Annotated in this window: 53 protein-coding genes and 1 tRNA gene (2 of these 54 only partly in view); 24 read left to right on the top strand and 30 right to left on the bottom strand. The window is 72.7% G+C overall.

Features of this window, described 5'->3' with window-relative positions; all coding sequences use genetic code 11:
• The 4 genes from ACF1BH_RS21065 to ACF1BH_RS21050 form a co-directional block, all read right to left on the bottom strand.
• Positions 1–1142, bottom strand: the 5' portion of a protein-coding gene (locus ACF1BH_RS21065) for a cytochrome P450 (RefSeq protein WP_391644265.1). It extends 181 nt beyond the left edge of the window; 1142 of the gene's 1323 nt are visible here — the first part of the coding sequence; the start codon lies at positions 1140–1142; the stop codon falls past the left edge of the window.
• A 170-nt stretch (positions 1143–1312) separates the two neighbouring features.
• Positions 1313–2377, bottom strand: coding sequence for a nucleoside triphosphate pyrophosphohydrolase (locus tag ACF1BH_RS21060; RefSeq protein WP_391644263.1), 1065 nt, complete (start codon positions 2375–2377; stop codon positions 1313–1315).
• Positions 2378–2495: 118 nt separating this feature from the next.
• Positions 2496–3140, bottom strand: a complete 645-nt coding sequence (locus ACF1BH_RS21055; RefSeq protein WP_391644261.1) for a SurA N-terminal domain-containing protein — start codon at positions 3138–3140, stop codon at positions 2496–2498.
• A gap of 326 nt (positions 3141–3466) precedes the next feature.
• On the bottom strand, positions 3467–4207 hold the full coding sequence (locus tag ACF1BH_RS21050) for an HNH endonuclease family protein (RefSeq protein WP_391644259.1): 741 nt from the start codon (positions 4205–4207) through the stop codon (positions 3467–3469).
• Positions 4208–4353: 146 nt separating this feature from the next.
• Here ACF1BH_RS21050 and ACF1BH_RS21045 point away from each other — a divergent pair, with 146 nt between their 5' ends.
• A complete protein-coding gene (locus ACF1BH_RS21045; protein ID WP_391644257.1) occupies positions 4354–5850 on the top strand; it encodes a DUF2079 domain-containing protein in 1497 nt (498 codons plus the stop codon).
• Positions 5851–5902: 52 nt separating this feature from the next.
• Positions 5903–6436 carry a chloramphenicol phosphotransferase gene (locus tag ACF1BH_RS21040; RefSeq protein WP_391644255.1) on the top strand — a complete coding sequence of 178 codons (534 nt, stop codon included), beginning with the start codon at positions 5903–5905 and terminating at the stop codon, positions 6434–6436.
• Between the two features lie 4 nt (positions 6437–6440).
• Here ACF1BH_RS21040 and ACF1BH_RS21035 read toward each other — a convergent pair whose 3' ends face one another.
• From ACF1BH_RS21035 to ACF1BH_RS21010, 6 genes are all read right to left on the bottom strand, one after another.
• Entirely contained in the window at positions 6441–6902 is a 462-nt protein-coding gene (locus ACF1BH_RS21035) for a hypothetical protein (RefSeq protein WP_391644253.1), read from the bottom strand.
• A 281-nt stretch (positions 6903–7183) separates the two neighbouring features.
• Positions 7184–10732 (bottom strand): transcription-repair coupling factor, encoded by a 3549-nt coding sequence (mfd, locus tag ACF1BH_RS21030; protein WP_391644251.1) that lies wholly within the window; start codon positions 10730–10732, stop codon positions 7184–7186.
• Between the two features lie 270 nt (positions 10733–11002).
• Entirely contained in the window at positions 11003–12085 is a 1083-nt protein-coding gene (locus ACF1BH_RS21025; RefSeq protein WP_391644249.1) for a cellulose-binding protein, read from the bottom strand.
• Between the two features lie 159 nt (positions 12086–12244).
• Positions 12245–13303 carry an LCP family protein gene (locus tag ACF1BH_RS21020; RefSeq protein WP_391644247.1) on the bottom strand — a complete coding sequence of 353 codons (1059 nt, stop codon included), beginning with the start codon at positions 13301–13303 and terminating at the stop codon, positions 12245–12247.
• A gap of 116 nt (positions 13304–13419) precedes the next feature.
• Positions 13420–16032 (bottom strand): SUKH-4 family immunity protein, encoded by a 2613-nt coding sequence (locus ACF1BH_RS21015; protein ID WP_391644569.1) that lies wholly within the window; start codon positions 16030–16032, stop codon positions 13420–13422.
• A gap of 5 nt (positions 16033–16037) precedes the next feature.
• Positions 16038–17015: an SMI1/KNR4 family protein gene (locus ACF1BH_RS21010; RefSeq protein ID WP_391644245.1), complete on the bottom strand. Its 978-nt coding sequence runs from the start codon at positions 17013–17015 to the stop codon at positions 16038–16040.
• A gap of 293 nt (positions 17016–17308) precedes the next feature.
• Here ACF1BH_RS21010 and ACF1BH_RS21005 point away from each other — a divergent pair, with 293 nt between their 5' ends.
• Together ACF1BH_RS21005 and ACF1BH_RS21000 are read left to right on the top strand one after the other, a co-directional pair.
• Positions 17309–17821 carry a YwqJ-related putative deaminase gene (locus tag ACF1BH_RS21005; protein ID WP_391644243.1) on the top strand — a complete coding sequence of 171 codons (513 nt, stop codon included), beginning with the start codon at positions 17309–17311 and terminating at the stop codon, positions 17819–17821.
• 5 nt (positions 17822–17826) lie between these two features.
• A complete protein-coding gene (locus ACF1BH_RS21000) occupies positions 17827–18375 on the top strand; it encodes an SUKH-3 domain-containing protein (protein ID WP_391644241.1) in 549 nt (182 codons plus the stop codon).
• A 165-nt stretch (positions 18376–18540) separates the two neighbouring features.
• Here the strand turns inward: ACF1BH_RS21000 and ACF1BH_RS20995 are convergent, their stop codons facing one another.
• A complete protein-coding gene (locus ACF1BH_RS20995) occupies positions 18541–19986 on the bottom strand; it encodes a sensor histidine kinase (protein WP_391644239.1) in 1446 nt (481 codons plus the stop codon).
• Positions 19987–20305: 319 nt separating this feature from the next.
• Here ACF1BH_RS20995 and ACF1BH_RS20990 point away from each other — a divergent pair, with 319 nt between their 5' ends.
• The 7 genes from ACF1BH_RS20990 (at position 20306) to ACF1BH_RS20960 (ending at position 25507) form a co-directional block, all read left to right on the top strand.
• Positions 20306–20563, top strand: coding sequence for a hypothetical protein (locus tag ACF1BH_RS20990; protein WP_391644237.1), 258 nt, complete (start codon positions 20306–20308; stop codon positions 20561–20563).
• 55 nt (positions 20564–20618) lie between these two features.
• Positions 20619–20690, top strand: a tRNA-Gln gene (locus tag ACF1BH_RS20985).
• Between the two features lie 175 nt (positions 20691–20865).
• On the top strand, positions 20866–22308 hold the full coding sequence (gene glmU / locus ACF1BH_RS20980; protein WP_391644567.1) for a bifunctional UDP-N-acetylglucosamine diphosphorylase/glucosamine-1-phosphate N-acetyltransferase GlmU: 1443 nt from the start codon (positions 20866–20868) through the stop codon (positions 22306–22308).
• A 71-nt stretch (positions 22309–22379) separates the two neighbouring features.
• Positions 22380–23354 (top strand): ribose-phosphate diphosphokinase, encoded by a 975-nt coding sequence (locus ACF1BH_RS20975; protein ID WP_030282120.1) that lies wholly within the window; start codon positions 22380–22382, stop codon positions 23352–23354.
• Between the two features lie 203 nt (positions 23355–23557).
• Positions 23558–24148, top strand: coding sequence for a 50S ribosomal protein L25/general stress protein Ctc (locus ACF1BH_RS20970; protein ID WP_391644235.1), 591 nt, complete (start codon positions 23558–23560; stop codon positions 24146–24148).
• Between the two features lie 150 nt (positions 24149–24298).
• Complete coding sequence (gene pth / locus ACF1BH_RS20965; RefSeq protein ID WP_391644233.1) at positions 24299–24886, top strand: aminoacyl-tRNA hydrolase; 588 nt, start codon at positions 24299–24301, stop codon at positions 24884–24886.
• A gap of 99 nt (positions 24887–24985) precedes the next feature.
• On the top strand, positions 24986–25507 hold the full coding sequence (locus ACF1BH_RS20960) for a hypothetical protein (RefSeq protein ID WP_391644231.1): 522 nt from the start codon (positions 24986–24988) through the stop codon (positions 25505–25507).
• Between the two features lie 145 nt (positions 25508–25652).
• Here the strand turns inward: ACF1BH_RS20960 and ppc are convergent, their stop codons facing one another.
• Positions 25653–28442 (bottom strand): phosphoenolpyruvate carboxylase, encoded by a 2790-nt coding sequence (gene ppc / locus ACF1BH_RS20955; RefSeq protein WP_391644229.1) that lies wholly within the window; start codon positions 28440–28442, stop codon positions 25653–25655.
• 444 nt (positions 28443–28886) lie between these two features.
• On the opposite strand from ppc, the gene ACF1BH_RS20950 reads away from it, so the two are divergent.
• From ACF1BH_RS20950 to ACF1BH_RS20935, 4 genes are read left to right on the top strand one after another with little or no spacing between them, the layout of a single operon-like run.
• Positions 28887–29867, top strand: coding sequence for an acyl-CoA desaturase (locus ACF1BH_RS20950; RefSeq protein WP_391644227.1), 981 nt, complete (start codon positions 28887–28889; stop codon positions 29865–29867).
• Complete coding sequence (locus ACF1BH_RS20945; RefSeq protein ID WP_391644225.1) at positions 29830–30567, top strand: TetR family transcriptional regulator; 738 nt, start codon at positions 29830–29832, stop codon at positions 30565–30567. The genes ACF1BH_RS20950 and ACF1BH_RS20945 overlap by 38 nt, the downstream gene beginning before the upstream one ends.
• Positions 30568–30626: 59 nt before the next feature.
• Complete coding sequence (locus ACF1BH_RS20940; RefSeq protein WP_391644223.1) at positions 30627–30974, top strand: DUF6247 family protein; 348 nt, start codon at positions 30627–30629, stop codon at positions 30972–30974.
• Positions 30971–31231 carry a hypothetical protein gene (locus ACF1BH_RS20935; RefSeq protein WP_391644221.1) on the top strand — a complete coding sequence of 87 codons (261 nt, stop codon included), beginning with the start codon at positions 30971–30973 and terminating at the stop codon, positions 31229–31231. The genes ACF1BH_RS20940 and ACF1BH_RS20935 overlap by 4 nt, the downstream gene beginning before the upstream one ends.
• Positions 31232–31295: 64 nt before the next feature.
• On the opposite strand, the gene ACF1BH_RS20930 is transcribed toward ACF1BH_RS20935, so the two are convergent.
• Together ACF1BH_RS20930 and ACF1BH_RS20925 are read right to left on the bottom strand one after the other, a co-directional pair.
• The gene (locus ACF1BH_RS20930) at positions 31296–31676 is read right to left on the bottom strand and encodes a VOC family protein (RefSeq protein ID WP_391644219.1); all 381 of its coding nucleotides are present in this window, start codon (positions 31674–31676) and stop codon (positions 31296–31298) included.
• Positions 31677–31700: 24 nt separating this feature from the next.
• Positions 31701–32510 carry a trans-aconitate 2-methyltransferase gene (locus ACF1BH_RS20925; protein ID WP_391644217.1) on the bottom strand — a complete coding sequence of 270 codons (810 nt, stop codon included), beginning with the start codon at positions 32508–32510 and terminating at the stop codon, positions 31701–31703.
• A gap of 188 nt (positions 32511–32698) precedes the next feature.
• Between ACF1BH_RS20925 and ACF1BH_RS20920 the strand changes: the two genes are divergently transcribed.
• Together ACF1BH_RS20920 and ACF1BH_RS20915 are read left to right on the top strand one after the other, a co-directional pair.
• On the top strand, positions 32699–33196 hold the full coding sequence (locus ACF1BH_RS20920) for a MarR family winged helix-turn-helix transcriptional regulator (protein WP_030282103.1): 498 nt from the start codon (positions 32699–32701) through the stop codon (positions 33194–33196).
• A 328-nt stretch (positions 33197–33524) separates the two neighbouring features.
• A complete protein-coding gene (locus ACF1BH_RS20915; RefSeq protein WP_391644215.1) occupies positions 33525–35579 on the top strand; it encodes a beta-galactosidase in 2055 nt (684 codons plus the stop codon).
• A 27-nt stretch (positions 35580–35606) separates the two neighbouring features.
• Here ACF1BH_RS20915 and ACF1BH_RS20910 read toward each other — a convergent pair whose 3' ends face one another.
• From ACF1BH_RS20910 to galT, 4 genes are all read right to left on the bottom strand, one after another.
• On the bottom strand, positions 35607–36437 hold the full coding sequence (locus tag ACF1BH_RS20910) for a LuxR C-terminal-related transcriptional regulator (RefSeq protein WP_391644213.1): 831 nt from the start codon (positions 36435–36437) through the stop codon (positions 35607–35609).
• Between the two features lie 315 nt (positions 36438–36752).
• On the bottom strand, positions 36753–37946 hold the full coding sequence (galK, locus tag ACF1BH_RS20905; protein WP_391644211.1) for a galactokinase: 1194 nt from the start codon (positions 37944–37946) through the stop codon (positions 36753–36755).
• Entirely contained in the window at positions 37946–38995 is a 1050-nt protein-coding gene (gene galE, locus ACF1BH_RS20900) for a UDP-glucose 4-epimerase GalE (RefSeq protein WP_391644565.1), read from the bottom strand. Before galE ends, galK begins: the two co-directional genes overlap by 1 nt.
• Before the next feature lie 2 nt (positions 38996–38997).
• A complete protein-coding gene (gene galT / locus ACF1BH_RS20895) occupies positions 38998–40068 on the bottom strand; it encodes a galactose-1-phosphate uridylyltransferase (RefSeq protein ID WP_391644209.1) in 1071 nt (356 codons plus the stop codon).
• Between the two features lie 304 nt (positions 40069–40372).
• Here galT and ACF1BH_RS20890 point away from each other — a divergent pair, with 304 nt between their 5' ends.
• Positions 40373–42043: a sodium:solute symporter family protein gene (locus ACF1BH_RS20890; protein ID WP_391644207.1), complete on the top strand. Its 1671-nt coding sequence runs from the start codon at positions 40373–40375 to the stop codon at positions 42041–42043.
• Positions 42044–42058: 15 nt separating this feature from the next.
• Positions 42059–42367 carry a hypothetical protein gene (locus ACF1BH_RS20885; protein WP_391644205.1) on the top strand — a complete coding sequence of 103 codons (309 nt, stop codon included), beginning with the start codon at positions 42059–42061 and terminating at the stop codon, positions 42365–42367.
• Positions 42368–42427: 60 nt separating this feature from the next.
• Here ACF1BH_RS20885 and ACF1BH_RS20880 read toward each other — a convergent pair whose 3' ends face one another.
• The 4 genes from ACF1BH_RS20880 to ACF1BH_RS20865 form a co-directional block, all read right to left on the bottom strand.
• A complete protein-coding gene (locus ACF1BH_RS20880; RefSeq protein WP_391644203.1) occupies positions 42428–43120 on the bottom strand; it encodes a response regulator transcription factor in 693 nt (230 codons plus the stop codon).
• Positions 43121–43269: 149 nt separating this feature from the next.
• Entirely contained in the window at positions 43270–45066 is a 1797-nt protein-coding gene (locus ACF1BH_RS20875) for an ABC-F family ATP-binding cassette domain-containing protein (protein WP_391644201.1), read from the bottom strand.
• A 131-nt stretch (positions 45067–45197) separates the two neighbouring features.
• On the bottom strand, positions 45198–45380 hold the full coding sequence (locus ACF1BH_RS20870; protein WP_391644199.1) for a hypothetical protein: 183 nt from the start codon (positions 45378–45380) through the stop codon (positions 45198–45200).
• Between the two features lie 161 nt (positions 45381–45541).
• On the bottom strand, positions 45542–45757 hold the full coding sequence (locus tag ACF1BH_RS20865; protein ID WP_391644197.1) for a hypothetical protein: 216 nt from the start codon (positions 45755–45757) through the stop codon (positions 45542–45544).
• A gap of 228 nt (positions 45758–45985) precedes the next feature.
• On the opposite strand from ACF1BH_RS20865, the gene ACF1BH_RS20860 reads away from it, so the two are divergent.
• Positions 45986–46840, top strand: a complete 855-nt coding sequence (locus ACF1BH_RS20860; protein WP_391644195.1) for a helix-turn-helix domain-containing protein — start codon at positions 45986–45988, stop codon at positions 46838–46840.
• 10 nt (positions 46841–46850) lie between these two features.
• Positions 46851–47048 carry a DUF397 domain-containing protein gene (locus tag ACF1BH_RS20855; protein ID WP_391644193.1) on the top strand — a complete coding sequence of 66 codons (198 nt, stop codon included), beginning with the start codon at positions 46851–46853 and terminating at the stop codon, positions 47046–47048.
• Positions 47049–47074: 26 nt separating this feature from the next.
• Here the strand turns inward: ACF1BH_RS20855 and ACF1BH_RS20850 are convergent, their stop codons facing one another.
• A complete protein-coding gene (locus ACF1BH_RS20850; protein WP_391644191.1) occupies positions 47075–48475 on the bottom strand; it encodes a hypothetical protein in 1401 nt (466 codons plus the stop codon).
• A gap of 241 nt (positions 48476–48716) precedes the next feature.
• On the opposite strand from ACF1BH_RS20850, the gene ACF1BH_RS20845 reads away from it, so the two are divergent.
• Positions 48717–48926 (top strand): hypothetical protein, encoded by a 210-nt coding sequence (locus ACF1BH_RS20845; RefSeq protein ID WP_391644189.1) that lies wholly within the window; start codon positions 48717–48719, stop codon positions 48924–48926.
• Positions 48927–48994: 68 nt separating this feature from the next.
• Here the strand turns inward: ACF1BH_RS20845 and ACF1BH_RS20840 are convergent, their stop codons facing one another.
• Complete coding sequence (locus ACF1BH_RS20840; protein ID WP_391644187.1) at positions 48995–49843, bottom strand: NAD(P)H-binding protein; 849 nt, start codon at positions 49841–49843, stop codon at positions 48995–48997.
• A complete protein-coding gene (locus ACF1BH_RS20835) occupies positions 49840–50265 on the bottom strand; it encodes a nuclear transport factor 2 family protein (protein WP_391644185.1) in 426 nt (141 codons plus the stop codon). The genes ACF1BH_RS20840 and ACF1BH_RS20835 overlap by 4 nt, the downstream gene beginning before the upstream one ends.
• Before the next feature lie 87 nt (positions 50266–50352).
• Between ACF1BH_RS20835 and ACF1BH_RS20830 the strand changes: the two genes are divergently transcribed.
• A complete protein-coding gene (locus ACF1BH_RS20830; RefSeq protein ID WP_391644183.1) occupies positions 50353–50934 on the top strand; it encodes a TetR/AcrR family transcriptional regulator in 582 nt (193 codons plus the stop codon).
• A 113-nt stretch (positions 50935–51047) separates the two neighbouring features.
• Here the strand turns inward: ACF1BH_RS20830 and ACF1BH_RS20825 are convergent, their stop codons facing one another.
• Positions 51048–51575, bottom strand: a complete 528-nt coding sequence (locus ACF1BH_RS20825) for a DapH/DapD/GlmU-related protein (RefSeq protein ID WP_391644563.1) — start codon at positions 51573–51575, stop codon at positions 51048–51050.
• Positions 51576–51688: 113 nt separating this feature from the next.
• On the opposite strand from ACF1BH_RS20825, the gene ACF1BH_RS20820 reads away from it, so the two are divergent.
• Complete coding sequence (locus ACF1BH_RS20820) at positions 51689–52618, top strand: LysR family transcriptional regulator (protein WP_391644181.1); 930 nt, start codon at positions 51689–51691, stop codon at positions 52616–52618.
• 27 nt (positions 52619–52645) lie between these two features.
• Here ACF1BH_RS20820 and ACF1BH_RS20815 read toward each other — a convergent pair whose 3' ends face one another.
• The 4 genes from ACF1BH_RS20815 to ACF1BH_RS20800 all read right to left on the bottom strand — a co-directional run.
• On the bottom strand, positions 52646–53554 hold the full coding sequence (locus ACF1BH_RS20815; protein WP_391644179.1) for a 4-(cytidine 5'-diphospho)-2-C-methyl-D-erythritol kinase: 909 nt from the start codon (positions 53552–53554) through the stop codon (positions 52646–52648).
• A complete protein-coding gene (gene rsmA / locus ACF1BH_RS20810; RefSeq protein ID WP_391644177.1) occupies positions 53551–54498 on the bottom strand; it encodes a 16S rRNA (adenine(1518)-N(6)/adenine(1519)-N(6))-dimethyltransferase RsmA in 948 nt (315 codons plus the stop codon). Before rsmA ends, ACF1BH_RS20815 begins: the two co-directional genes overlap by 4 nt.
• Before the next feature lie 143 nt (positions 54499–54641).
• Positions 54642–55586: a TatD family hydrolase gene (locus ACF1BH_RS20805; protein WP_391644175.1), complete on the bottom strand. Its 945-nt coding sequence runs from the start codon at positions 55584–55586 to the stop codon at positions 54642–54644.
• Positions 55587–55660: 74 nt separating this feature from the next.
• A protein-coding gene (locus tag ACF1BH_RS20800; RefSeq protein WP_391644173.1) for a hypothetical protein crosses the window boundary here: on the bottom strand, positions 55661–56033 show its 3' portion. The gene runs 53 nt beyond the window's last position; only the last 373 of its 426 coding nucleotides appear in the window; its start codon lies off the right edge, out of view; its stop codon occupies positions 55661–55663.

Raw genomic sequence — 56033 nt, 5'->3', positions numbered from 1 at the left:
CCGTGGCCGTAACCGAGGTGCGGGTTGTCGGTGCGGCGCAGGTCGAGGGTGTCCGGGGCGTCGAAGCGCGCGGGGTCGCGGTCGGCGGCGGCGAGCACCACCAGCACCGGATCGCCGACGGCTATCCGCTCCCCGCCGAGCGTCAGCTCCTCGGTCGCGAACCGCCAGGTGGCCAGCTCGACCGGGCCGTCGTAGCGCAGCAGCTCCTCGATACCGGTGGTCAGCACCTCGCGGTCGCCGGCGGCCAGCGACTTCTGGAGGAGTTCACGCTGGTCGGGGGTGCGCAGCAGGGCGTAGGTGCCGTTGCCGATGAGGTTGACGGTGGTCTCGAAACCGGCGAAGAGCAGGATGAACGCCATCGCGGCGACCTCGTTCTCGGTGAGGTGCTCGCCGTGGTCGGAGGCGCGGATCAGGCCGGAGATCAGGTCCTCGTCGGGCGCGGGCTCGGGCGGCAGGACGGCGCGCTTGCGGTGGATCAGCTCGGCGAGGTAGCCGCGGATCTTCTTGACCGCCTTGGCGACGCCGCCGCGCGGCCCGCCGCCGGTGCCGCCCGGCTTGGTGTGGCGGAGCATCATCCCGGCCCAGTCCCGGAAGTCGTCCTGGTCCTCACGCGGGACGCCGAGCAGGTCGCAGATGGCGTAGATGGGCAGCGGGAAGGCGAACTCGTGGATGAGGTCGGCCTCGCCGCGGGCGGCGAAGCCGTCGATGAGCGCGTCGGTCAGCTCCTGGACGCGCGGCGCGAAGGCGGCGACGCGGCGCGGGGTGAACGCCTTGGAGACCAGACGGCGCAGCCGGGTGTGGTCGGGCGGGTCGATGTTGAGCAGATGCGTCATGAGGTTGGCGCTGCGCTCGCCGGGGATGCCGACCTTGCCCTTGCCGTGGGCGCCCTCGCTGTGGTGCACCGGGTTCTTCGACAGCCGGGCGTCGGCGAGCGCCTGCCGCGCGTCGGCGTACCGCGTCACCAGCCATGCCTCGACGCCGCTGGGCAGCTCCGTGCGGTGCACCGGCGCGTGCTCCCGCAGCCAGGCGTAGGCCGGGTACGGGTCGGCGCCGAACTCCCAGGTGAAGAGGGCGGGGGCGGGCGGGGCGGCGGCCGCGGGGTGCGCGGGGCATCCGGGGGCGGTGTCGGGCGTGTGGTGCACCTTTCGACGGTAACCGCTGCTCGGGGCGGTACGGGCAGCGCGGGTGCGGGGCACGGCAGCGGGCCCGCGCCCCGGGAGCGGGCCCGCCGGGGCGGCGGGGCGGCGGGGCGGCACCCCGGCGGTGCCCGCGCCCGGGGCGGCGGACCGCCCCGCCGCCCCGGGCAACCCTCTTATCCGGGTATCTCGGGCATCTCTGGCATCTCGGGTGTCTCAGGTGTCCCGGGCGTCTCCTCCGCCGCCGGCAGCCCCTCCGCCGCGCGGATCGCGTCGCGGTAGGTGCGGGCGGCGGCGCGGAGGGCGGTTTCGGGGTCGGTGCCCTCGGCCTCGGCACGGGCGGCCAGGGCCAGGAGTTCGTAGCCGATGCCAGGGCCCGACGGGCGGACGTCGAGTCCGGCGGTGCGGGCGCGGGAGGCGAGCTTGGCGGCGAGGGCCAGGGCGGGCTGGGTGAGCGGGACGCCGTCGGTGACCGAGGCGCGCCGCTTCTCGGTGGCCTTGGTGCGCAGCCAGTGCGCCCGGACCTCCTCGGGCGTCTCGGCGGGCTCGTCCCCGAAGACATGCGGATGGCGGTGGATCAGCTTCTCCACGATCGACCCGGCGACGTCGTCGACCGAGAACGGCGCCTCGGGGTCGTCCTGGGCGATCCGGGCGTGGAAGACGACCTGGAGCAGGACATCGCCCAGCTCCTCGCGGAGCGCCTCACGGTCGCCGGTCTCGATGGCCTCGACCAGCTCGTACGTTTCCTCCAGGGCGTACTTGGCGAGGTCCTCGTGGGTACGGATGCCCGTCCAGGGGCAGCTGGCGCGGATGCGGTCCATGACCTGGACGAGATCGAGCAGGCGGGCGCCGGGCAGGTCGTAGGCGCCGGGCAGCAGCTCCAGATCGGGCATGGTCTCGCGGCCGGAGCCGGCGAGGCGGGCCAGCCCGTCGGTGAGGGTGCTCTCACCGACGGCGGAGGTGAGGACGACGACCGTGCGGTCCCCGGCGACGCAGTCGTCGACCAGCTCACGGGCGGTGGGGACGGCGGACTCCACCGTGACACCGGCCTCGCGCAGATACGGCAGCTGCGGATGGGCGGCGTCGGCGCAGAGCACGCGGTCGGCGGCGCGCAGCGTCCGCCAGGCGTTCCAGGACAGCAGGCCGGGGGCGACGCGGTGGCTGGTGGTGAGCAGGACCAGGCGTCCGGTGCCGCCCTCGGGGCGGGCAGCGGCGTCGGCGGAGGGCACGTCAGCGTTCACCCCTCGAACGTAACGCACCCCACCGACAGCGCCCCGCGCCGCGAACCGGCGGCGGCCCCGGCGCCCGGTGGCCGCACGGGCCGGCCGGGCGCCGGGGCCGCTCCCCGGGAGATACCGGCTACGCCTGCTCGCGGGCGCCGGAGGCCGGGGAGATCCACGGGTCCTTCGTCGCACCCAGGATCACCCGGCGGTCGTTCCAGGAGCCGAAGCGCGGGTTGACGTCGACGCCCATGGCGCGGGAGGTGCGGGCGAGGTTGTCGACGAGGCGGCGCTGGCCCGCGGCGTCGGCGCGGTCGGCGCCGATCTTCTTGGCGAGGCCGTCCAGCAGGAGTTGGTTGCGGACGGTCGCATCGACCTCGTCCGGGGCGACGGACTGCTGTTGCAGCCAGACGGCCTTCAGCCGCTCGGGGCCGCCCAGTTCCTTCTCCGCGGTGGTCCGCCACTTCTGCACATCGGCGCGGCTGACGGTGACCCCGGCGCGGTCGGCGCTGCGCTCCAGAACCCGCTGGAAGATCATGCCGTTGAGGGTGACCAGGCTCAACTGGCCGGTGTTGGAGATGAGTTGGCCGCCCTGCGGGGACTTGCTCTGGGCCCGCCGTACGTCCTTGACCTTCGCCTGGAGCTGCGCGACGGTGATCCGCTCGCCGCCGACGATCGCGGCGGCACCGGGGTGCGCGTCGCTGCCGCAGGCGGTGAGCAGCGGGGTCGCGGCCAGCAGGGCGGCGGAGACGGATACGGAGAGCACTGTCCTACGGCGGAGCACGGGGCCTCCCGGCAGAGATCGTGAACGAGACGGCGCGGCGCGAACGCCGTGCGGCGGCGGTGGGCGGGGCGCTCCCGGCGGGTGCCGGGAGCGGTCATCTCATCGATCTGGCGTTGATCGATAGTAGGGAGTCCGGGTGCCCCGGGCCACCGGTTGGCCAACGATTCCCCAGGTTTTTGGGTACGCGGGGCGGGGCGCCACGGCCTCGCCGCACACCGGGCGCCCCGGTGGCCGCGCGCCGGGCGCCCCGGTGGCCGCGCGCCGGGCGCCCCGGTGGCCGCGCGCCCGGCCGTGCACCGGACGCGCGCCGCCCCGCCCCGGGGGCGCTACTTCGCCGTGAACCGCTCCGGCGCCTCCGTCGGGTTGCCGCCGGTCGGCAGCTTCTCGTTCGGGCAGCCGTCCAGGACCTTCGACATCGCCGTCTTCTCGTCGCGGGTGACCCACAGGCCGTACTTCTTCTTCACCGCCACCTGCCGTGCGACGTAGGTGCAGCGGTACCCCTGGTTCTCCGGCAGCCAGGATGCCGCGTCGCCGTCGCTCTTGCTGCGGTTGGCGGACGCCTCCACGGCGATGAGGTTCAGCGGGTCGTTGGCGAGCGCGATCCGCTTGCGCGGTGCCCAGCGGGCGGCACCCTTCTGCCAGGCGTCGGAGAGCGCGACGACATGGTCGATGTCGACCTTGCTGCTGCCGCGCTTGTAGCGGATGGTGCCGCCGGTGTACGGGTCGTGGGTGAGCGTCCCGGAGGTGACGGCGCAGGTCTTGCCGCGGTGCGTGGTGTTCTCCAGGTCGCGCTGGAGGATGTCGTCGCGGGTGCCGCAGCCGTTGCTGTCGGTGTCGGCCCAGGCGCTGCCGAAGCGGTCGCGGGCGTAACCGTCCTGCGAGCCGCGCTTCTTGACGGGCAGTTCCGCCAGTGTCGCCAGGGCGCCCCCGGGCGCGCCGGACGCCGTCGTCCCTCCCCCGGCGCCCTTGGCGTCCTTGCCGCCCGCCCCGTCGGCGGGTGTGCAGCCGGTCAGGGTGAGCAGTGCGGCGACGGCGGCGATCGGCAGCGCGGTCCGTATCCGGTTCACGTCGGGAGTCCCCTCAGGTAGCTGGGCCGCCGGAGCACCGGTGGCCGGTCCGGCGAAGGAGCGTACGCGCCACGGGGCGGGTACGTCGTAACCGCCCGGTTCGACGGCTTCGAGTATCTTTTCGGAAGCCGAGACGGAGGACGCGCATGGACACGGCCGCAGCGACGGCGGGTGCCGGTCCCGCGGTGCCCGGCACGGCGACCGGGGCACCGCCCGGTCAGCGGACCGCCCCGCCCGACATCCCCCGCGCGGCGCAACCCGCCGCGCGCGGCGGCCGCTTCGCCGCATGGCGGGCGCCGCGCCTCGACCCGTGGTGGCTGGCGGCGCTGCTCTTCGCCGCGTACGCCACGCTGTCGCTGCTGCGCCATCTCACGATGAGCACCGCCTCCTGGGACCTCGGCATCTTCGAGCAGGCGGTGCGCGGTTACGCGCATCTCGGGGCGCCGATCGTCGACCTCAAGGGGCCGGGCACCAACATCCTGGGCGACCATTTCAGCCCGGTGCTGATCCTGCTCGCCCCCCTCTACCGGCTGCTGCCGTCCCCCCTGACGCTGCTGGCGGCGCAGGCGGCGCTGTTCGCGCTGTCGTCGGTGCCGGTCACCCGCGCCGCCGCCCGGTACCTGGGACGGGCCCGGGGGCTGGCGGTCGGCGGCGCGTACGGGTTGTCGTGGGGCCTCCAGAAGGCCGTCGACTTCGACTTCCACGAGATCGCGTTCGCGCTGCCGCTGCTGGCGTTCGCGCTGGAGGCGGTGGTGCGCGGCCGGTGGACGGCTGCGGTGTGCTGGGCCGCGCCGCTGGTGCTGGTCAAGGAGGATCTGGGCGTCACCGCCGCCGCGATCGGCGTGGTGGTGCTGGTCCGTGCGCGGCAGGCGCTGCCGCTCGCCGTCGCGCTGGTCGGCTTCGGTCTCGCCGCCACCGCCGTCACCCTCGGTGTGATCATCCCCGGGTTCAACGGCACCGGCTCGTACGACTACTGGTCCAAGCTCGGCGGGGACGGCGCGGCGGGTCCGGGGATCGGGGCGGGCGAGGCGCTGCACACCCTGTTGTGGGTGCTGCTGCCCACCACCGGTCTGCTGGCGCTGCGTTCGCCGCTGCTGCTGGCGGCGGTGCCGACGCTCGGCTGGCGGTTCGTCTCCCACGAGCCGCACTACTGGGGCATCGACTGGCACTACAACGCGGTGCTGATGCCGGTGGTCTTCCTCGCGCTCGTCGACGCGCTGGAGCGGGCGGGGCGTTCGCCGCGGCCCTGGCTGCGCTCGCTGGCCGGCCAGCTCCCGGCCGCGACGCTCGCCGCGGCGCTGGCGCTGACCACCACACTGCCGCTGGCCCGCCTCACCGAGCCGGCGACGTACCGCGTCCCGCCAGAGGTCGCCGCCGCCGAGCGGCTGCTGGCGACCGTCCCGGACGGCGCGAGCGTCGAGGCGGACATCCGGCCGCTGTCCCGGCTCGTCTCCCGCACCCGGGTGTTCTGGATCGGCGACACCCGCGGTATCGCCCCCGACTACATCGCGGTGCAGCTGTCCGACGGCCGCACCCCGGAGCAGGTCCGCACCGAGGCCGAGCAGCGGCATCCGCACACCCGGTACGCGGTGTCCGGTACGGCGGCGGAACTCCTGGTGCTGCGGCGGACGTCCGGGCCCTGACCCGGGCGGAAAACCGGGGGCGGCGGCGGGCCGCGGTCGTTACGGTGGCGCGATGGCCATCCAGGTGATCGTTCTCAACGGCGGTTCCAGCTCCGGCACGTCGTCGCTGGCCCGCGCCCTCCAGGACGTCCTGCCACGCCCGTGGCTGACGTTCGGCGTCGACAGTCTGATCGAGGCACTGCCGCCGGGGCTGATGGACGACCCCGACGGGCTCGTCCTCGGCGCGGACGGCTCGGTCACGCCCGGCGCCGCGTTCCAGGCGCTCCAGGAGAGCTGGCGGCACGGCGTCGCCGCGGTCGCCCGCGCCGGGGCGCCGGTCATCCTCGACGAGGTGTTCCTCGGCGGCGTCGAGGGGCGCCGCGCCTGGGAGCGCGCGCTGGGCGAGCTGTCCGTCCTGTGGGTCGGCGTCCGCTGCGACGCGGCCGTCGCCACCGCCCGCGAAAGCACCCGCCCCGACCGCGTCCCCGGCATGGCCGCCGCCCAGGCGTCCCTGGTGCACCGCGGGATGACGTACGACATCGAGGTCGACACCGGCCGCCGCACGGCGCGGGAGTGCGCACGGGAGGTGGCGGCGCGGGTGGGGTGAGGATCTACTGCCAGTGCGGCCGGCCGCTCTGCATCGCGCAGTGCAGGGTGGCGCCGTGGGCGTCCCGCGTGGTGAGCCCCAGATGGATGTTCTTGCAGAACTGGCCGCGCCGGTAGTGGTTTCCGGACGGCGCGAGGATCACGTCGCCGGAGGCGCCCTGGGCGGGGGCGGGGTCCGGGGCCGTCGTCCGGCGGACCGGCGCCGGGGGCTGCGGCGGCGCGGCGGGCCGGTCCGGCGCGTCCGCGTGGGCGGGTTCCTGTGCCGGGGCTGCGGGCGCCGCAGGCGACGGGGAGACGGTCGCGGTCCGTGCGGGCGAGGCCGAGGGGGAGGGCGAGGCGGTCGCCGGGGCGGAGGCCGACGGCGAGGCCGACGCCGCGGAGGCCGTCGCCGCGGGGGTCGCGGGCCGCTCGCCCGCGCCGGCGTCCTCCGGTGTGCAGCCGACGACGGAGACCAGCGTGGCCGTCACGAAAGCGGCGGCGGACAGAGCGGCACGGCGGGCACGTATCACTACAGGTATCCAGTCCCGGGAGAAGGCGTCGGAGGCGCGGGGGATGCACGCCCGGGGAGAGCATATGCCGACAACTCCCACCAGGGACTGGCCAATACCCTGAAACGGGCAGCGCCGCGGCGGGTGGCGGCCCGGCCCGCGCCCCGGCCGGAGACCGGGTACGGCCGCGGGTACGGCCGGAGACCGCGACGGGCCGGAGGCGGTGATCCGCCTCCGGCCCGTCCGTGTGCGTGCGTCCCTCACGCCCCCAGGATCGTCGTCAGGAACTCCCCCACCCAGGACAGCAGTTCCCGGCCGACCAGCGGCTTGCCGCCGATCTTGCCGGTGGTGGGGCGGGGCACCAGCACCTGATGGGTGGCCGGCTTGAGGACGGAGCGCGGGTGGAGGCGCTTGAGGCGCAGTTCCTGGGACTCGCGCAGCTCCACCGGGCCGAAGCGGACGTTGGACCCCTGGAGGGTGATGTCGCTGACGCCGCAGGCCCGGGCCAGCATCCGCAGGCCCGCGACCAGCAGCAGGTTCTCCACCGGCTCGGGCAGCTTGCCGTAGCGGTCGGTCAGCTCCTCGCGGACGGCCTTGATGTCCTCCTCGCTCGACGCCGACGCGATGGCGCGGTACGCCTGCAGACGCAGCTGCTCGCCGGGGGCGTAGTCGTGCGGGACGTGCGCGTCGACCGGCAGCTCGATCTTGACCTCCAGCGGCGGCTCCTCCTCCACCCCGCCCTCCAGCGACGCGCGGTAGTCGGCGACCGCCTCGCCGACCATCCGGACGTACAGGTCGAAGCCGACGCCCGCGATGTGGCCGGACTGCTCGCCGCCGAGGAGGTTGCCCGCGCCGCGGATCTCCAGGTCCTTCATGGCGACGTACATACCGGCGCCCATCTCGGTGTGCTGGGCGATCGTCGCCAGCCGCTCGTGGGCGGTCTCGGTCAGCGGCTTCTCCGGCGGGTAGAGGAAGTAGGCGTAGCCGCGGTCGCGGCCGCGGCCCACCCGGCCGCGGAGCTGGTGCAGCTGGGAGAGGCCGAAGTTGTCGCCGCGCTCGACGATGAGGGTGTTGGCGTTGGAGATGTCGATGCCGGACTCGACGATCGTGGTCGAGACGAGGACGTCGAACTTCTTCTCCCAGAAGTCCACGACGACCTGCTCCAGGGCCTGTTCGGACATCTGGCCGTGGGCCGTGGCGATCCGCGCCTCCGGCACGATCTCGCGCAGCCGCGCCGCCGCCCGGTCGATGGACTCGACGCGGTTGTGGATGTAGAAGACCTGGCCCTCGCGGAGCAGTTCACGGCGGATGGCCGCGCCGATCTGCTTCTGCTCGTACGGCCCGACGAAGGTGAGCACCGGGTGGCGCTCCTCGGGCGGGGTGGTGATCGTCGACATCTCGCGGATGCCGGTGACGGCCATCTCCAGCGTCCGCGGGATGGGCGTCGCGGACATCGTCAGGACGTCGACGTTGGCGCGGAGCTTCTTCAGCTGCTCCTTGTGCTCGACGCCGAACCGCTGCTCCTCGTCGACGATGACCAGGCCGAGGTCCTTGAACTTCGTCTCGGAGGAGAAGAGGCGGTGGGTGCCGATGACGATGTCGACGGAGCCGTCCCGGAGCCCTTCGAGGGTCGCCTTGGACTCGGTGTCGGTCTGGAAGCGGGACAGCGCGCGGACATTGACCGGGAACTGTCCGTACCGCTCGGTGAAGGTGCCGTAGTGCTGCTGGACGAGGAGGGTCGTCGGGACGAGGACGGCGACCTGCTTGCCGTCCTGCACGGCCTTGAAGGCGGCGCGGACGGCGATCTCGGTCTTGCCGTAACCGACATCGCCGCAGATCAGCCTGTCCATCGGGACGGACTTCTCCATGTCCTCCTTGACCTCGGCGATGGTGGTGAGCTGGTCCGGCGTCTCCGCGTACGGGAAGGCGTCCTCCAGCTCGCGCTGCCAGGGGGTGTCCGGGCCGAAGGTGTGGCCGGGCGCCGCCATCCGCGCGGAGTACAGCTTGATGAGGTCGGCGGCGATCTCCTTGACCGCCTTCTTCGCCCGCGCCTTGGTCTTCGTCCAGTCGGCGCCGCCGAGGCGGTGCAGCGTCGGGGCCTCGCCGCCGACGTACTTGGTGACCTGCTCCAGCTGATCGGTGGGGATGTAGAGCCGGTCGCCGGGCTGGCCGCGCTTGGCGGGCGCGTACTCGACGAGGAGGTACTCGCGGGTGGCGCCCTGGACGGTGCGCTGCACCATCTCGATGTACCGGCCCACGCCGTGCTGTTCGTGGACGATGAAGTCGCCGGCCTTGAGGGTCAGCGGGTCGATCGTCTTGCGGCGGCGGGCCGGCATCCGGCCCAGCTCCTTGGACGCGGCCTTCTGCCCGGACAGATCGGTCTCGGTGAGGACGGCGAGCCGCAGCGCCGCATCGATGAAGCCGTTGTCCAGGGAGCCGCAGGCGACGTGGACGACGGACGGCGCGAGCGCGGTCAGCTCGGCGTCGAGGCGGGCGGCGATGCCCTCCCCGCCGAGCACCTCGACGGTGCGGGAGGCGGGGCCGTGGCCCTCGGTGACGTAGACGGTCCGCCAGCCGTCGGCGAGCCAGCCCTTGGTGTCGGCGAGGGCGCGGGCGGTGTCGCCGCGGTAGGTGTCGGGGGCGTGCATCCCGAGGGTGAGGGTGTCGCCCGCGTCGGCGGCGGTGTCCTCGTCGGCGGCGAACTGGCTGACCGACCACCACATCATGCCCAGCTCACGGGCGTGCGCGCGGACGTCGGCGATGCCCCACAGGGACGCCGCGCCGACATCGATGGGCGCCTGGCCCCCGCCCGCGCTGGCCGCCCAGGACGCCTGGAGGAATTCCTGGCTGGTGGCGACGAGGTCGGCGGCGCGGGTACGGACCCGCTCCGGGTCGCAGACCACGGCCATGCTCCCGGCGGGCAGCACGTCCAGCAGCAGCTCCATGTCGTCGACGAGGACCGGCGCGAGGGACTCCATGCCCTCGACGGCGATGCCCTCGGCGATCTTGCCGAGGAGTTCGCCCAGCTCCGGGTGGTCCTCGGCGAGGGCGGCGGCCCGCTCCCGCACCTCGTCGGTGAGGAGCAGTTCCCGGCACGGCGGCGCCCACAGGCCGTGCTCGGCGACCTCCAGGGACCGCTGGTCGGCCACCTTGAAGTAGCGGATCTCCTCGACGTCGTCGCCCCAGAACTCGATACGGAGCGGGTGCTCCTCGGTGGGCGGGAAGACGTCCAGGATGCCGCCGCGGACGGCGAACTCGCCGCGCTTCTCGACCAGTTCGACCCGGGCGTACGCGGCGGCCGCGAGCCCGTCGACGACCTCGCCGAGATCGGCGCTCTGCCCCGTGCGCAGGCTGACGGGCACGAGATCGCCGAGCCCCTTGACCTGCGGCTGGAGCACGGAGCGGATGGGTGCGACGACGACGGAGACCGGGCCGGTGGCCGGGTCGTCGGGGCTGGGGTGGGCGAGGCGGCGGAGCACCGCGAGGCGGCGGCCGACGGTGTCCGAGCGGGGCGAGAGCCGCTCGTGCGGCAGCGTCTCCCAGGAGGGGAACTCCACGATGGTGTTCTCCTGGCCGGCCGGGACGAGGGTGCGCAGCGCGGCGGCGAGATCCTCGGCCTCCCGGCCGGTGGCGGTCACCGCGAGCACCGGGCGCCCCGCGTCCCGGGCGAGCGCCGCCACCGCGAAGGGACGGGCCGCGGGCGGGCCGACGAGGTCCACATGCGGGCGGTGGCCGTCGGTCGCGGCCTGCACCGCTTCGGCGAGCGCCGGATCCTTGACGACGGCGTCGAGCAGACCAGCAAGGCTCATGAGAGGTTCCGTCCCAGCGAGGCGAACAACGCGAACAGCCCGACGCGACGATCTGGGCCGGAGCGGTCCCCATGTCGAACGGGCCGGGGTTGCCCACCTTACGCCCGCCCACCGACAGCCCGCCGCGCGAGCGACGGCGCCCAGGTCACCGGGTGGACGGGGCGCGGGACCGGCGGCCGGGCACCGCCGGAGCCGGGCGGCCCGCTCTACGGCAGGCGCCGTCCCGCGCACGGGCCGGAGCGGCGCCCGGCGCCCGGCGCCCGGCCCGCCTCAGGTCGTGCGCGGCAGCTCCGTCTCGATGGTGTCCTCGTCGTCCGGGTTGACGGGGGTACGCAGCTCACCGGCGGCCGGGCCGGTCGTGGGCCCCGCAGGGGCGGCCGGGGCGGCGTCCGGCGCACCGGCGGCCCCCGGGGCGGCCGGGCCGTCACCGGGCCCCGCGTCGCCGGAGGCCGCGACGGACGCCCCCGCCAGATCGCCCGGGTCCTTGCCGGTCAGGGCGGCCAGGCTGTTGCGGACGTGGGTCATGTGGGAGCGGAGTTCGTCGCGCTCCTCCTGGTGCTCGCGCAGGATCCGGGCGGTGGCCCGCTCGATGCGCTCGACCTCGACGCCGGCCTGGGCCAGCAGCTCCGCGGCGCGGGCCTCGGCGTCCTCCTGACGGTGGCGCGCGGCCTCCTCCGTCTCCGCGCGGTGCCGCTCCGCCTGCGCCACGATCTCCCGGCCGCGCTCCTCCAGCTCCACGATCAGGCGGGCCGTCTCCGCCTCCCGCGCGGCGATCTCCCGGCCGCACTCCTCCCACGCGTCGGCCTGCTGCTGTTCGGCGCCGGCGAGCAGCTCGGCGGTGCGGCGCCGCATCTCCTGGAGCGCCTCGGCGGCCTCCTCGCGCCACTGCGCGGCGTCCTTCTGCGCCGCCTTCACCCGCGCCGCGGCATCCGCCCGCGCCGCGTCGACCGTCCGCTGCCCGCGCTCCTCGGCGTCCTTGCGGCGGGCGTGCGCGACCTCGTCGGCCGCCTCGCCGGTGTCGCAGGCGTACGCCACCGTCGCGTCCCGCAGCTCCTCGGCCGCCCGCTCCGCGTCGGCGCGCAGCCGGGCCGCCTCGGACTCGGCGGTGGTGAGGATGAGCCGGGCCTGCTCGCCCAGGGACTCGTACGTCTGCGGCGGCATCGTGGCGACGTACGCGCGCAGCTCCGCCAGCTCCGCCGCCAGCTCCTCGGCGGTCTCGGTGAGCTGGGCGACCCGCTCCCAGCACGAGTCGCGGTCCACGGTGAGGCCCGCGACGCGGCGGTCCACGTCGTCCGGGCGGTAGCCGCGTCCGCGTACGGTCACGAAACCGTGCGGCGAAACCGACGCACTCATCCTCATGCCCCTCTCCGGCGCGCGCACGTCACGCCCTCCGCGACGATGCGCCGCCCGGACCGCTCTGTCCGGCCGACGCGCCGCCCCGCACTCGACTTCCGGAGCGGCCCGCACCGCCCACACGGCGGCAGGAGGGCCGTTCCCACCCACCAGGATGCGTCAATTGATGACAGAAGTCGGAATTGGATCATCTTTTCGGAGCGCGTCGAACAACTGCCGGGCCTTCGGCGTGTCCCACAGCAGTACGTCCCCCGCGCCGCTGACGGTCACCCCGGGCTGCGCCACCGGCACCGTCACCGCCCGGTCCGCGCCGCCGGTGATCTTCCGCATCGACCGGCCCAGCTCCGCCAACTGCCGGATCCCGGCGCCCTCGTCCACCCGGATCGCGGCGAGCGTGGTGCGCACCACCGGCGCCGGACGGGACGGGTGGACCAGCATCCCGGTGCTCAGCATCCGGTCCGCCACCGCCCCCATCAGCTGCCGCTGCCGCTTCACCCGCCCCAGGTCGCCCTGCGGATCGCTGTAGCGGGCCCGCGCGTACGCCAGCCCCTGCCGCCCGTCGACGTGCTGGCACCCGGCCCGGAAGTCCGCACCGGACTTCGCGTCCTTCAGCGGCTTCGCCGGGCAGATCCGTACGCCGCCGAGCGCGTCGACGACCTGCACCAGGCCGAGGAAGTTCACCTCGGCGTACCGCTCGATACGCAGCCCCGTCGCCTGCTCCACGGTGCGGGTCAGCAGCTGCGGCCCGCCGTCCGCGTACGCCTCGTTGATCTTGCGGCGGCCGTGGCCCGGCACCGGAACGTAGCTGTCCCGCGGCAGGCTCACCAGGGACGGGCCGTGGGCGCCGGTGTGCAGCACCATCACCGTGTCGGTGTTCCGCCCGCCGCTGTTGCCGACGTGCAGCTCCTTACGCTGCTGCGGGGTGAGCCCGGCGCGGCTGTCCGAGCCGACCAGCAGCCAGTTCGTGCCCACACCCGCCGCCGGGCGGCCCACGTACGTACCGATCGCCGCGACGTGCCGCACCTGCCCGCCCGCCCAGCGGTACGCCGCCACACCCCCGGCGACCAGCAGCACCACCACGACCAGCAGCGCCAGCAGGGTCCGGCGCAGCCACCGGTGGCGCCGCCGACCGGTCCCGGCGGCGCCGCGCCTGCCGCGCCGCCCGGCACGGTCGGTCGTCACGGACGGCGGTGGCGGCTCCTGCCCGAGCTGCTCCATACCGGTATGGTCCGCGCGCCGCGCCGCTCCCGCAGCCCGAGCGGACCGCCGACGGACCGCCGACCCCGAAAACCGCAGGTCAGCGGCGTCTCAACGGCGCAACTTGCGGACGCGCCCTACAGCAGCCCGTCCCACATCTGCTCCAGCAGCACCGACCACCACGTCTCCGGCGAACCGAGCGCCGCCGGGTCGAGCGCCACCAGCTGCGCCTGGAAATCGACCGTCCAGCGACCCGCCTGCTCCGGGGTCAGCCCGTACCGCAGCCGCCACATCCGGCCCAGCATCGCCAGACAGCGCGTGAACTCCGGCAGTCCGCTGTTGACGAACTGCGCCGGGGCGGGCTGCCCGCCGGGCGCCCCCTCCAGCGGCACCGCCACGATGTGCGCCGTGCCGTACTGCACACACAGCTGCCGCCCGTAGTCGTTGCCCATCACCAGGTACGAGCCCGCGTCGGCCGACGGCTGCACCCCGCGCTCCGCCGCCAGCTCCGCCAGCGTCGGCACCGGGCGGCCCGGCTGCGCCTGCGCCCAGAAGAACGGCCCGAAGTCGGCCGGCAGCCCCGCCCAGACCAGCATCTGCGCGACGACCTCCGGCACGCCCTGCCGGGAGACCGCCCGCTGGTCGAAGCGGAACAGCGCCTGCGGGCCGAACGCCTGCTCCAGCTCCTGCCCGACGACCTGCGGCGGCGCCGGGGGCACCGGCTGCACCTGCGAGGGGTGCGGCAGCGGCGCCCGCACCGGCGCGGGCCGCGCCGGACCGTCCGCCACCTGGTGCAACTCACCCTGGTGCTCGACGAGATGACGGACGCCCTGCTGCCGCGAGGCGTGGTCGCGGCCGTACGCGGCGGTGTGGCTGATCCGCACCTGCGGCCAGGTGTCCCGGACCAGCCGGGCACAGTAACCGCCCGGCACCTCACAGCACTCCAGCTCGGTGTGGAGCTCCAGCACCTGCTGCGGCGGGATGTTCATCCCCCGCAGCTCGTGCAGGAGCTGCCACTCCGGGTGCGGCGTACCCGGCGCCGACCGGCGGACGATCTTCTGCTCGGAACCGTCCGGCGCGCGGTAGCTGAGCACCGCCATGTAGCCGGGCCCGACCGTCGGCACACCGCCCGGCGCCGGCGGATAGCCGTAGCCACCGGGAGCACCCTGCGGGGGTGCGGCCTGCGGCGGCGCGGCGGGACCGGGGCCCTGCGGCGGGGCGGGCGGCGGCACCGCCGGGCCCTGCGGCGCACCGGGGCCACCGGCCGCACCGGAGCCCACCGGGCCGGGCGCCACCGGGCCGGGCACCGCCGCGCCGGAGGCCAGCATCGTCGCCGCCGCGTGCACCCCGCCCCCGGCGCCACCGACCGCGGGCACCGGCGGAGGGGGCGGCGGCGGACCGTCCGGACCCGAACTCCCGCCCGCCCCACCGGACTTGGCGGCACCCGCACCCTTCGGTGCACCGGGCGGACCGGGCGGCGGCGGTACGCCGGGGCCGCCCGCACCGGGACCCCCGGATGCCGCTTCGGGCAGCGCGGCACCGGACGCCAGCATCGTCGCCGCGGCATGCACCCCACCGCCGGACGCACCGGAACCGGCGCCACCGGACGCCCCGTCGGCACCGTCCACCGCGCTCAGGTCGACCCCGTCACCGGCCACCTGCGAGACCATCTGCGTCGGCACGTAACCACCGGCGGGCGCACCCGCACCACCGGACGCCGCCTTCTCCCCACCGGGCACCCCCGGGGGCGGCGGCGGAACCGCCGCGTCGGCGGGCACCGCGGCACCGGCGGCCAGCACCGTCGCCGCGGCGTGCACCCCGCCGGCGGCGGGCGGCGCGGGCGGGCCGGACGCGGCGGGCGTGGCACCCTGCGGCGGCGGCACATCGGCGACCGGCGGACCGGACGGCGGCGGCAGATCCGCCAGCCCCGGACCCGCGGGCGGCGCCGACGGCATCGGCGGCACCGGCGCCGCACCACCGGGCGCACCGGAGCCACCGGAGCCACCGGCCACACCCGACGCGCCGTCGGCCGACGCCACACCGGACACCCCGCCGGACGCCTCCCGCTCGATCGCCGGGGCCTCCTGCGTCGGCGGCAACTGACTGCCGCCCTGCAACAACTGGGTCTTCGCCTCGGGACTGCTCCGCTGCGCGGCGGTGTCCGCCCCGTCCTCCTCACCGACCTCGTCGAGACCGGCCAGCGGCGGCGCGAACACCGTCCGCGGCGGCGCCACCGACCGGTCGTCGTCCGCCGCCCCCGGCCCACCACCGGACCCCGGCGTCACGTTCACCCCGGCCCAGGCATCGGCCGCACCGTCCCCGCCGACCGGACCGACGGCCGCGGGCGCCGGAGCAGCCGGAGCCGGCGCGGCAGCCGCCCCGGCGCGCGCATCCGCCGCCTCCTGCAACCACTCCGGCGGCGTCAGCAGGAACGACGTCGCCTCCAGATCGATCCGCGGCGCCGCCGACACCGCCGCCGGACGCGCCGCCGCCGCGCCGTACTCCTCCTCGTACCGCCGGATCACCTCACCCACCGGCAACCCCGGCCACAGCGTCGTCTCCCCGCTGTCTCGCGCGATCACCAACCGGCTCCGGCCCCCGTCGGACCGCGGGCCGTCCTCCCGGTCCTCCGCCCACGCGACGAACCCGAGGTCGAACTCCCGCACCCGCACCTCACGCTGGAGCTGCGCCGGCACCTCGCCGTTGACCCACAGCTCCGCACGCTCCTGCGCCTGCGCGAACGTCACCACCGCGCTCACCCCTCCACCGGGACGACCTGCGCGAAGCCACCGTCCACCATCAGATTCGCCACCGTCTCCAGCTCCGGCGGATTCCCCGCGAGCCGCTCCAGGAACGCATCGAAATCCGCCCCGCACGGCAACAGCAGCCGCTCCACCCGCTCCTGCACCGTCCACCCGTCACGGTCCCGCGCATCGTCGTACGGGCAGAACCACACCGAGCCGAGGCCGTCACCCCGCACCTTCACCGCCAGCAACCCGCCCTGCGCGAACGCGACCCCCAGGTAATCCTTCGTCAGGTGATCCCGCAGACACTTGTTGACATAGACCAGATCGTTCACCGCCGCGTCATCACGCACCGTGAAGAACGGCTGGTCCACCAACAGACCCAACTCCGCGTCCAGCCCCACCCCCACCGGCGCACAGCCCCCCGCCGCCTTCAGGAACGACCGGTACGCACCCGGCAGCCGGTACCCCAGCGCCTCCTCCGCCTGCGCCACCTGCTCCTCGCCCACCGAGATCCCCCGGTGCGCCAGCCCGAAATGCACCGGACGCGTCTCCTGCAACGGCCGCGTACCACGCTTGTCGTGTGCCACCGCCGCCGTCGCGAGCCCGCCGTGGTGCCGCAGCAACGCCTTCACCTCGACCGGAACCAGCTCCAACCGCCGCGTCCCCGCGACGTGATGCCACGTCCAGCCGTGCGGCGTCGCCACCGCCGGGCCGTCCGCCCACAGCTCGTGCCGCCGCGCATGCATCGCCGCGTTCGCCGACACGTAGTCCGTCAACCGCAGCTCGTCGACGCCGAACCCCTCCGGCGGCTCGGCGATCTCCACGGCCGCCCGCGCATACGGCGTGAACGACGGGAAACCCTGCCCGTCCACCCGCACCCCCGCCGGGTGCCGGGCGGCACGGACCGGATCCGGGAAATGCACGACCTGCCCGGCATAAGCGGTGTTCGGTGGCGCGGCATGCTGCCCGAGCCGACCTGTCGTCATCGCGGTGCCCCCTGGCTGAATCTGGCTACTGCGCACAGCCTATGCCGTACCGCAAGAGGCACCGCAGGTACCGGACGCCCTCCACACCCCCTCGCGGAACCCCTACAAACACCACCGCCCACGCCACCACACCCCACCCGTCACACCCGCCCCTGCCAGCCCACTTACCCCACCCGCAACACACTGTCACCCGGCCGTGACGCCCTCCACGGCATGCCCGACTACCGGAACACCCGGGACATTTGGCAGGCTGACCCCCGCAACCGGGGGGTTTGCAGGGAGGGAAGCACCGCATGAGCACCACGACACACCACACCACCGCCACCGGCGACCCCCGCATCGGCTGGAGCGGAACCGCCGACGACGGGCACACCCCCACGCTCCGCCACCGCCGCGACGGCATCCTCCCCACCGTCGGCGCCGCCCTCTCCGTCCGCGGCGCCACCCTCACCTGCACCGCGAGCAAGGCCGAACATCCCCCCGCCCTGCACCCGCTCGTCCAGGACTTCCTCGACACCCTCTCCACCGCCCAGCGCGAACGATTTACCGGCCGCTGCCCCGAAGCCGTCCTGCTCTCCCGCCACCTCACCGCCGTCGAGGGCAACCGCGGCAAACGTGCCTCCCGCAAACCCCTCACCAACGGCGAAGCCCGCCGCTCCCTGAAACACTCCAAGATCACCGCCCGTCACATCCGCGAGGACGGCGACCCCCTGCACGGCAGCTACGCACCCCCCTGCCGCTCCTGCGACGCGCTCCTCGCCCACTTCGGCGTCATGCCCATCGGCCACACGCCCGCAGAAAGCTGACCACCGTGCCCACCACCGAAACCCACGACCCCCGCGACCACGCCGGCTCCACCCGCTTCCCCCCGGCCGTCGACGTCGCCCTCCAGCAAGCCGGCTGGACCCCCGGCCGCTGGGACATCAAACACGCCGAACACTGGGCCGACACCCTCCGCGACCACACCTCCCCCGCCGGCCACCGCCACACCGTCTTCCCCGCCGCCGTCGAGGCATGGGCCGAATTCGGCGGCCTCCACATCACCGGCCCCGGCCCCGGCCGCCACATCGCCCCCACCCCCTTCACCATCGACCCCCTCCACGGCCTCCACCTCGCCCGCACCCTCGGCGACCTCGGCCGCGCCCTCGCCACCGACGTCTCCCCCCTCGGCCGCGAAGAACTCAGCGGCACCCACACCGCCGGCCACCCCCAGGCCCTCCTCGCCATCGACACCGAAGGCCGCGTCTACAGCCTCGACCACACCGGCGACTGGTACCTCGGCCCCACCATCGACCACGCCCTCAACACCCTGATCCTGGGCACCCGACCGAGCCGACTCGTACGACCGGAAAACACCTGAGACCGGAAAACGGCGCTACGGCCGCGTGAACGACCGCGCATGACGGAGGTGCGGCCACAGGGAAGGTGCTGCGGCGTCCGGACCCGCGGGCACCACGCCCGCGACGACCGGCGACCGGCGACCGGCAACCCTCAGCAGGCAACACCCCGGCGCCCCCCGACCGCCTCACCCCCCGGCAGCCACCCCACCACCGGAAACCGGCCCCGAAGCCGTCGCCGCACCACCCACCGGCACCACCGCCGACACCCGGAAACCCCCCGCATCCGTCGGACCCGACACGAACACACCCCCCAGCGCCGTCACCCGCTCCCGCATCCCGACCAGCCCGTTCCCCCCACTCGGCAACCCCGCCGGCGCCGCCGCACCATCCGACGGACCGTTCTCCACCTGCACCGCGACCTCCGCCGCCCGATGCGCCAACCGCACCCGCGCCCGCGCCCCCGGCGCATGCTTGTGCACATTGGTCAGCGCCTCCTGCACCACCCGGTACACCGTCTGCTCCACCCCCGCCGCATACCGCCCCGGCACACCGGCACCCTCCACACCGTCCACCGACAGCACCACCGCCATCCCCGCCGCACGCGACTGACCCACCAACTCCGCCAGCTCCGCCAACGTCGGACCCTCGGCCTCGACACCCCCGGCCTCCCCGGCCACCGCCCCCGGCACCGACGCCTTCACCCCCGCCTGCGCCGCCGCCCTGGACGCCACCGCAGCCAACCGCTCCGGCTCATCCGACGCCCCCGACGCCGAACGCCCACCGGACCCGTCCGCCGTCCGCAGCACCCCCAACATCTCCCGCAACTCCGTCAACGCCTGGCGCCCCATATCCCCCACCAGACCCGCGTTCCGCGACGCCTTCTCCGGATCCTTCAACGCCACCGCCTGCAACGCCGCCGCATGCACCACCATCAACGACACCCGGTGCGCCACCACGTCGTGCATCTCCCGCGCGATCCGCGTCCGCTCCTCGTTACGAGCCCACTCCGCCCGCTCCTCGGCACGGTCCGCCAACAGCGACAGCTCCCGCTCCAAACCGTCCGCCCGCTCCCGCAGACTCTCCACCAACCGCCGCCGGGCACCCACATACAGCCCCCACAACACCGGCGGCGCCGTCACCACCAACCCCATCGCCACCGACATCACCGGCACGAACCACAGCGGCGGCTGATAATCCGGATCCGCCGCCACCTCCTGCCGCAGATTCAGGAACGTCGACAGCAGCGTCCCCGCCACCGTCATCCCGGCCAGCAACGCCGTCGTCCGCCGCGGCGTGTCCGACGCCGCCAACGTGTAGAGGCCCACCACCCCCAGCAGCACACCCATGTCCGCAGGCGTCACCGCGATCGACACCAGCACCACGACCACCGGCCACCGCCGACGCACCAGCAACACCGGCCCGGCCACCAGACCCAACGCGACCCCGACCGGCTCCGGCATCCCGACATCACCCGAGAACGCCGCGCCCTCCACGACGCACTCCAGCGTCGACAACAACGCCAGCACCACATCCAGCACGGCACCACGCCGCCGGGCCCACCACCACGGCCCCCGCGCGGGCACGTCACACGCCCGCGCCCCGGCCTCTCCCTCTGCCCCCGTAGCGCTCATGCCGACCAGCGTACGGGCGCCCACCCCGGCCCCCCGAACAGCGCACGTGCACGTTCCCGACCCGTTACGCACCCTTACCGACGGTTATCCCTCGAACTATTGAATCGCCCACATATTCGCCCCACCCGCACACCCGTCTCGCCAGCCTGTTCCCATGACGTCCACCCACGCCCACGAACACCAACCCGACCACGCAGCGTTACGCACCCAAGCCGTCGCCCTCCGCCGCGCGGGCCTCAGCCGACGCCAGATCCGCGACCGGCTCCACATCCACGACAACGACCTCCCACGTCTTCCTCGCCCGACTACGGCTCTCGACGTGGATCCGGCACACCTGGCCTACCAGGTGATGATCCACGCGACGGCAGACATACCGGCCGCCGAGGCGTATGGGGCACAGTTCGTCGGGATCGACACCACCGCACCACAGAAGACGACCATCAAGAAGCACAACCCGAAGACGGTCCGCAAGAACGTCGGGGAGGGCCACCTCGGGCTACCGCGAGCTGCCTCGTGGTTCGGGTACGGCAGAGCGCAGAGCTGTACCGTCGCGTCGAAGGCTGGTGGTACGGCATAGTGTTGGGTACCGAATGACCGGCCTGACGGAATGTCCGGTTTGATGTCATAAACACTCCCCTGTGGTGTAATTGGCAACACGGGTCACTTTGGATGATTTGTTCCAGGTTCGAGCCCTGGCAGGGGAGCAAAGCAAAGTTCGGGTCCCGGCCGACAGGTCGGGACCCGCATGCGTTTCTCCAGGAATACGCCCCGGTATCCTTCGGATGTCCACCACCCGAAGTAGCCAAGAAGCCGAAGGGCACCTCCGTGAGCGCCAACCTTCCTCCCGTTCTCGGCTCCGCTCGGACGGGGGAGACCCCACTGGCGGCCGTCGTCGTTCTCGCCGCGGGTGAGGGAACCCGCATGAAATCGGCGACCCCCAAGGTCCTCCACGCCCTCTGCGGGCGGTCCCTCGTCGGGCATGTCGTCGCCGCCTCCCGCGAGCTGGACCCCGAGCACCTCGTCGTCGTCGTGGGCCACGCCCGTGACCAGGTCCGGGCGCATCTGACCGAGATCGACCCGTCGGTCCGTACCGCGGTGCAGCACGAGCAGAACGGCACCGGGCACGCCGTGCGGATGGGGCTGGAGGAGCTGACCGCCGGCGGTGCGGCGCTGGACGGGACCGTCGTGGTGGTGTGCGGGGACACACCGTTGCTGACGGGGGAGACGCTGCGCCGCCTCAGTGAGACGCATGCCGCGGACGGCAACGCCGTGACGGTGCTCTCCGCCGAGGTGCCGGACGCGACGGGTTACGGCCGGATCGTGCGGGACGGCGCCAACGGCGCGGTGACGGAGATCGTCGAGCACAAGGACGCGAGTCCGGCGCAGCGGGCGATCCGGGAGATCAATTCCGGGGTGTTCGCGTTCGACGCGCGGTTGCTGGCCGAGGCGCTGGGCAAGGTGCGGACGGACAACAGTCAGGGTGAGGAGTACCTCACGGATGTGCTGGGGATTCTGCGGGAGGCCGGGCACCGGGTGGGTGCGGCGGTGGCCGGGGATCACCGGGAGATTCTGGGGATCAACAATCGTGTGCAGTTGGCGCAGGCGCGGCGGTTGTTGAACGAGCGGCTGTTGGAGCGGGCGATGCTCGCGGGTGTGACGGTGGTGGATCCGGCGTCGACGTGGGTGGATGTGTCGGTGGCGTTCGGTGCGGATGCGGTGGTGCATCCGGGGACGCAGCTGTTGGGTGTGACGCGGGTGGCGTCGGGTGCCGAGGTGGGTCCGCATTCGCGGTTGACGGACACGGTCGTGGGTGAGGGCGCGGTGGCGTCGTTCACGGTGGCGGAGAGTGCGGAGATCGGTGCGGGGGCGTCGGTGGGTCCGTATGCGTATTTGCGTCCGGGGACGGTGCTGGGGGCGAAGGCGAAGGCCGGCACGTATGTGGAGATGAAGAACGCGTCGATCGGTGAGGGGACGAAGGTTCCTCATCTGTCGTATGTGGGGGATGCGACGATCGGTGAGTACACCAATATCGGCGCGGCGAGTGTCTTTGTGAATTACGACGGTGAGGCGAAGCATCACACCACGGTCGGTTCGCATTGCAAGACGGGGTCGGACAACATGTTTGTGGCTCCTGTCACGATCGGGGACGGCGCGTACACCGCGGCGGGTTCGGTCATCACCAAGGATGTGCCCCCGGGTTCGTTGGCGGTCGCGCGTGGCCAGCAGCGGAATATCGAGGGTTGGGTCGCGCGTAAGCGGCCCGGGAGTGCCGCCGCGCAGGCTGCTTCTTCCGCTCGCCAGGAGTCCGAGGGCGAGCGCTGACCGTGCCGTGGTGCGCCGTGCGGGGCGTACCGTGTTGAGCGCACGCAAACAGGAATTCGAGGAGATTTGCTGTGACCGGGATCAAGACGACCGGCGAGAAGAAGCTGATGCTCTTCTCCGGACGTGCCCACCCCGAGCTGGCCGAGGAGGTCGCGCACCAGCTGGGTGTCGGCCTGGTCCCGACGAAGGCGTTCGACTTCGCCAATGGTGAGATCTACGTCCGTTACCAGGAATCGGCGCGTGGCGCGGACTGCTTTCTGATTCAGAGCCACACGGCTCCGATCAATAAGTGGATCATGGAACAGCTGATCATGATTGATGCGTTGAAGCGGGCTTCGGCCCGGAGCATCACCGTGGTCGTGCCGTTCTACGGTTATGCGCGTCAGGACAAGAAGCACCGTGGCCGTGAGCCGATTTCGGCGCGGCTGATCGCGGATCTGATGAAGACGGCGGGTGCGGACCGTATCGTCACGGTCGATCTGCACACGGATCAGATCATGGGCTTCTTCGACGGTCCGGTGGACCATCTGTTCGCGCTGCCGGTGCTGGCGGATTACGTGGGCGCGAAGGTGGACCGCAACAAGCTCACCGTTGTCTCGCCGGACGCGGGTCGGGTGCGGGTGGCGGACCGTTGGTGTGACCGTCTGGGTGCGCCGCTGGCGATCGTGCACAAGCGCCGTGACAAGGACGTGGCGAATCAGGTCACCGTCCATGAGGTGGTCGGCGATGTGAAGGACCGGGTGTGTGTCCTGGTCGACGACATGATCGACACGGGTGGCACGATCTGTGCCGCGGCGGATGCGCTGTTCGCCAATGGTGCGGCGGATGTGATCGTGACGGCGACGCATGGCGTGCTGTCGGGTCCGGCGGCGGACCGGCTGAAGAATTCGAAGGTGAGCGAGTTCGTGTTCACGAATACGCTGCCGACGCCTTCGGAGCTGGAGCTGGACAAGATCACGGTGCTGTCGATGGCGCCGACGGTGGCGCGGGCGATCCGTGAGGTGTTCGAGGACGGTTCGGTGACGAGCCTGTTCGACGAGCAGTGAGGCGCTGATCGGCGTCGGTGCTGATCGGCCCATGGGCTGATCGACTTTGGGGCGGCCTCCCGGCCGGGTAGACTCACGGAGTTGCTCGGCGAGGGAGGCCGCACCTGTGTGTGCGGCGGTCCGTTATCGACGCGCTCTTCGTAGCAGGTCTGTCGTGGGCCGGGTAACGGCCAGCGTTTTCCTGAGATACGAGGAGTGCAGTCATGGCTGAGGTCAAGCTCACCGCCCAGGTTCGTACCGAGTTCGGTAAGGGTGCGGCGCGTCAGGCGCGTCGCGACAACCTGGTTCCGGCGGTCATCTACGGTCACGGCGCGGAGCCGAAGCACGTGGCCATTCACAACCACGCGCTGATGATGGCGCTGAAGACCCCGAACGTGCTGATCCGTCTGGACGTGGACGGCCAGGACGAGCTGGTCATCCCCAAGGCGGTGCAGCGTGAGGCCATCCGTGGCTTCCTGGTGCACGTGGACTTCCTGTCCGTGAAGAAGGGCGAGAAGGTCACCGTCGAGGTGCCGATCGTGACCGAGGGCGACCTGGCCCCGGGTGCGAACCTGCTGGAGCACCTGATGAACACGCTGTCGGTCGAGGCCGAGGCGACCCACCTGCCGGAGTCGGTGACGGTGTCGATCGCCGGTCTGACCGCGGGTGACTCGGTGCAGGCGAAGGATGTCGTGCTGCCGGCCGGTACGTCGCTGGCCGTCGAGGACGACGCCGTGGTGCTGCAGGTCGTCGCCGCGCAGGCGGAGGCCGCTGCGGAGTCGGCCGAGGGTGAGGGCGCGTCGGCCGAGGGCTGATCCGTCGTCCCTGCCGTCTGGTGGGACGTTTTCCAACCGCTGCCGCGCGCCTTCGGGCGCGGGGTGGCGGTTGGGTTGTTTCGTGGCCCGTTGTGGTGGCGGGCTGTCGGGTGCTCGGTGTGGTGCCGGGCGGATGCGGGAGTGGTGAAGATGGCGGACGCCGAGCCGTGGCTTGTGGTGGGGCTGGGTAATCCGGGTCCGGAGTATGCGGGCAATCGTCACAATGTGGGTTTCATGGTGGCGGATCTGCTGGCGGAGCGGATGCGGGGGAAGTTCAAGGCGCACAAGGCGCGGGCGCAGGTGGTGGAGGGCCGGGTGGGTCCGCCGGGGCCGGGGAGCCGTCGGGTGGTGGTGGCCAAGCCGATGTCGTTCATGAATCTGTCGGGTGGTCCGGTGTCGGCGCTGCGGGATTTCTACAAGGTGCCGGTGGGGCAGATCGTGGCGGTCCACGATGAGCTGGATATTGATTACGGTGCGTTGCGGTTGAAGCTGGGGGGTGGCGACAACGGGCACAACGGGTTGAAGTCGATCACGAAGTCGTCGGGTGCGGAGTATCACCGGGTGCGGTTCGGGATCGGGCGGCCGCCGGGGCGGATGCAGGTGGCGGATTTCGTGCTGAAGGATTTCGGTGCGGCGGAGCGCAAGGAGTTGGACTACTTCGTGGACCGTGCGGCGGATGCGGTCGAGGCGTTGATCCTGGAGGGGTTGGAGCGGGCGCAGAGCACGTACAACTCGTGAGGTGGGGGCGCGGGCCGGGGGCCGGGGTGGTCCGGGTGGGGGTTTCCGGGTGGAGTCGTAGGTTGACCGCGTGCGGGGCCATGGCCAAAGATCCCGGGCATGTCCAGAGGCAGTGTGAGCTCCAGACCGGTCAAGCGCAGTCGTACCCGGCGGGCGGGTGAGAGCGCCTTCGGGGTGGTGCTGCTCGTCAGGAACGGGCTGTTGGTGCTGGTGGCGGCGGTGTTGCTGGTGGCGGGTGGGTGGACGTCGTGGGGGTCGGCGCGGTACGCGATGGGGTTGGCGGGCCGTGAGCACGGCACGGTGAAGGTGGCGTCGTGTGATGACGAGCGGTGTGCCGGGCCGTTCGTGCCGGACGGCGGGGGCCGGCCGCGGGACCGGGTGTCGCTGGTGAAGGCGGCTTCGCCGGGTGTGGGTGAGCGGGTCACGGTGGTGCTGCGGCCGGGGGGTGAGCGTGCGGTGCGGACGGGGCCGGCGGGTGTGCTGCATGCGTGGGTGCCGTTCGCGGGGGCGTTGTTGCTGGCGGCGCTGGTGGTGGCCGGTGGGCTGCGGTGGCGGCGTACGGCGTGGGGGATGGGTCTGGCCGGGGTGGCGTTGCTGGTGGGGGCGTGGGTGGCGTTGTAGCGGTGGGGGGTGCCGCGGTATGCGTGCGGCGGTGATGAGGCGTGCTGGAAGGACGGCGGCCCGCTCCCGGTGTCGGGGGCGGGCCGCCGTGGTGTGTGCGGGGCCGGGGTGTGCCGGGCGTCGCGCGCCGGTGCCGGCCCGGGGCTCAGCCGGTGTTGCGGAGACCGGCGGCGACGCCGTTGACGGTGAGGAGCAGGGCGCGGGCGAGGACGGGGTCGGCTTCTTCGCCGCGGGCGGCGGCGGCGCGCTGGCGGGCCAGGAGGGAGACCTGGAGGTAGCTGATCGGGTCGAGGTAGGCGTCGCGGATGTGGAAGGTCTGGCGCAGTACGGGGTTGGAGTCGAGGAGTTCGCTCTCGCCGGTGACGCGGAGGACTTCCTGGACGGTGAGGGCGTGTTCGGCCTTGATGGTGTCGAAGACGTGCTGGAGGTCGTCGGGGACGAGGGTGTCGACGTAGTGCTCGGCGATCCGCAGGTCGGTCTTGGCCAGGGTCATGGTGACGTTGGACAGGAAGTTGCGGAAGAAGTGCCAGTGGGTGTGCATCTCGTCGAGGACGGTGTCGAGCCCGGCTTCGCGGGCGGCCTTGAGGCCGGTGCCGACGCCGTACCAGCCGGGGACGATCTGGCGGGACTGGGTCCAGCCGAAGACCCACGGGATGGCGCGGAGGCCGTCGAGTCCGGCGCCGGAGTCGGGCCGCCGGGAGGGGCGGGAGCCGAGGTGGAGTTCGGCGAGCTGGTCGACGGGGGTGGCGGCGAAGAAGTAGGCGGGCAGGTCGGGGTCTTCGACGAGGCGGCGGTAGGCGCCGTGGGCGGCGTCGGAGACGGTCTCCATGGCGGCGTCCCAGCGGGAGAGCGCTTCGTCGGACTGGCGGGGTTCGGTGTGCAGGGCGGAGGCCTGGAGGGTGGCCGCGACGGTCAGTTCCAGGTTCTCGCGGGCGAGCGACGGGACGAGGTACTTGTCGGAGATGACCTCGCCCTGTTCGGTGACCTTGATCTCGCCTTCGAGGGTGCCGTAGGGCTGGGCGAGGATCGCGTCGTGGGAGGGGCCGCCGCCGCGGCCGACGGTGCCGCCGCGGCCGTGGAAGAGGCGCAGCCGCACGCCGTGGCGGTGGGCGACGTCGCGCAGCAGCCGCTGGGCGCGGTGGATCTCCCACTGGCTGGTGGTGATGCCGCCGAACTTGGAGGAGTCGGAGTAGCCGAGCATGACCTCCTGGACGTCGCCGCGGAGCGCGACGAGGCGGCGGTAGGAGGGGTCGGAGAGCATTTCGTCGAGGAGCTGGTCGGCGATCCTCAGCTCGTCGGTGGTCTCCAGGAGCGGGACGATGCCGATCTTGGCCCAGCCGGCGTGGAGGTCGATGAGGCCGGCTTCGCGGGCGAGGACGGTGGCGGCGAGGACGTCGTCGGAGCCCTGGCACATGGAGATGATGTACGACTCGATGACCTCGGGGCCGAAGGTCTTCTTCGCCTTGAGGATCGTGCGGAAGACGCCGAGGGTCTTGGCGCCGGCCTCGTCGAGAGGGGCGGGGCTGGGGGCCAGGGGGCGGCGGGAGCGCAGTTCCTTGGCGAGCAGCTTGCGGCGGTACTCGCGCGGCATGTCGACGTAGCGCCAGGATTCCTCGCCGAGGCGGTCGAAGAGCTGGCCGAGGGCGTGGTGGTGGGCGTCGGCGTGTTCGCGGACGTCCATGGTGGCGAGCTGGAGGCCGAAGGCGGCGAGGGTGCGCAGGGTGCGTTCCAGGCGGCCGTCGGCGACGAGGGAGCCGCGGTGGGCGCGGAGCGACGTCTGGATGAGCGCGAGGTCGTCGAGGAGTTCGGCGGTGCCGAGGTAGTCGCGGCCGGGGACGTGGGGGGTGTCGGCGGCGAGGCGCTCGCGGGTGTTGAGGAGCTTCTGGCGGATGCAGGTCGCCTTGAGGCGGTAGGGCTCCTCGGCGTTGAGGCGCTTGTAGCGGGGGCTGATCTCGGGGAGGAGTTCGAGGTCGTTGCCGAGGGAGGTGAGCAGTTCCTCGGTGGCGCCGCTGTTGCGGATGGAGTTGGAGAGGGCGCCGCGGAGTTCGTCGATGTGCTCCAGCGCGTCGGTGATGCCGTGTTCGTGCTGGAGGATCAGGACGTCCCAGGTGACCTGCGGGGTGACGTTGGGGTTGCCGTCGCGGTCGCCGCCGATCCAGGTGCCGAAGGTGAGCGGGCGGGTGCCGGCGGGGAGCGGCGCGCCGGCGCGCTCCAGTTCGGCGGCGAGGTCTTCGAGGACGTCGCCGACGGCGCCGCGGCCGAGTTCGTCGAGGTAGTAGATGGCGTTGCGGGCCTCGTCGGTGGGCTCGGGGCGGGCGACGCGGAGTTCGTCGGTCTGCCAGATGAGGTCGATGCTCTCGGCGAGACGGAGGTCGGTGCGGCGGCGCTCGGTGGGGTCGGTGTGCTCCAGCAGCTCGGCGATCTTGCGGAGCTTGGTGAGGACGGAGCGGCGGGCGGCCTCGGTGGGGTGCGCGGTGAAGACGGGGCGTACGCCGAGGTGGGCGGCGGTCTCGCGCAGGTGCTCGGGGTCGGCGTCCTTGAGCATGTCGGCGGTGCGGCTGAGGATGCCGCCCTCCGCGGCGCGGCGGGCGCGCAGCTCGCGGCCGCGGTGGACCTGCTCGGTGACGTTGGCGAGGTGGAAGTAGGTGGAGAAGGCGCGGACCAGCTTGGCGGCGGTGGCCAGGTCGGTGGCGCCGAGGAGTTCGGCGGCGGCTTCGCCGTCGGAGCGGGTGAGGGCGCGGACCCGCTCGACGAGTTCGAGGAGTTCGGGGCCTTCCTGGCGGACGAGGGTCTCGCCGAGGAGGTCGCCCAGTCGGCGGATGTCGGCGCGCAGGGCGGTGTGGTCGCCGTTGTCGCCGGTCGTGCCCGGCTTGTCCGGCCGGCTGCTTCCGGGGGCGCTGATCTCGGCGGCGGAGGTGTTGTCGGCACTGCTCACAGGTGCGGCTCCTTGCGGCGATCGGGGCGGGGCGTCGTGCCGTGCCGGCCGGGTCCGGTGCGGTCCCGGGGCGTGGCGGGCGACGGCCCGGGAGGTGCGTCGCTTCGCGGCTCCTCGGTACCGGTGGGGGCGCGGGCGACGGGGTGCACGTCCGGGCTTGTGGGCGGGTTGCGGACCGCGCTGTCCGACGCCCACCAGGATAGGTCTCCCGTTCGGGGGGTGGTCACACCGTCCACCGGCTGGGAACGTGCCGGTCGGGCCGGGCCGCAGGTCAGGGGCGGGCCGGGGCGGGGTGCGGGTCGGGGCGGGGTGGCCGGGCGGTGCACCCCGCTGGCGGGTACGGGCCTGTCACAGCCTTGTCCGGGGCCGGTGCGCTGCCATACTTACGAAACCGTAGGTTACGGTTCCGTAGCCGTGCCCCGAGCCCCCGACGAGGGACACCACATGACCGCTGATCCGCAGACCGTCGAAGAGTCGCCCGGGCCCGCCGGCACGCCGCTGCCGTCGGCGACGCTGGGGGGTGACAGCAAGGGTTCCGTCGAGCAGATCACCCTGCTGCTGTTCATCATGGTGCCGTTCCTGGCACTGGCCGCGGCGGTGCCGCTGGCGTGGGGGTGGGGGGTGAGCTGGCTGGATCTGGGGCTGCTGGTGGTGATGTATTACGTGGGCTGCCACGGCATCACGATCGGCTTCCACCGGTACTTCACGCACGGCGCGTTCAAGGCGAAGCGGCCGCTGCGGATCACGCTGGCGATCATGGGGTCGCTGGCGGTGGAGGGGCCGCTGGTGCGCTGGGTGGCCGATCACCGCCGGCACCACAGGTTCTCCGACGCGGAGGGCGACCCGCATTCGCCGTGGCGGTACGGCGAGACGGTCCCGGCGCTGCTGAAGGGCTTGTGGTGGGCGCACATCGGCTGGATGTTCGACGAGGAGCAGACGCCGCAGCACAAGTACGCGCCGGATCTGGTGAAGGACCCGGCGCTGCGGGCGATCTCCCGGCAGTTCGTGCTGTGGACGACGGTGTCGCTGCTGCTGCCGGCGCTGATCGGCGGGGTGGCCACGATGTCCTGGCAGGGCGCGCTGTCGGCGTTCTTCTGGGGTTCGCTGGTGCGGGTGGCGCTGCTGCACCACGTGACGTGGTCGATCAACTCCATCTGCCACGCGGTGGGCAAGCGGCCGTTCCGGTCCCGGGACCGGTCGGGGAACGTGTGGTGGCTGGCGGTCCTGTCGTGCGGTGAGTCGTGGCACAACCTGCACCACGCGGACCCGACCTCCGCACGTCACGGGGTGCTGCGGGGGCAGCTGGATTCGAGTGCGCGGCTGATCCGCTGGTTCGAGAAGGCGGGCTGGGCGTACGACGTGCGGTGGCCGGACGCGTCCCGCATCGATGCCCGGCGCAGGGACAGGACCGCCCAGGCGGCATGATTGTCTGGTGGCGATCGACGGCAGCAGCGTGAGCAACGGCAACAAGGGCAAGGCTTCCTCCTCCGGCGGGGGTGGGAGGCGGCCCCGGCGGGTCCGGATGACGGGCGCCGAGCGCCGTGAGCAACTGCTCGACATCGGCCGCACCCTCTTCGCCGAGCGGGGCTTCGAGGGCACGTCGGTGGAGGAGATCGCCGCGAAGGCGGGCGTCTCCAAGCCGGTGGTGTACGAGCACTTCGGCGGCAAGGAGGGGCTGTACGCCGTGGTCGTCGACCGCGAGATGCGTCAGCTCCTGGACATGGTGACGGGCGCGCTGACCGCCGGGCATCCGAGGGAGCTGCTGGAGCAGGCGGCGTTCGCCCTCCTCGACTACATCGAGACGTTCACGGATGGCTTCCGCATCCTGGTGCGGGACTCCCCCGTCGCCCAGTCGACGGGCACCTTCGCGTCGCTGATCAGCGATATCGCCACGCAGGTGGAGGACATCCTGGGCCTGGAGTTCAAGGCCCGCGGTTTCGATCCGAAGCTGGCGCCGCTGTACGCGCAGGCGCTGGTCGGCATGGTCGCGCTGACCGGCCAGTGGTGGCTGGACGTCCGCAAGCCGAAGAAGGCGGAGGTCGCCGCCCATCTGGTGAATCTCGCCTGGCACGGTCTGGACGGTCTGGAGGCCAAGCCGCGCCTGGTGGGCCACCGCAAGAACTGAGGCCGCACCGGGGGCGGCGGCCGGTACTGTACGAGGTCCGTACAGCACCGGAGGCCGCCGTGAGCGCTCAGTCCGACAGTCCCTACGGGCCGCTGCTGCCCATGCCCGAGCTCACGCCTGACGCACTGCGGGCGGCGGTCGCCCGTATCACCCCGAGCCGGATCCCGGCGTTGACCCAGCATCTCTTCGAGGCCACGACGAACGCGCAGCAAACGCAGAGCCTCGCACCCTTGCGGGCCTTCGTTCATTCGTGGGCGGTCTTCGTCGCGATCGAACGCCACCCGGAGCGCGCTGCCCGCCTGCACCATCTGGAGCGGATCGTGGCGGACGGCGAGCAGGACCCCTCCGACGCCATTGCCGAGATCCGCCGGATCCGGGAGGCGGCAGAGGCGGAGGCCCAGCTGTGACGGACTGGGCATGGGACTGCAACCCGAGCGCCGAATACGTCACCGAAGGGCTGCCGCCGGGCGTCGTGGCCGAGGTCGAGCGGCTGACAACCGAGTTGGCCGCGCTGGGCCCGGAGGCGGCGAAGGTCGGCCGCCCCTTCGACCGGGAGGGTGGCCTCCGGGAGTTCGACCTGATGCGCGGACGCGGCTTCCTCAGCTTTCTCGCCGTGCCCCGTCACCGGTGCGTCTACGTCTGCAACGTCACCTGGTACGGCTGACAGCGGGCGTCGCTCCGCCCCGGACGTCCGGGGCAGTCGGTCAGTCGGTCAGTCGGTCAGTCGGTCAGTCGGCCGCGGTCTGCCCCTCCTCTTCCGCCAGGAATTCCAGCCGGTTGCCCGCCGGGTCGAGGGCGAAGCACCGGCGGACGCCCGGCAGGGCGGCATCCCGGGTGACGGGGACGCCCGCGGCGGTCAGCCGGGCGGCGAAGGCGTCGGCGTCGGGGACGCGGAAGGCCGCGTGGGCCTTGGCGGACGGGCGGTGATCCGGGTCGGTGCCGAGGTGGAGTCGGGCGGTGCCGGCCTCGAACCAGCAGCCGCCGCGCGCGGCGAGCGGCTCCGGCTTGGGTACTTCGGTCATCCCGAGGACCCCCGTGTAGAAGGCCCGCAGTGCGGGTTCGCTGCCCGGGGGCGCGGCCAGCTGGACGTGGTCGAGGCCGGTGATCATGGCGTTCCTCCTGGTGGGCGGCGGCTATCGGCGGCGGGCCACGGCGAAGATGCGGCGGAAGGGGAAGGGCGTGCCGTGGCGGCCGACCGGATAGGCCGCGCGGAGCAGGTCGCGGTACTCGGCGAGGAACTCCTCGCGGGCGGGCGGATCGTCGGCGAGGGCGGTGAGCACGGGGCGCAGGGCGGTGCCCTTGACCCAGTCGAGGACGGGGTCCTCGCCCTGGAGCAGGTGGATGTAGGTGGTCTCCCAGACGTCGGCGGTGCAGCCGAGGTCGGTGAGGCGGTCGAGGTAGTCGACGGGTTCGAGGACGTGGACGGAGCGGGTGGCGTGGCCGCCGAGGCGGTCGCGCCATCGCGGGGCGCCGCACACCTCGTTCAGCAGGGTGTGGCTGGGGGCGGTGAAGTTGCCGGGGACCTGGAAGGCGAAGGTGCCGCCGGGGGTGAGGGCGTCGATCCAGCGGCCGAAGGATGCGGGGTGGTGGGGGACCCACTGGAGGGCGGCGTTGGAGACGATCAGGTCGAAGTGCTCGGCGGGGGCCCAGTCGGTGGCGTCGGCGGTGGTGAAGTCGAGGCGGCCGCCGCCGGGGGTGGGCCCGGCGAGGGCGGCGGCCTCGGCCAGCATCTGGGGGGAGTTGTCGAGGCCGGTGATGTGGGCGTCGGGCCAGCGGTCGGCGAGGAGGGCGGTGACGTTGCCGGCGCCGCAGCCGAGGTCGGCGATCCGGGCGGGGCGCGCGGGCGGCTCGGGCACCCGGGCGAGGAGGTCGTGGAAGGGACGGCTGCGGTGCGCCGCGTGACGGAGGTACTGCTGCGGGTCCCAGGTGGGCGTGTCGGGCATGGACGGTAACCCCTCTGCTGGTACGGCCGGTTCCGGGGGGCCGGGGGCCGGGACGCGTCGCCGGAGCGACGGGATCAGGCGGGCCTGCCCGGTAGCACCGGAAGATATATCTCTACGTCGAGATAGTTGATGTCGAGAAGCCTCATGTCAAGAGACTTCACGTCGACAGACCCCTTACACTGATCGCCATGGAGGACGAGGTCGACCGTCTGGTCGCAGCATGGCGCCGGGAGCGCCCGGACCTCGACGTGGAACCGCTTGAGGTCCTCAGCCGCGTGAGCAGGCTGGCCAGACACCTCGACCGGGCCCGTCGCCTCGCCTTCTCCGAGGTGGGACTGGAGCCCTGGGAATTCGACGTCCTCACCGCGCTCCGCCGCGCCGGGGCGCCGTACCAGCTCTCCCCCGGTGCGTTGCTCACCCAGACTCTCGTGACATCCGGCACGATGACCAACCGTATCGACCGGCTCGCCAAGAAGGACCTCGTCGAGCGGCTGCCCGACCCCAACGACCGGCGCGGCGTCCTGGTCCGCCTCACCCCCGCGGGCCGCGACAAGGCCGACGCCTCCCTGGCCGGTCTGCTCACCCAGGAGCGGGCCATCCTCGCCGAACTCTCCCGCGACCAGCGCCGCGAACTCGCCGGCCTGCTCCGGCGGTTGACGGGCCCGTTCGACAACCTTCCCGGCTGAGCGGGGCCACCGGCGGAGCTTTCGGGGAACCTTCCTGAACGCACCCGGGCCCCTCTCCCCCACCCTTCCCGTACGAGCCGGGCCAGGCCGGGCGCCTCGTTCGGGAGTCCTCCCCGAACGCACCCGGACCCTCCCCCTCCTTCAGGAACCCTCCCCGCACGAGAACTCTCACTGAACAGCGGGGGCCGCGCCGCCGGGGTCCTTGTGGCGGGCGGGCGGGGGGCGGATGCTGGCGCGCGGGCGCCGTCGGGCGGGGCGGGCGGCGCCGCAGTCCGCGTCCGTACCGGCGGCCGTGCGGGCGCCGGGCCCGACCCTGGAGGGCCGAACGATGGGCATCCGATTCGGCGGCGACTACAACCCGGAGCAGTGGCCCGAGGAGGTGTGGGCCGAGGACCTGGAGCTGATGAAGGCGGCCCGGGTCTCGGCGGTCACCGCGGGGATCTTCTCCTGGGCCCGGGTCGAGCCCCGGCCCGGGGAGTGGGACTTCGGCTGGTTCGACCGGGTCATGGACGGGCTGGCCGACGCCGGGATCGAGGTGTGCCTCGCCACGATGACCGCCTCGCCGCCGCCGTGGCTGAGCCGGGCGCACCCCGAGATCCTGCCCGAGGACGCCGACGGGCGGCGCCGCTGGCCGGGGGCCCGGCAGCACTACTGCCCCTCCAGCCCCGTCTACCGGGCGCACGCCGTCCGCCTCGTCGAACAGCTCGCCACCCGCTACGCCGGGCACCCCGCGCTCACCCTGTGGCACATCGGCAACGAATACGGCTGCCACACCCGGCAGTGCTACTGCGACGTCTCGGCCGCCGCCTTCCGGGACTGGCTGCGGGAGCGCTACGGGAGCGTCGACGCCCTCAACGACGCGTGGTCCACTGCGTTCTGGTCGCAGACGTACGGCGACTTCGCGGAGGTGCTGCCGCCGCGGACCGCACCGACCTTCCCCAACCCGGCGCAGCAGCTGGACTATCTGCGGTTCGGTGATGCCGCGCTGCGCGCCTGCTACCTCGCGGAGAAGGAGGTGCTGGCGCGGTGCGCGCCCGGGGTGCCGGTGACCACCAATCTGATGCCGCAGCACAAACCGGTCGACGCGTTCGCCTGGGCGCCGCACATGGACGTGATGGCGTTGGACTTCTATCAGGATCCCTTCCTGCCCGATGACCATCTGCGGGCGGCGTACGTCTTCGATCTGATGCGGTCGGCGCGGAGCGGGCAGCCGTGGCTGCTGCTGGAGCAGGCGCCCGGCGCGGTCAACTGGCGGCCGCGGAACGGCCCGAAACCGCCGGGCACGATGCGGCTGTGGAGCTGGCAGGCGGTGGCGCAGGGCGCGGACGCGGTGGTGTTCTTCCAGTGGCGGCAGTCGCGCGGCGGGGCGGAGAAGTTCCACTCGGCGATGGTGCCGCACGGCGGCACGGACACCCGGATCTTCCGCGAAGTGGCCGCGCTCGGGCGGGAGTTGGCGTCCGTACCGGAGATCGCTGGGACGCGGTCGCGGGCGGCGGTGGCGCTGCTGGCCGACTGGCACAGCTGGTGGGCGCTGGAGCTGGACGCCCGGCCGTCGACCGCGCCGGACCACTCGCGGCTGGCGCTGGACCACCACCGGCCGCTGTACGAGGCGGGCGTGGCGTGCGATGTCGTCCCGCCGTCGCGGGAGCTGTCCGGCTACCGGATGGTGGTGGCGCCGCAGCTGTACCTGCTGACGGAGGAGGACGCGGCGCGGCTCGCGGCGTACGTACGCGGCGGCGGGCAGCTGGTGGTGTCGTTCTTCTCCGGCATCGTGGACGCGCAGGACCGGGTGCACCCCGGTGGCTACCCGGGCCCGCTGCGGGAGCTGCTGGGCCTGCGGGTGGAGGAGTTCTGGCCGCAGCCGGAGGGCGCGGTGCTCACCCTTCAGGGTTCCTACGCGGGCCGGGCCGACCTGTGGGCGGAGGACGTCGTCCTGGCAGGCGCCGAGGCGCTCGCCCGCTTCACCGGCGGCCCGCTGGACGGCCGCCCGGCGGTGACCCGGCACCCGTACGGGCGCGGTACGGCCTGGTACGTCGCCACCCACCCGGAACCCGCGGTGCTGCGGGCGCTGCTGGACGACGTACGGGAGGCGGCGGGCGTGGCCCCGGTGGTGGCCGGGCTGCCCGCCGGGGTGCAGGCGACCGTCCGGGAAGGCGCGGCGGGGCGTTTTCTGTTCCTGCTCAACCACGGGGCGCGGACCGCCCGGGTCACGCTGCCGGAGCCGGGGCGGGTGGTGGTGTCCGACGGGGCTCCGCGGCCGGGCGCCGGGCCGGAGACGGCGGGCGGCTCCCGCTCCGCGGCCGGGCCGGGCGCCCCGGTCCACCGGCTCACCCTGGCCCCCAGGGGCGTCGCCGTCATCACCCTCCCCGGGGCCGCCGGCTGAGCCCGTCCCCGCGCGGAGGCGGTCCCCTCAACGCGAGGGAGCAGCGGCCTGGCGCCCCGCAGCCGCCGCCCCGGCCCCCGCCCGTGCCTCCACCGGGGCGGCCGGCCCGGGCACCGGCTCCGCCGGGCCGATGCCCGCCCTGCGGGCCAGGGCGACGGCGGCGAGCGTGGAGTGGACGTCGAGCTTGCCGAGGACGTTCTGCATATGGGTGCGGACGGTGTGCGGGGAGAGGAAGAGGCGTTCGGCGACGGCCTTGCGGCCCATGCCGGCGACCATGCAGCGCAGCACCTCGCGTTCGCGGGGGGTGAGCGTCTCGACGAGGCGTTCGCTCTCCGTGCGGTGGCGGCGGGCGGCGGTCAGCTCCCGCAGGACGCCGGTGAGCAGGGCGGGCGGGAGATGCGTTTCCTCGCGGAGGACGCCGCGGATCACGGCGAGCAGCCGGGAGAGGGAGCAGTCCTTGGCGACCCAGCCCTGGGCGCCCGCCTGGAGGGCGGCGGCCGCGCGGCGCGGGTCGTCGCGTTCGGCGAGGACGACGGTGCGCAGCTCCGGGTGGGCGGCGCGGACCGCCGCGGCCAGGGCGATGCCGTCGCGGGGCGGGCGCGCCGCGCCACCGCCCCGGCCCCGCGCCTGCTGGGCGGGGACGGTGGTGAGCGTGGGCGTCGCGGCGGTGAGATCGGCGTCGGCCAGCAGGACGTCGACCGGGCGGCCCTCGGCGACGGCGCGTTCGAGGGTGCGCAGCGCGGCGTGGGCGCTGCCCGCCGTCGCCACGCAGACGTCCGCCTCGGCGGCGAGCGCCGCGGCCAGCGACTCGGCGAAGATGCGGTGGCCGTCGGCCACCAGTACCCGGATGCGTTGCACGTGGACCCCCTGTCGTGGGGAACGGACCTTAGCGGGCACCGGGCCCGGGGTGAAGATCGCCGTGACCGTGCGGCCACGGCCGTGGCCGCCGCCCGGTGGGCTCGGTGTGGTGCCGGCCGGATGCCGCTCCCCCAGCTGAGCACCGGCCCCCACCGGCGCTCATCTCAGGGTACGGACGGGCGCTGCGGGCAGCGGCCCTTTGCCCAAAGTCCCGGCGCACGCGGCCGTGGCACGCTCCCCGCCCCGCGCCGGTACGTACCGGCGCGGGTGGTGCGCCGTGTTGACGCGGCCGGCCGGCGCGCGCCGGTCGGTACGTCAGGCGGCGCGGTGCGCGCCGGGTCCGGGGCGGGCGGTGAAGACGCGCGGGGCGGCGTGCCCGGCGGCGGTGAACGCCGTGTGGACGGCGTCGGCGACCTCCCGCGCCGCCGCGTCCTCGACGAGAGCGACGGCCGAGCCGCCGAAGCCGCCGCCGGTCATCCGGGCGCCGAGCGCGCCGGCGGCCAGCGCGGTGTCGACGGCGAGGTCGAGTTCGGCGCAGGAGACGGCGAAGTCGTCGCGGAGCGAGGCGTGTCCGGCGGTGAGCAGCGGCCCGGCGGCGCGGGGCTCGCCCGCGTCCAGCCGGGCGATGACCTGCCGGACGCGGTGGTTCTCGGTGACGATGTGCCGCACCAGGGGCCGTACGTCGGGGAATTCGGCCAACGCGGCGAGAGCGTCCGGAAGTTGATCGTGGGCGATGTCGCGCAGGGCGGGGATGCCGAGGTGGCGGGCGGCGCGTTCGCAGCCCGCGCGGCGCTCGGCGTAGGCGCCGTCGGCCAGGGCGTGGCGGACGCGGGTGTCGATGACGAGCAGCCGCAGCCCGTGGCCGGCGAGGTCGAAGGGGACCTGTCGGGTGGTGAGGTCGCGGGTGTCGAGGAGGAGGGCGTGGCCGGTGGTGCAGCTGGTGGCGGCCGTCTGGTCCATGATCCCGCAGGGCACGCCGACGAAGGCGTTCTCGGCGCGCTGTGCCAGCCGGGCCAGCTCCTGCCGGTCGAGCCCGAGTCCGTACAGCCCGTCGAGGGCGAGGGCGGTGGCGACCTCCAGGGCGGCGGACGAGGAGAGTCCGGCGCCGGTGGGGACGGTGGAGTCGACGTGCAGGTCGACGCCGCCGACGGGCAGCCCGGTGTCGCGCATCGCCCACACCACGCCCGCCGGGTACGCGGCCCAGCCCAGGTCCCGGCCGGGTGCGAGGGCGTCGGCCGGGACCTCGACGACGCCGCCGGGGACGTCGCCGGAGTGCAGCCGCAGCGCCCCGTCGGTGCGGGGCGCTGCGGCGGCGAGGGTGGTGTCCGTCAGGGCGAAGGGCAGCACGAAGCCGTCGTTGTAGTCGGTGTGTTCACCGATCAGGTTGACCCGGCCGGGGGCCGCCCAGACGCCGGTGGGCGCGGTGCCGTACACGGCGCGGAAGGCCGCGTCGGTGCGGGCCGCGCCGTGCGGCGGGGCGGTCGGGTCGGCGGCTTCGTGCGCGGGCATCAGGACTCCTTCGTCCGGGTGGTGCGGCGGGCGAACTCCCAGGCGTCCGCGATGATTCCGGCCAGGTCGGCGCGGGTGGGGCGCCAGCCGAGGCGGTCGGTGGCGGTCCGCGCGGAGGCGACGAGGACGGCCGGGTCTCCGGGGCGGCGGCCGGCGAGGACCTCGGGGATCGGGTGGCCGGTGACCTTGCGGACGGTGTCGATGACCTCGCGGACGGAGAAGCCGTTGCCGTTGCCGAGGTTGCAGATGAGGTGTTCGCCGGGGCGGACGTGGGGGCGGGGTGCGTCGTCGGCCGTCTCCGCGACCGTGCTCAGCGTCGCCTCCAGCGCCAGCAGATGGGCCTCGGCGAGGTCGGCGACGTGGATGTAGTCGCGGATGCAGGTGCCGTCGGGGGTCGGGTAGTCGTCGCCGTAGACGGAGATCGTCTCGCGGCGGCCCTGGGCGACCTGGAGGACGAGCGGGATGAGGTGCGACTCGGGGTCGTGGCGTTCGCCGCAGTCGCCGTACGCGCCGGCGACGTTGAAGTACCGCAGCGAGACGGCGGCCAGGCCGTGGGCGGCCGCCTCGCCGCCGATGAGGTGGTCGACGGCGAGCTTGCTCGCGCCGTACGGGCTGGTCGGCGCGGTGGCGGCGGTCTCGGTGATCGGGGTGGCGGCCGGTTCGCCGTAGGTGGCGGCGGTGGAGGAGAAGACGAGGGCGCGCACGCCCGCGCCGCGCATCGCGTCGAGGAGGTCCATGGTGCCGCCGACGTTGTTGCGCCAGTACTTCGCCGGGTCCCCGACGGACTCGCCGACCTGGGAGAACGCGGCGAAGTGCAGCACCGCGTCGTACGAGGGGTCGAGGTGGCGTGCGGCGTCCTGGACGCGGCCCTCGACGAAGCGGGCGCCGGCCGGGACGGCCTCGCGGTGGCCGGTGGAGAGGTCGTCGAGGACGGTGACGTCGTGCCCGGCTTCCAGCAGATGGGCGGCGACGACGCTGCCGACATAGCCGGCACCGCCGGTGACCAGGCACTTCGCTCGGGTGGTCGGCTTGGGGGACTCCACGCTCACACTCACTTGGTCGCTACCTCTCGCAGTCGCTGGGCCGCGGCTTCCGGCGGCACATCGTTGATGAACACGTTCATGCCGGATTCGGAACCCGCGAGAAACTTCAGCTTTCCGGCGGTACGGCGAATGGTGAAGAGCTCCAGATGGAGCGCGAACTCACCGCGGTCGCCGGCGTGGACCGGCGCCTGGTGCCAGGCGGCGATGTACGGCGTGCGGGCCGCGGCGTCCGCGCCCGGCCCCTGGCCGTCACCCTCGCCGAAGATCCGGTCGAACCGGCGCAGCAGTTCCAGGTAGACCTGTGGGAACTCGGTGCGCGCCGCGTCGTCGAGCGCGGTCAGGTCGGGGACCCGGCGGCGCGGGTAGAGGTGGACCTCGTACGGCCAGTGGGCGGCGTAGGGGACGAAGGCGGTCCAGTGGTCGGTCTCCAGGACGAGGCGGACGCCGTCGGCGCGTTCGCGGGCGACGGTCTCGTCGAAGAGGTTGGCGCCGGTGGCCTCGCGGTGCGCGGCGAGCGAGGCGAGCATGCGGGCGGTGCGCGGGGTGGTGAAGGGGTACGCGTAGATCTGGCCGTGCGGGTGGCCGAGGGTGACGCCGATCTCGGCGCCACGGTTCTCGAAGCAGAAGACCTGGGCGACCTCGGGGAGCTGCTGGAGGGCGGCGGTGCGGTCGGTCCAGGCGGCGAGGACGAGGGCGGCCTGTTCCTCGGTGAGGTCGGCGAAGGACGCCTCGTGGTCGGAGGTGAAGCAGACGACCTCGCAGCGTCCGCTGTCCCCGGCGAGGGAGGGGAAGCGGTTCTCGAAGACGGCGACGTCGTAGCCGTCGGCGGGGATCTCGGAGGGGCGGCCCTCGCGCGTGGGGCAGAGCGGGCAGGCGTCGGCCGGCGGGAGGTAGGTGCGGTCCTGGCGGTGCGAGGCGATGGCGACGTGGTCGCCGAGGAGCGGGTCGCGGCGGATCTCGGAGGAGGTGGCGACCGGTGGCAGGGGGCGGCGGTCGGGGGCGGCGCGGTCGGCGTCGTCGCGGGAGTCGTAGTAGATGAGCTCCCGGCCGTCGGCCAGCCGGGTCGTCGTCTTCTTCACGGGGGCTCCTCAGCCTGCCACGCGGTCGGTGCCACCGCCTCGACCGAACACAAAAACAAACACAATGAAGCACAAGCAAACAGGGCAGTCAATACGGGATCGGGGCGCGGGGGCGGTCCGTCGCACACCCTCCACTTGGGACATAAAGCATCAAAAGCACCACAGGCCCGCCCCTTGTCCAAACTGAAACGAACACAAGTGTTCAGTTTCCGGGACCTCGCGCGTAGCTTTTTGTGCGTTCCACGTGAGCACAACGATGTGTCCTCCTGGGGGTCTCCCCCAGCCCCCGGAAATGAGTGCCCTCATGATCACCTTGGCCGAAGGGCTCAGGCTTCCCACCAACGGGCTCGATTACGCGATCCTGGCCCTCTACTTCGCCGTCGTCCTCGGCATCGGCATCGCCGCCCGGCGCAGCGTCCGTACCAGCCTGGACTTCTTCCTCTCCGGCCGGTCGCTGCCCGCCTGGGTCACCGGTCTCGCGTTCGTCGCCGCCAACCTCGGCGCCACCGAAATCCTCGGCATGGCCGCCAACGGCGCGCAGTACGGCGCCTACACCGTCCACTGGTACTGGATCGGCGCCATCCCCGCGATGGTCTTCCTGGGCCTGGTGATGATGCCGTTCTACTACGGCTCCAAGGTCCGCTCGGTCCCCGAATTCCTGCTGCACCGCTTCGGCCCGTCCTCGCACCTGCTGTCGTCGGTGATCTTCGCCGTGTCGTCGGTGCTGATCGCGGGCGTCAACCTCTACGCGATGGCGATCGTCCTCCAGGCGCTGCTGGGCTGGCCGCAGTGGGTGGCGATCGTCGTCGCCGGGTTCTTCGTCCTGGCGTACATCACGATCGGCGGGCTCTCCTCGGCGATCTACAACGAGGTGCTCCAGTTCTTCGTCATCCTCGCCGCGCTGATACCCCTGACGATCGTCGGGCTCAAGCGCGTCGGCGGCTGGCACGGGCTGACCGACTCACTGACCTCCTCGCACGGCGACGCGTTCCTCACCGCCTGGAAGGGCACCGGCATCGGCGAGGCCAACCCGCTGGGCGCCAACTGGCTGACCCTCGTCCTGGGCCTCGGCTTCGTGATGAGCTTCGGCTACTGGACGACCAACTTCGCCGAGGTGCAGCGCGCGCTGTCCGCGAAGAACCTCTCCGCCGCCAAGCGCACCCCGCTGATCGCCGCCTTCCCGAAGATCTTCATCCCGCTGGTCGTGGTCGTCCCCGGGCTGATCGCCCTGGTCATGGAGCCGACGCTCGGCAAGACCAAGGACGGGCTCCAGTACAACGACGCCATCCCGGTGCTCATGCGCGATCTGCTGCCCAACGGTGTCCTGGGCATCGCGGTGACCGGTCTGCTCGCCGCGTTCATGGCCGGTATGGCGGCGAACGTCTCGTCGTTCAACACCGTCTTCACCAACGACATCTGGGGCGCGTACCTGAAGAAGGGCCGCGAGGACGGCTACTACCTGAAGACCGGGCGGGTGGTCACCGCCGTCGGTGTGCTGATCGGCATGGGCACCGCGTTCATCGCCTCGTCCTTCAGCAACATCATGAACTACCTCCAGACGCTGTTCTCCTTCTTCAACGTCCCGCTGTTCGTCGTCTTCATCATCGGCATGTTCTGGAAGCGCACCAGCGCCGCCGCCGGGTTCTGGGGCCTGCTCTCCGGCACCGTCGCCGCGATGGTCAACTACTTCGGGCTCTACAAGCAGGGCGTCATCGACATCCCCTCCGAGCAGGGCGCCAACTTCGTCTCGTCGATCGTCGCGTTCGTGGTCGGCGCGGTGGTGATGGTCCTGGTCACCCTCGTCACCAAGCCGAAGCCGGCCGAGTCGCTCGCCGGGCTCGTCTACGGCACCAGGTCGCCGGAGATGGCCGAGGTCCCCGCCGAAGGCGACGACGCGTGGTACCGCAAGCCCGCCCTGCTGGGCTGGGGCGCGGTCGTCCTCGCCGCCCTCTGCTACGTCCCCTTCTCCTTCTGAGCCCGGGAGCCCACCATGTCCGACCACCAGCACGACGTCGCCGCCCTCGAACGCGAATCGGCGACCGCCGCCCGGCTCTTCGACGTCCGGCGCATCATCGGCGGTCTCTTCGCCGTCTACGGCGTGATCGTCACGATCGCCGGGTTCACCGCCTCCGACGCGGACCTGAAGAAGGCCCAGGGGATCAACATCAACCTCTGGACCGGCCTGGGCATGCTCGCCCTCGGCCTCTTCTTCCTGGTCTGGCTGAAGCTGCGGCCCACCGTCCCGCCGACCGCCGAGGAGCTGACCGGCGAGGCACCGGAGGACGCCCCGGCGCGCTGAACCGGCGTCCTGATCCGACGGGCCCGGAGCCGGGGGTACGCCCTCGGCTCCGGGCCCGCGTCACGCCCCCGGGTCCGCGCCCTCCGCCGCCTCCGCCGCCCGCTCCAGCAGACCGGTACGGGCCGCCAGCGCCGCCGCCTCCAGCCGCGAGCCGACCTCCAGCTTCATCAGCACCCGCTGCACATGGGTGCGCGCGGTGGACGGGGCGGTGCCCATCCCCGCCGCGATCTGCCGGGTCCCCTCGCCGTCGGCGACCCGCATCAGCACCTCGACCTCGCGCGGGGTGAGCAGCGCCAGCAGCCGCGCGCCCTCGTCGTCCGGCTCCGCCGCCGGGTGCAGCAGCTCCTCGCACGCCTGCTGGAGCAGGACCGGCGCGACGGCCACCTCACCGGCCCGCGCCTTGAGCATCGCCCGCTCCACGCCCTCGATCCGCTCGTCGTGCCGGACGTAGCCGGAGGCGCCCGCGGCGAACGCGGCGGCGATCCCCCGCGGCGACGGCACCGGGCCCAGCACCACCACCGCGATCCCCGGCCGCTCCCGCTTGATCCGGACGACCGGGTCGAACACTCCCGGCTCGGCGGGCACCGCCGTCCCCAGCAGGCACACCTCCGGGGCCCGGCTCACCACCAGCTCCGCGGCGCCGGCGCACGGCGCGGCCGCCGCCAGCACCCGGTGCCCGCGCAGTTTCAGGGCCGAGGCCAGCGCCTCGGCCAGCAGCCGGTGATCGTCGACCACCACGAGCCGTACGCCCATCCCGCGGCCCTCCTCCCGGCGCACGGGGCCCCCGCCGGGCCCACCAGTGCACGGGAAGGTACACGCTCACCGCGCCGGGCGCGCCCCGTCCGGCCGGACTCGGCCGGATTGCCCGGGGCCGGGACGACGCCCCGCACGGAGTGCGGCCGTCAGGCGTCCTCGGCCAGCTCCAGCCAGCGCATCTCCAACTCCTCGCGGCGGCCGGTCAGTTCACGCAGTTCGGCGTCGAGACCGGCGACCTTCTCGAAGTCGGTGGCGTGCTCGGCGATCTTCTCGTGGAGCTTCTTCTCCTGGTCACCGATCTTGTCCAACTGGCGTTCGATCCGCTGGAGTTCCTTCTGCGCCGCGCGGTTGACCGCGGCCGGCTTCTTCGGGGCCTCGGCCTGCGCGGGCGCCGGGGCCGCCGCCTCGGCCTGCTCCTGGCGCCGCTCGATGTACTCGTCGAGACCGCGCGGCAGCATCCGCAGCCGGAAGTCGCCCAGCAGCGCGAAGACCCGGTCGGTGGTGCGCTCGACGAAGTACCGGTCGTGGCTGATGACGATCATCGAGCCGGGCCAGCCGTCGAGCAGGTCCTCCAGCTGCGTCAGCGTCTCGATGTCCAGGTCGTTGGTGGGCTCGTCGAGGAAGAGGACGTTGGGCTCGTCCATCAGCAGCCGCAGGATCTGGAGCCGGCGCCGCTCACCGCCGGAGAGGTCACCGACCGGCGTCCACTGCTTCTCCTTGGTGAAGCCGAACTTCTCGCACAGCTGCCCCGCGGTCATCTCCCGGCCCTTGCCGAGATCGACGCGCTCGCGGACCGCCTGCACCGCCTCCAGCACCCGCCACGCCGGGTTCAGCTCGGCGACCTCCTGCGAGAGGTACGCCAGCTTCACGGTCTTGCCGACGACGACCTTGCCGCCGACCGGCTGCACCTCGCCCTGCGTCCGCGCCGCCTCGGCGAGCGCCCGCAGCAGCGACGTCTTGCCCGCGCCGTTGACACCGACCAGACCGATCCGGTCGCCGGGCCCCAGCTGCCAGGTCAGATGCTTGAGCAGCACCTTCGGCCCGGCCTGGACGGTCACGTCCTCCAGGTCGAAGACGGTCTTGCCCAGCCGGGAGCTGGCGAACTTCATCAGCTCGGCGCTGTCCCGCGGCGGCGGCACGTCCGCGATCAGCTCGTTGGCCGCCTCGATCCGGAACCGCGGCTTGCTGGTCCGCGCCGGGGCGCCGCGGCGCAGCCAGGCCAGCTCCTTGCGCATCAGGTTCTGCCGCTTGGCCTCCTCCGACGCCGCGATGCGCTCCCGCTCCGCGCGCGCGAAGACGTAGTCGCTGTAGCCGCCCTCGTACTCGTGGACGTCGCCGCGCTGCACGTCCCACATGCGGGTGCAGACCTGGTCGAGGAACCAGCGGTCGTGGGTGACGCAGACGAGGGCGGAGCGGCGGGCGCGCAGATGGCGGGCGAGCCAGGAGATGCCTTCGACGTCGAGGTGGTTGGTGGGCTCGTCGAGGACGATGAGGTCCTGCTCGGCGATGAGCAGCTTCGCCAGCGCGATCCGGCGGCGCTCACCACCGGAGAGCGGGCCGATGACGGTGTCCAGGCCCTGCCCGAAGCCCGGCAGGTCCAGGCCGCCGAAGAGGCCGGTCAGCACATCGCGGATCTTGGCGTTGCCCGCCCACTCGTGGTCCGCGAGATCACCGATGACCTCGTGGCGGATGGTTGCCGCCGGGTCCAGCGAATCGTGCTGGGTGAGCACGCCGAGCCGCAGGTCACCGGCGTGGGTGACGCGGCCGTCGTCGGCGCCCTCCAGCTTGGCGAGGATCCGGATCAGGGTGGTCTTACCGTCACCGTTACGCCCGACGACGCCGATCCGGTCCCCCTCGTTGACGCCGAGCGAGACACCGTCGAGCAGGGCACGCGTCCCGTAGACCTTGCCGACGGCTTCCAGATTGACGAGGTTGCTGGCCATTGCTCTCCCTGCTGACGGCCCGCGCGGCTCCGGTACGGCGCACGCTCCCTGGGCTCTTCCAGGATCCCATGACGGGCGCGGACCCCGAGGCGCTGCCCCGGGGCCCGGGAGGGCACGGGGTGCGGGCCCCCTCAGCCGCGCCCGCCACCACCCGACGACCACGCGTTGAGCGCCCGCACGGCCTCCTCCAGCTCCCGCCGCCTGGCCCGCTGCTTCGCCAGGCGCTGCCGCTCCTGCGCGGCGAGTACGTACGGCCGGACGAGGCCGGTGCCCTCGTCTCCCAGCACCAGCAGGGGGAGCAGGCCGGGCGGCACCCGGGGGACGCGTACGAGGCGTCGCCCCGGCGCAACCGTCGGTGGCCGGGCCGTTGCGGCGAAAGCGTGGGTGCTACGCGTCGCACGGTGACCGCCCCGCCCGGGGAGCAACCAGCCCAGCAACGCTACGAAGATCGCGCAGACAAGTCCGGTCACGCCGCTCACCGGGTGGCCGCCTTGCGCAGCACCTCGGTGAGCTGGTGGGCGGTGGCCGCGTTGCAGTTGCCGAGCGCGACGAGCGGGACGCCGTAGCTGCCCGCGAAGCTCGGCAGATCGACACCGAGCGACGGCAGCGTGATGCCGTGGCCTTTGAGCGCGGTACGCAGCGAGGCGACGAGGTCGTGTACGTCGTCGGGGGCGGGGTGGTGGGTGGGCATGCGGCTGCACCTTTCTGTGCGTGGAGTCGGGCACGCTGAAGTGAGCCCTTGGGGATCCCAACGGGCATGCAGCGAACGGCACTTGGGAGGACCCGCGTGCTGCGCTGCACTCCCTGGAAGGTAGGCGCATATATGCGCCGTAGCAAGCTTGCCGGGCGGCATTAACCAGGTTGAGTGGACCGTCCTCACCGGCACGCGCAAGACTGTGCGCAAAAAGGGGAAGGTGACATGCCACCGAGGGACAACCCAACGGCCCGCCAGGCTCGACTCGGCGGCGAGCTACGGAAGTTGCGCGAGCGCGCAGGCAAGACCGCCCGAGAGGCGGCGGGGATGGTGTCGACCGACCAGGCCAAGATCAGCCACATAGAAGCAGGACGCATCGGAGTCAGCGAGGACCGCATCCGTCGACTCGCCGTCTTCTACGCCTGCGATGACGAAGCCCTCGTGGAGGCGCTGTGCGCCATCGCGCGCGAGCATCGCGGACAGTACTGGTGGGACGATTACCGCGGCGTGCTCGCGCCCGCGTTCCTTGATGTCGCCGAGCATGAGCACCATGCCACAGAGCTGCGATACCTACAGCCCACCACGTTCCCCGGCACCCTCCAGACCAAGGACCACGCGCACACCCTTTTTGCTGGCGCGATTCCGCAGCTCCCCCACGATGAGTTGGGGGCCCGGGTCGAGCACCGCATGAAGCGGCGGTACGTCCTGGAGCGAGACGCCCCTCCGAAATTCCAGGCCATCATTCATGAAGCGGCACTGCGCATGCGCGTAGGCGGACGCAAGATCGCGCGCGGGCAGCTCGAACACCTCTTGTCCATGTCCAGGCGCCCTGGCTTGAGCATCCGGGTCATCCCCTTCACGAGCGAGGAATTCATCGATGTGACGCAAACGGTGATGTACGCGAGCGGTGTCGTCCCACAGCTCGATACCGTCCACATCGACACCCCGTTCGGCGGCCGATTTCTGGACGCGACCGCTGACCTCGTCCGCTACCGCACACTGTTCGACCGCGCCGAGCGGGCAGCACTCACGGCCAAAGAGTCGCAGAGCTTCATCCATCAGATCACAAAGGAACTGTGAGAGTCCGAGCATGAACAGTGAAATCAAGTGGCAGAAGTCAAGCTTCTCCGGGAGCGGAGCACAGTGCCTCGAAACCGCCATAGTCGACGGTGAAATCCTCCTGCGCGAAAGCGACGACCCCACCGTCATCATCAAAACCACTCAGGAAAAACTCGCCGCCTTCCTCCTCGGCGTGAAGAACGGCGAGTTCGACCACTTCGTCGGCTAGCCACAAGGCCGCTCGGTGGGCGTGGGTCAGCCGGCGGCGGTGAGCGTGCGGGCCGGGCCGGAGATCTGCTGCCAGTCCTGGGTGGCGGGGTCACGGCGCCAGATCCCGCTGCGGTCCGCCGCCAGGCGGTACAAGGCGGTACCGCGCAGCGCGAAGTCCGCACCTGCGGCGCTGACGGGGTACCACTGGTCGGGAGTTCCGGAGTACTGCCACAGGATGCCGTCCTGGGGATTGGACGCGTAGAGGCCCTGGCGTCCGGCGTAGAGCCGCGTCGCGGCGCCACCGGCTCGGCTCCAGGAAAAGGCGTGCCCGCTCCACCGTCTGACCTGGGTCTTGTCGAGATCCAGGCCGTAGAGCGAGTCGCCGGTGACGGCGAAGTCCGCGCCTGCCGTGCCGATGACATCCCACCGACCGGGAGTGCCGCTGTAGAGGGAGATGCGGCCGCCTTCCGGATCGGTGGCGAACAGCCCCGCGCCTCCTCCGTACAGCTGTTGGGCCGGGCCCTTGATCTTCTTCCAGGTGCGGGTGGCGGCGTTCCATTCATGGACCGCGCTGTGGCCCTTCGCCAGTCGGTAGAGGCGGGTGGTGCTGATGGCGAAGTCGGCGGCGGGCTCGCTGACCGTCACCCAGTGGCCGGGGCGGCCGGTGTATCCGCGCAGGACGTCATCGTGCAGGCCAACGGCGAACACCCCCGCCGGGCCGGCGTAGAGCTTCTTCGCCGAGACCCCGATCCGCTGCCACGTGGTGCCGCGGCCGCTCCACTGCCATACGTCGCCGTCCGCGGTCGTCTTGTAGGTGCCCGTGCCGGACGGCGCGGCAACCGGACCGGACAGCGGTGGATCGGGGGCGACTTCGGGTACCGGGCCGGTGGAGGCGACGGGCCATCCGGAGGCCGCGGGCGCCGGGGGCCCGGTATCAGGACTGTGTCCGGGGCCCAGGAGCAGGACGAGCGTGGCGGCGAGTCCTGCGACGAGGACGGCCCCGGCCGTGATGGCCAGGCGCCTCCTGCCCGTTGCCTGCGACGGTGTGTCACCGGCCGGGGACGGGACCGGGGACGTGTCGCCGGCCAGGGCGTCGGCGTCCTGGCCGTCCTGGGGGTGTAACTCGGCCTGCCACAGCCGGTCGAGTACGGTGAGCCACTTCTCGACGTCCTCCGCTCGCATCCCGCGGATGCGAAGCACCGTCGCGATGTGCTGCCTGTTGCGGTCGGAGCGGGGAATGTCCGGCTTGTTGATCACATGGTGGGCGCTGCTCGACGACAGCGTGCTGCCCGTCCTTGCGGCCTGTCGCGCCAGTTCTCCGTAGGAGACCGAGCCGCGGACCTGGCTCAGGAGTTCCTGGAACGCGGGGAAGTCCTTCGCGGTGTCCGGATCGGGAAATCCGCCGGTCGCCGGGGTGGCACTGTGTCTGTCCGCGGGCTCTCCCATGTCCACCCCCTGGGCCGGCGCCCGGTCGGCGCACAGCGACCCCAGACGCTTGATGACGTGACCGCTTCAACCCTGGAATGACTCTACCGGCCGCTGAACGCTCGGCGCCGATAAGCGCGCTGACCGGCTGAGACATCGTCAGAACGTTCCTGAACGTTCCGGGACGCGTTCAGTGCGCCCGGCCGGAGCACGGTGTTGCTGTGCCGCTCAGCTCAGGGCGGAAAAGGGAGGTACGTTCAGAATGACGCTGGTGATCCTTCGGGGAGCGCATCGCGCAGGAACATCGGACAGCCGGGCTCGCAGCATCGGACGGCACCGGAGCATGGCCAGGAGGGCGGGTGTGGTGCTCGCCGGCACGCTGACCGTCGGTCTGCTCGCGACGTTTTCCGTCCAGCACCACCGAGCGACCGCCGTCTTCCGGGTGAGGGGCACCGGATTCTCCGGACAGTGACCCGATAAGGGGTGTGGCCCTCGTCCTGCGGGCCGACCCGCAGTAGCGGCGCGAGCGCCTGCTGAACATCAGCCGCTGCATCGCCTCTCCCTCTCAAGGAGGGCTCGGAAGGTGCGCGGGGGCCGACCGGTGAGGCGCTGGACGGTGTCGGTGATGCGGTCCTCCGCACCTTCGGCGATGGCACGGTCCATGTCGGCCAGCAGTGCGGCGAACTCCACCGGCACCTGCGCCGTGAGGCGATCGCGCATCTGCTCGTAGGACAGACGGCGGTGGGCCACGGGCCGACCGGTGACCTCGGTGATGATCGCGGCGATGTCGTCGTGGCCGAGTGACTCGGGTCCGGTGAGGAGGAGATCGGTGTTGGGGGCCTGCTCGTCGGTCAGCGCGCAGACGGCGACGGCCGCGATGTCCTCGGCGTCGACGAAGCCGACCCGGCCGCTTTCCGTGGCGGTCCAGATGATGCCCTCGTCATGGATGCTGCGCGCGTGCGCGTGCGTGCCGGTGAAGTTCTGCATGAACCACGAGGGCCGCAGTACCGCCCACTGTTCGAAGAGATCGGGCAGGGCTTGGTGCACGGTTCCCACCGCCGGGCCGCCCTCGGGGATGGCCGAGGAGCTCAGCAGCACCGCGCGGTGCACGCCGGCGGAGCGGGCCTGGTGGAGGAACGGCAGCATGGTCGCCGCGGGGTCAAAGTCGCCCAGGGGCGGTATGAGGTAGACGCGGTCGACGCCGTCGAGGGCGGCCGCGTGGGTGGCGGGGCGGTACCAGTCGAAGGGGACCGGCTCGGCGCCGGCGACCGGGGTGGCCCGGCGGCTGGCGGCTTTGACGCGGTGGCCCGCGGCCGTCAGCCGTGCGGCGGTGCGGCTCCCGGTGGTGCCGGTGGCGCCGATGACCAGTGTGGTGCCGGTGGTGGTCATCGGCTGCTCCCGGTGAAGTCGGCGCCGGGCTCCTGGACGGCAAGGGGGTTCCAGTAGTCACGGTAGGAGGCGAAGCGTCCGTCTCGAACGGTCACGACGGCGATGTAGGTCATGTCGAAGGGCGCGTCGCTCTCCACCAGGCGGCCGACGCCGCGCATCTCGACCACGATGGTTTGCGGGTCGGTGGTCTGGTGGATCCGCAGATCGGGGAAGTCGTGCAGGTCGATGTGGTCGGGGTAGCGGCGCATGTAGGCGGCGACGGCCTCCTTGCCCTCCAGACGCCGGGGCCAGCCGGCGGGGGCGAAGGGAAACTCCATGAGGCCGTCCTCGGCCCACAGGGCGACCCACGCAGGGATGTCCTTGTCGAGCAGCAGTCGCAGGCTGTGGCGGTACAGATCCGCTGGGGAGGTCGGTGCGGACATGGGTATCCTCCAAATCACAGAATCCGGACCCTGGGTCCGCTTCAACGATATGGACCACGGGTCCGTTTTACAAATGGAAGGAGCGGCATGCCCGAACGCCAGTCGTCCCGGAAGGACGCCATCCGCAACCGGGAGGCCGTGCTCGCGGCCGCCGACGCCCTCTTCACCCGCCGCGAGAGTCCCGAGGACGTCACCATGGCCGACGTCGCGGCTGCGGCCGGCGTCGGCAAGGGCACGCTCTTCCGGGCCTTCGGCGATCGCGCCGGGCTGCTCCGGGCGCTGTACGAGGCACGGCTCGAACCGATCAGGCAGGCCGTCGAGACCGGACCACCGCCCCTGGGGCCCGCGACCCCACCGCGGGATCGCGTACCCGCTCTGCTCGATGCCGTCCTGTGCTTCAAACTCGACAACCGGCGCCTCGCGCTGGCCCTGGAGGAAGGCGGGAGCGGCAGCCCGTACCGGGCGGAGCACTACGAGCGGTGGCACCGCCTGCTCCGAGCCGTACTGGAGCAGATCCCCGGCCTGACCGACAGCGGCTTCACCGCCCACGCCCTGCTTGCCGCCACACGGGCCGACCTCGTCGAGCACCTGGCCGGAGAAGAGCGCATTCCGCGGGAGAGAATGCGGCGGCAGCTGGCGAACTTCGTCACCGGCGTCCTGGCCTCCTGACCACTGCACGGGGTGACCGCCGAGGAGTGATCGACGCAGCCTCCCTCCCTGCGCCACCGCGCGCCCGGTGTGGGTGGCGTGCCGGTAGGCCCGGGCCTGCGGCCCGGCCGGGCTCAGTCGATCGTCTTGATCACCCGGGCGGGCACTCCCGCGACCACGCTGCCGACGGGAACGTCACGAGTGACCACCGCACCGGCAGCGACCACCGCACCGGCACCGATGGTCACCCCCTGCGTGATCACGGCAGCCGTCCCGATCCAGACGTCGTCCTCGATGACGATCGGGGCGAAGGAAAGGTACTCGCGGCGCTCGGCCAGGGGCAGAGGATGGCCTCCGGTGATGAGGCTGACCTTCGGGGCGATCATGACGCCGTTGCCGATACGGATGCTTCCTCTGTCCATGAAGGTGCATCCCTGGTTGACGAAGACGTTCTCCCCGAATGTCGTGTTCAGCCCGTGCTCGGTGAAGAACGGCGGGTAGATCACCACCGACTCCGGCAGCGGGCCACCGAACACAACGGAAAGTAGTTCCGCGCGGCCTTCGCTGTCGCTGAACGGAAGCACGTTCAGCCGGGACGTCGCATCGGTCACCTCCACGATCCGCTCCGCATGACGCGCGAACTCAGGCGTCCGGACATACATGACCTGCTCTGTGCGGGTAGACATGCGCCGATCCCACCACCGCGCAGAACACTCGATCAAACAACCCCGCACCACACGAGACACAACCCATGGTTGTGGACGTAGGGTGAAGCGTGGATGTGGAAGCGCTGCGGACGTTCGTGACCGTCGCCGGGACCGGCCAGTTTCAGGCTGCGGCCGACGAGTTGGGGATCAGCCAGCAAGCGGTCTCCAAGCGGATCGCGGCCCTGGAGAGGCACATCGAGGTCACGCTCCTGGTGCGGACCTCCCGAGGCTCCCGGCTGAGCCTGGACGGGCAGGTCTTCCTGCCGCACGCCAAGAAGGTCCTGGCGGCCATCGAGCGCGCCGAGCAGGCCGTGCGCCCCGGCAGCCGGCCCCTGCGCATCGATGTCCTCAATCGGCGCATCGCTCCTGCCCAGGCCGTCTACCGGTTCTACCGCTCCCGCCCCGGGACGGACCTGGACGCGGTCACGCTGAGCACCGAGAACGCCGCCCAGGCCGCCCAGGCGGTGGTCGAAGGGACCGTCGACGCGTCCTTCCGCGCCCTGCCGGCGGACCGGGTCCCGGCCGGGATCAGCGCCGAACGACTCCTGGACGCGCCCCTGGAACTTCTGGTCGGACCCGGCCACCCCTTGGCGAAGGCACCCTGGGTCAGACCTGCGGACCTGGTCGGCCACCGCATCTGGATCCCCGGGATCAGGGCGGGCACGGAGTGGGCGGCGTTCTACCAGGCGCTGTCCGAGGCCTTCGGCCTGAGCATCGATGCACTCGGCCCCCACTTCGGTGACGAGGCCCTGATGGACGCGCTGGCCGACTCGGCCTCGCTGGCCACCCTCGTCGGCAGCGGGGATCGGTACCTGTGGCCCCGGACCCACGACCTACGGCGCATCCCGTTGCACGACCCGACCCCGGTCTACCCGCACATGCTGCTGTTCCGCAGCGGAGACCAGCACCCCGTACTGACCGCGCTACGCGACCATCTGCGCACCACAGGCCCGCAAACCCCGCACGACGTGTGGGCGCCGGACTGGGTGGACCGCTGACCAGCCGACCGCGTGAACGGACACGCCCTAGAGACCCTGGAGCACCGTCGCCCCCGGCGCCGGAGCGACGGCGATCCGTACGGAACGGCACGTCCCCGACGCCGTCAGCGCCTCCGCGACCTTCTCCGCGCCTTCCGGGTCGGCGGCCAGGAACGCCGTCGTCGGGCCGGAGCCGGAGACCAGCGTGGCCAGCGCGCCCGCGGCGGCGCCCGCGTCGAGGGTCGCGGCCAGCGACGGGCGCAGGGAGAGCGCCGCGGGCTGGAGGTCGTTGACCAGCTCGCCCGCCAGGGCTGATGCGTCGCCCGCCGCGAGCGCCGCGAGGAGGGCGGGCGAGGCGGCCGGTTCCGGGACGTCGGTTCCGGCCGTCAGGCGGTCGAACTCGCCGTAGACGGCGGGGGTGGACAGGCCGCCGTCGGCGACCGCGAAGACCCAGTGGAAGACGCCGCCGACCGGCAGCGGGGTCAGGACCTCGCCGCGGCCGGTGCCCAGGGCCGCGCCGCCGACCAGGCTGAACGGTACGTCGCTGCCCAACTCGGCGCAGATCTCCAGGAGTTCGTCCCGGGAGGCGTCGGTGCCCCACAGGGCGTCGCAGGCCAGCAGGGCGCCCGCGGCGTCGGCGCTGCCGCCCGCCATGCCGCCCGCGACGGGGATGTCCTTCTTCAGGTGGAGGTGGGCATCCGGGGTGCGGCCGTGGCGCGCCGCGAGGAGGGTGGCGGCGCGGGCGGCGAGGTTGGTGGCGTCGAGCGGGATGCGGTCCGCGCCCTCGCCCTCGGCGGTGATCCGCAGCCCGTCGGCGGGGGCGGCGGTGACCTCGTCGTACAGGCCGACGGCGAGGAAGACGTTGGCCAGGTCGTGGAAGCCGTCCGGGCGGGCGGCGCCGACCGCCAGCTGGACGTTGACCTTCGCCGGGACCCGTACCGTCACCGCCGCGCTCACCGCGTACCTCCCTGCTCCCGCTGCTCCTGCTGTTCCTGCTGTTCCTGCCGGGTCATCGTGCCTTCCGGCCCGCGGCGCGGCCCGTGCTCCGCGATGCGGGCGAACTCCTCGACGGTCAGCGCCTCGCCGCGGGCCTTCGGGGAGATCCCGGCGGCGACCAGCGCCTCCTCGGCGGCGGGGGCCGAACCGGCCCAGCCCGCCAGCGCCGCCCGCAGCGTCTTGCGGCGCTGCGCGAACGCGGCGTCGACGACGGCGAAGACCTCGTCGCGGCTGGCGGTGGTCTCCGGCGGCTGCCGCCGGACCAGCGACACCAGACCGGAGTCGACGTTCGGCGCGGGCCAGAAGACGTTCCGGCCGATCGCCCCGGCGCGCTTGACCTCGGCGTACCAGTTGGCCTTGACCGACGGCACGCCGTAGACCTTGTTGCCCGGGCGGGCCGCGAGCCGGTCGGCGACCTCGGACTGCACCATCACCAAGGTGCGCTCCAGCGTCGGGAACGTCGCCAGCATGTGCAGCAGCACCGGCACCGCGACGTTGTACGGCAGATTGGCGACGAGCGCGGTGGGCGCGTTGCCGGGCAGCTCGGTGACGTGCATCGCGTCGCTGTGGACCAGCGCGAAGCGGTCGGCACGCTGCGGCAGCCGCGCCGCGACGGTCGCCGGGAGCGCCGCGGCCAGCACATCGTCGATCTCCACGGCGGTGACCGCGTCGGCCGCCTCCAGCAGCGCCAGGGTCAGCGAGCCGAGGCCCGGACCGACCTCGACGACGGTGTCGTCGGGCCGCACGTCCGCGGTCCGCACGATGCGGCGGACGGTGTTGGCGTCGATGACGAAGTTCTGGCCGCGCTGCTTGGTGGGGCGTACGCCCAGCGCGGCGGCCAGCTCGCGGATGTCGGCGGGGCCCAGCAGGGGGCCGGACTCGTCGCCGGTGGTGCTCTCACTCATGCCGAAGCCTCGCCGCGCGCCGCCGTGACCGTCCACGGGGCGCGCCTTTCCGTTGTTCGCTCGCTGCGCTGGTTCACCGGTGCAGCTTACGGGCCGGAGGGGGACCGTTCCGCCCACACGGGGCCCGGCCCCCGCCCGCGCGGTCAGTAGCCGAAGGCGCGTGCCGTGTTCGCCGCGACGGCGGTGGCCAGCGCGTCCTCGGTGACGCCCTTGACCTCGGCCATCGCCCGCAGCGTGACGGGGATGAGATACGGCGCGTTGGGGCGGCCGCGGAACGGCGCGGGGGTGAGGAACGGCGCGTCGGTCTCGACGAGCAGCAGCTCGGCGGGGGCCACCGCGAGCGCGTCGCGCAGCGGCTTGGCGTTCTTGAAGGTGACGTTGCCGGCGAAGGAGAGGAAGTACCCGGCCGCCGCGCACTCCTCGGCCATCGCGGCGTCGCCGGAGTAGCAGTGGAAGACGGTGCGCTCGGGGGCGCCCTCCTCGCGCAGGATCCGCAGCACGTCGGCGTGGGCCTCCCGGTCGTGGATGACCAGCGCCTTCCCGCGCCGCTTGGCGATCTCGATGTGCGCGCGGAACGAACGCTCCTGGGCGGCCATGCCCTCGGCGCCGGTACGGAAGTAGTCGAGCCCGGTCTCGCCGACGCCGCGGACGTGCGGGAGGGCGGCCAGCTCGTCGATGGCGGCCAGCGCCTCGTCGAGCGCCGCATCGCCGCCGGGTTCACGGGCTCCTTGCCGCGACCAGCCGTCGGGGTCGCCGAGGACGATCCGCGGCGCCTCGTTCGGATGCAGCGCGACGGCCGCGTGCACCGCCTCGTACGCCTCGGCGGTCTCGGCCGCCCACCGCGATCCGGCGACGTCGCAGCCGACCTGCACGACCGTGGTGACGCCGACGGACGCCGCCTTGGCGAGGGCGTCCTCGACGGTGCCCTGCTGCATGTCGAGGTGGGTGTGCGAGTCCGCGACCGGCACCCGCAGCGGCTCGGGCAGCGGCGGCGGGGCGTCCTTCGCGTCCTTCGCCGTCCTGGGCGATCCGCCGCTCGTGGCGGCGGTGGGCGGGGCGGTCCGGGAGCCGGTGTCGTGCGGGGCCATGGCCGCGATCCTACGAGGACGGCGGCCACGGCCTCACCTCGCGGTCCCCGGGCGCCGGGCCCGGGCGCCGCGGCTCAGCGGCGGTGGTGCTGGAAGGGGTGGAGCAGATCGGACAGGTGCCAGTGGTGCTGGCGGGGTGCGACGGAGCTGCCGCTCTCCGGGCCGGCGCCGGGCCGCTTCGCCGGGGAGGCGCCGCGCTGGTGCAGGCTCTCGATCGCGTGGGACACCTTCGAGACCTCGCCCGCGCGCATGATCCGCACCACGGTGGAGCCGCAGCTGAGGCAGCCCGGACTGGTCAGCGGGGACGGCACCCGCTCGCCGTCCGCGTAGTAGACGGCGTGCGTGACGCCCTTGACGTCCACCTGGTGGCGTATCTCGTACGCCTGCTCCCAGCCGTGGCCGCAATGCATGCAGGCGAAGGCGTACGCCTCGTGAACAGGGGCATCG

This window comes from Streptomyces sp. NPDC014733 (assembly GCF_043083385.1).
In the GTDB taxonomy this organism is placed as follows: Bacteria; Actinomycetota; Actinomycetes; order Streptomycetales; family Streptomycetaceae; genus Streptomyces.
The sequence above is the reverse complement of the archived record's forward strand: the minus strand, read 5'-3'. Positions and strand labels throughout refer to the sequence as shown.

Coding starts and splice junctions, on each gene's coding strand:
- ACF1BH_RS21045 (WP_391644257.1), top strand. CDS start 4,354: ATGGACACGGCCGCAGCGACGGCGGGTGCCGGTCCCGCGGTGCCCGGC.
- ACF1BH_RS21040 (WP_391644255.1), top strand. CDS start 5,903: ATGGCCATCCAGGTGATCGTTCTCAACGGCGGTTCCAGCTCCGGCACG.
- mfd (WP_391644251.1), bottom strand. CDS start 10,732: ATGAGCCTTGCTGGTCTGCTCGACGCCGTCGTCAAGGATCCGGCGCTC.
- ACF1BH_RS21025 (WP_391644249.1), bottom strand. CDS start 12,085: ATGAGTGCGTCGGTTTCGCCGCACGGTTTCGTGACCGTACGCGGACGC.
- ACF1BH_RS21020 (WP_391644247.1), bottom strand. CDS start 13,303: ATGGAGCAGCTCGGGCAGGAGCCGCCACCGCCGTCCGTGACGACCGAC.
- ACF1BH_RS21010 (WP_391644245.1), bottom strand. CDS start 17,015: ATGACGACAGGTCGGCTCGGGCAGCATGCCGCGCCACCGAACACCGCT.
- ACF1BH_RS21005 (WP_391644243.1), top strand. CDS start 17,309: ATGAGCACCACGACACACCACACCACCGCCACCGGCGACCCCCGCATC.
- ACF1BH_RS20995 (WP_391644239.1), bottom strand. CDS start 19,986: ATGAGCGCTACGGGGGCAGAGGGAGAGGCCGGGGCGCGGGCGTGTGAC.
- ACF1BH_RS20970 (WP_391644235.1), top strand. CDS start 23,558: ATGGCTGAGGTCAAGCTCACCGCCCAGGTTCGTACCGAGTTCGGTAAG.
- pth (WP_391644233.1), top strand. CDS start 24,299: ATGGCGGACGCCGAGCCGTGGCTTGTGGTGGGGCTGGGTAATCCGGGT.
- ACF1BH_RS20960 (WP_391644231.1), top strand. CDS start 24,986: ATGTCCAGAGGCAGTGTGAGCTCCAGACCGGTCAAGCGCAGTCGTACC.
- ACF1BH_RS20950 (WP_391644227.1), top strand. CDS start 28,887: ATGACCGCTGATCCGCAGACCGTCGAAGAGTCGCCCGGGCCCGCCGGC.
- ACF1BH_RS20945 (WP_391644225.1), top strand. CDS start 29,830: ATGCCCGGCGCAGGGACAGGACCGCCCAGGCGGCATGATTGTCTGGTG.
- ACF1BH_RS20930 (WP_391644219.1), bottom strand. CDS start 31,676: ATGATCACCGGCCTCGACCACGTCCAGCTGGCCGCGCCCCCGGGCAGC.
- ACF1BH_RS20925 (WP_391644217.1), bottom strand. CDS start 32,510: ATGCCCGACACGCCCACCTGGGACCCGCAGCAGTACCTCCGTCACGCG.
- ACF1BH_RS20920 (WP_030282103.1), top strand. CDS start 32,699: ATGGAGGACGAGGTCGACCGTCTGGTCGCAGCATGGCGCCGGGAGCGC.
- ACF1BH_RS20915 (WP_391644215.1), top strand. CDS start 33,525: ATGGGCATCCGATTCGGCGGCGACTACAACCCGGAGCAGTGGCCCGAG.
- galK (WP_391644211.1), bottom strand. CDS start 37,946: ATGCCCGCGCACGAAGCCGCCGACCCGACCGCCCCGCCGCACGGCGCG.
- ACF1BH_RS20890 (WP_391644207.1), top strand. CDS start 40,373: ATGATCACCTTGGCCGAAGGGCTCAGGCTTCCCACCAACGGGCTCGAT.
- ACF1BH_RS20885 (WP_391644205.1), top strand. CDS start 42,059: ATGTCCGACCACCAGCACGACGTCGCCGCCCTCGAACGCGAATCGGCG.
- ACF1BH_RS20880 (WP_391644203.1), bottom strand. CDS start 43,120: ATGGGCGTACGGCTCGTGGTGGTCGACGATCACCGGCTGCTGGCCGAG.
- ACF1BH_RS20875 (WP_391644201.1), bottom strand. CDS start 45,066: ATGGCCAGCAACCTCGTCAATCTGGAAGCCGTCGGCAAGGTCTACGGG.
- ACF1BH_RS20865 (WP_391644197.1), bottom strand. CDS start 45,757: ATGCCCACCCACCACCCCGCCCCCGACGACGTACACGACCTCGTCGCC.
- ACF1BH_RS20860 (WP_391644195.1), top strand. CDS start 45,986: ATGCCACCGAGGGACAACCCAACGGCCCGCCAGGCTCGACTCGGCGGC.
- ACF1BH_RS20855 (WP_391644193.1), top strand. CDS start 46,851: ATGAACAGTGAAATCAAGTGGCAGAAGTCAAGCTTCTCCGGGAGCGGA.
- ACF1BH_RS20850 (WP_391644191.1), bottom strand. CDS start 48,475: ATGGGAGAGCCCGCGGACAGACACAGTGCCACCCCGGCGACCGGCGGA.
- ACF1BH_RS20845 (WP_391644189.1), top strand. CDS start 48,717: ATGACGCTGGTGATCCTTCGGGGAGCGCATCGCGCAGGAACATCGGAC.
- ACF1BH_RS20840 (WP_391644187.1), bottom strand. CDS start 49,843: ATGACCACCACCGGCACCACACTGGTCATCGGCGCCACCGGCACCACC.
- ACF1BH_RS20835 (WP_391644185.1), bottom strand. CDS start 50,265: ATGTCCGCACCGACCTCCCCAGCGGATCTGTACCGCCACAGCCTGCGA.
- ACF1BH_RS20830 (WP_391644183.1), top strand. CDS start 50,353: ATGCCCGAACGCCAGTCGTCCCGGAAGGACGCCATCCGCAACCGGGAG.
- ACF1BH_RS20825 (WP_391644563.1), bottom strand. CDS start 51,575: ATGTATGTCCGGACGCCTGAGTTCGCGCGTCATGCGGAGCGGATCGTG.
- rsmA (WP_391644177.1), bottom strand. CDS start 54,498: ATGAGTGAGAGCACCACCGGCGACGAGTCCGGCCCCCTGCTGGGCCCC.
- ACF1BH_RS20805 (WP_391644175.1), bottom strand. CDS start 55,586: ATGGCCCCGCACGACACCGGCTCCCGGACCGCCCCGCCCACCGCCGCC.